The sequence below is a fragment of the Morganella psychrotolerans genome (assembly GCF_965118875.1).
GTDB classification, from domain to species: domain Bacteria; phylum Pseudomonadota; class Gammaproteobacteria; order Enterobacterales; family Enterobacteriaceae; genus Morganella; species Morganella psychrotolerans_C.
This window is the reverse complement of the sequence record NZ_CBCPJD010000010.1, coordinates 1-57,671: the sequence shown is the minus strand read 5'-3', so window position 1 is coordinate 57,671 and position 57,671 is coordinate 1. Positions and strand designations below refer to the sequence as shown.

Below are 57,671 nucleotides of genomic sequence, written 5' to 3'. Positions count from 1 at the left end.
AATCTGGTGGCGACATTCAAATTTTCTGATTGAGATAATGATGAGTAAAGACAAAGCGTTAACGCTGGAATCATTGCGCGTGATGGATGCTATCGACCGCCGCGGCAGTTTTGCCGCAGCAGCAGATGAGCTTGGGCGGGTGCCATCCGCCCTGAGCTATACCATGCAGAAACTGGAAGAAGAGTTGGATGTTGTATTATTTGATCGCTCCGGACACCGGACAAAATTTACCAATGTCGGGCGGATGCTGCTGGAGCGCGGGCGTTTGCTTCTGGAAGCCGCTGAGAAGCTGACCAGTGATGCAGAAGCGCTTGCCCGTGGCTGGGAGCCGCATCTGACTATTGCCTGCGAAGCGCTGATACCGGTGGCGTCCCTGTTTCCGCTGGTGGAAAAACTGGCACTGAAATCCACCACACAACTGACGCTGGCAACCGAAGTCCTTGCCGGCTCCTGGGAGCGGCTGGAAGCCGGACGGGCAGATATCGTGATTGCGCCGGATATGCATTTCCGGTCGTCTTCTGAAATTAATTCCCGCCCGCTCTATTCAGTGGTGAATGTCTATGTGGCGGCACCGAATCACCCTATTCACCGTGAGCCTGAGCCATTATCTGAGACAACACGGGTAAAGTACCGTGGTATAGCGGTAGCAGATAGTGCCCGTGAGCGCCCGGTGCTGACCGTTTTACTGCTGGATAAACAGCAGCGTCTGACGGTCAGTTCTATTGATGATAAACACCGCGCATTACTGGCGGGGCTGGGTGTGGCAAGTATGCCGTATCCGCTGGTGGAAAAAGATATTCAGGAAGGCCGCCTGAAAGTGGTCGGGTCGGAATACAGTCATGAAACGAATGTGATAATGGCATGGCGGCGTGACAGCATGGGTGAGGCGAAAGCCTGGTGTTTGCGTGAAATTCCGAAACTGTTTATCAATAAATAAATCTGATAATAAAAAATAAGCCAAATGAATAACCTGTCGGATAATTCCCGGCGGGTTTTTATTTTTATATTAAGACAGCCCCGGATTGACAAAAAAATAATATTTAGCATTATTAATGTATATATCCCCGATGCAGGAGGCTGTGTGGATCTTAACCGGTTTATGTCAGATGAAAATTTCACATTGGATCATGATCTTTTTGAAAAAATAATTTATATAAATTTAAAAAACAGAACAGATCGTAATAAAAAAATTCTGGCTAAATTAACTGAAATGGAAATTCCGTATGACAAAATTATTCGCTTTGAGGCAATAGAAACAGATTTGGGATATATCGGTTGTGCGCAGTCTCATGCAGCGGTCATGAATATGGTGATTGAAAATGGCTGGGGAACGGTATTGGTTATTGAAGATGATACGGGTTTTTATACCGATCCTGAGCATATCAAACAAGCCAATACATTTTTATCCCGTCTGAAAGAAAAAGAGTGGGATGTAGCCCTTCTGGGTGGAAACTATTTTTGTGTTTATTATCATGAGCCTGAATATTCTCTTTTTAACCTTATGATGTCATTTTGTGCCAATGCCTATATTGTAAATCAGCATTATGCTGAAAAGATGCTGACTATATTTAATGAGTCTGTTTATCTTATCAGTGAAACGGGTGTACCTGATGAATCAAAAGGAATTGATGTACATTGGTGTAATTTTATGAAAAATGATCACTGGTATGGTTTATATCCGTGTATTGCTTATCAGGCAAAAGGAATAAGTAATATAAGAAAGGGATATACTGACTATGAGTATTTGTTTAATAAACCATTATCAGAGTTTGAGTTTCATGATAAAGAATAACTTACAGCGTTACTCATACTAAAAAAAAAGTATCCGCCATCAGGCGGATACTTCAGGTGTTTTATAATTTTACTATTTTACTATTTTACTATTTTACTATTTTACTATTTTACTATTTTGCTGTGTGGCTTTGCCTGAATGTAATTACCATTTCTTTTTTAATAAATGATCAATACTGAATTTACCGGGGCCGGTGACAGCCAGCAGGAGAAAACCACCTGCAATAGTAAAGTTTTTCATAAACATTAACTGGTTAGCGCCTTCTGCAAAATTAGTGTGGAACAGCAGAGCGGTCAGCACAGTAAACCCGAAAGTGAAGACAGCGGTTGTCCGGGTTAAGAAACCAAACAAGATTGCCAGCCCGCCGCCCAGTTCCAGCAGAATAGTCAGTGGCAGCAGCGCTCCGGGAACACCCATTGCCTGCATATACTGCTGAGTTCCGGCATAAGCATCACCTAATTTTCCGTATCCGGCTACAATAAATAAAACAGGCATCATGATACGTGCGATTAAAATAGCGTAATTGTTCATTGAGAGATCCTTATTAGCTCAACAATATTGAATTTATAAATCTGCGGACAGAGTCACTTATTCTTCATTTAAATGGCACGATATGCCAATACGTTTTGTTGGACTAATAGTAATTGCGAATGAGAAGGATTGTTAGCAAGAATTCTTCATGAACAAATTCAAATTTTTTGATTTTGAAAGAAAGAGGTTAACTGTGTAGTTTATTGCGGGGGAAATTGGATTGTATGGTACGTATCACGCCCCATAACCCAATGGCGCGTTGTCCCCAGCGATACAGTTTCTTCGGATGGCGTACGGAAAATACAGAGATCAGACTAAGACCGGCTACCACCAGCGGACGAAATTGCACTACTGTTTGCCAGGTTCTGTCCAGTGATTCTGTTTTTTCCAGCCAATGTTCTGTAGTCTGTGATAAATCGCTGCGTTGTACAGCGATGGTATCAATCAGTGCCTGCTTGCGCAGTGCCCGTTCAGCGCGGATCTGTTTATTCATGGTGTTGCTCCTGCTGTTTTTTTTCCAGCAGTTGCTTATCAATCGCCAGTTGTTCGCGGGTCGCGCTCAGCAGCGATGATTTACGGGCTTTGCGGACAGCGGACAGTGCAAAAATCAGCGCGCCTCCCAGCAAGACTACCGTCGTGACAGCCAGCGCGGTCAGGCGATAGACGGGATCAACCGCCCACATGACCAGGATAAGCAGGCTCATCAGCCCGAAAGCGGTCAGAAGCAGTGCAACGCCGGCCAGTAAAATCAGCTGGATAACGTTAGCTTTTTCCTCTTCAAGCTCCGTGGCAATGAGCCTGATGCGGGTTTCAGCCATGCTGACCACAATAGTGGCGATGCGCGTCAGTGTATCGAGGAGCCCTTTACCGGGCCCCTGCGGACGTTCAGACTCAGCCATAACTCAGCGACGGGTCAGTAAAACGCCTAACACGACACCCACAGCAGCGCCGATCCCGACACCTGTCCATGGATTTTCCTTCACATAGTTATCCGCACGACCGGCTATCTCTTTGGTTTGTTGGATAACCTGTTCTTTACCTTCAGTCAGACGTGCCCGTGAATTCTGTAACGCGGCCTGTGCTTTTTTCTTCAGTGAATCAAGCTCTTCTTTCGATTTATTTTCTGCATTACCTAACACAGATTCCAGGGTGTCAGCCAATGATTTCAGTTCGGCGCGTAACTCTTCATTTGAATGATGTGACATAGGAACTCCTTGTGATTATATAACCAGTATTTTAAGAGCAATTAAGGTCTGATGATAGTGTATTTTCCGGCGTTGTCCTGCACATTTCAGGCGGTAGGTGATTAATTCAGAATAAACTGCGGGGAAATGAAAGGCTGCGGGATGATATTCCCCGGTCTGTTGCTGAAACTGCGTATACCGGGAAAGGATATACCCGACGTCATTTAAGTTGCAGGCAGGTGGCAAGGGAAGATAGACGGGGAGCATACATCAGTATGTGACCCGGCTATCTGAATGCAGCCAACGAACCTGCGGTTTGAATGAATAAGGGTATTAAAGGCTTATTGCGGGGTGATATCCGTATCTGTATTTTTTGTCCGCTTGCGTCTCCAGACAACCCACAGACTGGCAATTAACCCGCAGACTAACAGGACAACCGGGATAATCATCAGAATATTCATCAGATAATGCTCATACTTGCGGAAAAGCGGGCTGATACCCAGGCAATACCCGAGCGAGGTTAAAATGCCGACCCAGAGAAAACCACTCAGCCAGTTAAAAAACTGGAAACGACGGGAACTCAGACCCGCGATCCCCGCCAGCATCGGCAGCAATGTACGGATAAAGGCAAGAAAGCGGCCGACTAACAGCGCAGCAAGACCATGACGGTGAAATAATCCGTGTGCGCGCTGGTGATAATGAGGCGGCAAATGTGACAGCCAGCCTTGCACCATACGCGTATTACTGAGCCAGCGCCCCTGCAGATACCCGACCCAGCAACCCAGGCTGGCACCGGCGGTAAGAACAATCAATGTCGTCGGAAAATCCAGCGTATCTTTTGCGATTAATACCCCGACCAGGATAAGCAGGCTGTCACCGGGTAAGAAGGCAGCAGGAAGCAGTCCATTTTCCAGAAAAAGGATGGCGAACAGCATAATATAGATAGCCCATAACAGAGATGGGTTTGACAGGGTCACATAATCCTGATGCCAAAGTGCAAAAAAGAGTTGCTGCATTGTTTCCATCAAGTATTCCTAAAACTGAAGTAGGCCTATTTCGTCGATCGGGTGTTTTCAGGTAAAGAACCACACGCACCGGTCATGATGTTTGCGGCAGATAACCCCTGATATACGTGTTGCAAAGCAAGGTCACTCTAACAAATTAGGGGTAACGGAGACAGTGAATTTTTTCCGGATAACGTAAGATGATATTAAGGTGAAATTTTTATTTTTCAGATTATATCTGTTGTTAAATCAATAAGTTCTGCAATAAAAGTGCCGTTTTTAATCAAAGTTGCTGTTAATGAAAGACTTTTCCGGGGCTATTGCATTTAAATCATCTGTTTTAATGGCCGGTATAATTGGCTGTCAGGAACGTCATGGATATATAACAATTGAGTAAAAAATAATCACAAAAAAATTCATTTTTTATTTTAATTATAAAAATCATGATGTTATTTAATTATTTGTCACTGAGGCGGCAAAAGAGCTAAATCGGCAATCATTAACAGAATTGGAGATATATTATTTTTCCGGACATATTTGATGTTATGTCAGGATCAGTACTCTGATTATTATTCACAAACCGGCAAAATACCGTGGTTATGCAGAATAAATCAGGTAATAACTACAGTGAATTAATGAAATTAAATTATCAATAATCGTAGCTAAATCGCTCTGCCATGTGAATGATTTGTATTTTTCATCTTTTTTCAGAATATTACTCTGGGTTTTATGGTATTTTTTAAATTTAAAAACCAGATTTATTGTTTTTTTCAGGGCAATGAATTGTGATCGTTGCGTCATAATTCAAAAATCATTAAAGTTAATTACATTGCCGTATTCACTTCAACAGACTGAATTTAATAATTTATTTTCTTATTTGTTGTGATATTGATTATTTGCTTATCATTTAAAATGCAACTAATTTGGCGCAAAATGGTGGTATTACTCTTGTGTAATTTACTATTTTGGAGCTAATTGTGGATCAATCAGAACGCATCACGTCCGCTTCTGCGAATGTGCTCAATAACGAGTTTGAAGTTAAATATCAAAATGTCATCAGCGATTTCTTTAGCCGGGATCCCGGCAAATGGCCAATTCTTAATCATCCGCAAATTCAGACTATTACTGGATTCAGGAAAACCACACAGGCGGATGTTCAGCAAATAGGCCGCTATCCGAAGGGCGCCGAATTATTTTCCCGGCTGGCAGATGACTCACATATTCGTCAGAACGTTATCCGTCCGGGAGAAGGGCAGGATGATTTACTGGTATTTGCATCAGCGCTGTGTAAAAACTGGGAAAATCCGCTTGCGGTTGAGAATGTAATTGCTATGCCATCGGATCCGGCAATCTATGGCTCAATGCTCGGGTTACTGGGAAATCCGAATATGGTGTACTGCGAATATTCAGGTGTGGCAGATACCATGGAAAAAACCGTGGTCAGAAAAATAGCGAATCTGATTGGTTATGATGCGGACAAAGCCTCCGGTTTATTCACCCAGGGCGGGACTATGTGTAATCTGTACGGGTATCTTTTCGGGATACGTAAGTCACTTAAACAGTCCAAACATCTGGGGATGTCTGTTGATCAGGATTTCCGCATTATCAATTCGCAGGGCGGGCACTATTCTAATATTACTAATCTGTCATTACTGGGTGTGGATATTCAAAATAAAACTATCCGCATTCGTGTTGCATCAGATAACACGATTGACCTTTCTGATCTTGAGCAGCAAATCCGCGCTTGTTATACGGTTCACTGTAAAGTCCCGGTTATTCTGCTGACTGCCGGCACAACAGATACCTTTGGTGTCGATGAGATTAAACAGGTTCATGACCTGCGTAACCGCTTATGTGAAGAATTTGAAATTACGGATAAGCCGCATATTCATGTGGATGCCGCGGTTGGCTGGCCGATTATCTTCTTTATTGATTATGATTTTGCGACGAACCCGCTGGCTATTAATGATGCCACTCTGACCGGGCTTCGCCATAACGTAGAGAAATTTAAACAGCTTAAATATGCCGATTCTATTACGATCGACTTCCACAAATGGGGATATGTGCCTTATACCTCAAGCCTCGTGATGGTTCGTGATGGTGATGATTTCAAAGCGCTGGAAAACGATCCGGAAAACTTTACCTATTTTGAGCACTCGCTGGAAGGGCAGACGCACCTGCAATCCACTATCGAATGCAGCCGCAGTGGTGTCGGGATCTTCGGCGCGTACGCCGGGTTGCACTATCTGGGTGTTGAAGGATATCAGACGATTATTGCGCACTGTCTGCAGAATGCAAATTATCTGCGCAACCATTTATTATCAATGGGAAATGCCTGCGTTATGGTGCCGGAAAATCAGGGGCCGAGCGTCGGGTTCCGTCTCTATTCACCAAAACTGGTGACGGATCCACAGGCTATGTTTGCGCATGAACTGACCTGCGCCAGTGACAAAACGGCCTATGACATGATGGCGCGTAACAGTCACTGGCATCGTGATCTGTTCCTTAAACGCGGCAAATCCGGTCTGTATACTAACTGGGTGGATTCAATTGCCTGCTCAACCTATGCAGAACACAACCGGTTTGCCTATATTCCGGGAGAGAAAGCGGTATTTATGAACCCGGTAACACAGCGCCATCATATTGATGCTTTTGTCGATATGCTCAGAGCCATGAGTGCCGAATAAATTATTATAGTTTTTAAATTTATTTTTGTGATATAAAAGAAAAAGAGCGTCATACGACGGTGCGGATATGCCCACTGTTGTGTGGTGCAATTAAAACTGATTTTAACGATGAAGAGTTAAACCATGAACGCAATCATTAACCACCTGCTAAGCCTTAACCTACTACTCCGTTAGGTGGCTGCGTTTGTTCGTTTTTCTTCACAAGCCACCAGCAAGGTGGCTTTTTTGTATGTGTAACCTGCTGGTGGAACTGTTTTTTTAAGGGAGTTCCTATGATGTTTGGTTATACGGCAAGGATTATTAGCAGCACTATTTCACCGCAGAATGATTGTTCTGCCGCCGCCTCAGTCACTCAGATGACACCGAAGGAGGCCGCATGAGTCAGCAATGGACATCCCGCTTCGGGCATATTTTAGCCGCTGCCGGCTCTGCTATCGGCATCGGTGCCATCTGGAAATTCTCTTATGTTGCCGCATCTAACGGCGGTGGCGCCTTTCTGATCGTTTTTTTGTTATTCAGCTTTGTTATTGGTCTTGCTGTCTTGCTGGCTGAAAATATTTTAGGCAGCAGCACGCGTGCCGAAGCTGTTAATGCATTTAAACAAATGATGGGACGCCACTGGGCATGGATTGGCGTTATCGGGGTATTCAGTTCATGGTGTATTTACAGCTTTTACAGTGTGGTCGGGGGCTGGACCATTGGTTATACGGTGATGGCAGCGACCGGCGAACTGAATATTACTGACAGCGCAGAGCTGACCGGTATATTCACCCGCTTTATCAGTAATCCCTGGTGGCCGGTTATTGCTCATCTCACCTTTGCCGGTCTGACCTGTTTTGTGGTGCTGGCGGGTGTACAGCGCGGGCTGGAGAAATCCGTTAAGATAATGATGCCGCTGTTATTTATCATCATGATTGCATTGATTATCATTGGTATCAGTTTGCCGGGTTCGTCTGCCGGACTTAAATTGTTCTTGTATCCTGATTTCAGCAAACTGACCGGAAAAGGCGTATTGGATGCGCTGGGGCTGGCTTTCTTCTCGCTTTCAATAGGGCTGGGTATTCATATTACCTACAGCGCCTATTTACCTGATAATAAAGGTATTGCGAACTCAAGTATGTGGGTGGTCATCCTCTCCTGCATGGTGTGCGTACTGGCGGGGCTGATGATTTTCCCTGCATTGTCTGCCGCCGGTCTGGCTCCGGATGCGGGTCCCGGTCTGACCTTTATGACGATGCCGGTTTATTTCGCCCACTTACCCGGTGGCGCAGTTCTGGCGGTCACTTTCTTTGTTTTATTATTGATGGCGGCACTGACTTCCGCAATTTCATTGCTGGAGCATATTGTGGCGTATGTTCAGATGCGTTTTCAGTGGACGCGCCGCAGGGCGGGTCTGGTGGTAACGGCGTCGATTATGCTGATGGGGATCCCGGTGTCGTTATCATTCGGACCACTGAGCGATGTCACTCTCGGCGGAAAAACGGTGTTTGATCTGCTGGATTACCTGACATCGAACATCCTGATGCCGCTGTTTGGTATTGCGGTCTGTCTGATTTTCGGCTGGTCACGTAAGGCAAATGCCCTGATCCCTGACAATATTACCGGTCTGAAACGTCAGAGTTTATTGTTGGTATGGCGCTATGTGGGGCCGATTTGTATTGGTGTTATCCTGGTACATGGTCTGATTGGCTGACAGAAGAGTAATAACACGGCAGGAATATCTCCCTGCCGCTTTGGATTTGACAGAACCGGTGTATCAGAACTGGTAATTTACACCGATTAAACCACTGTAAGGTGTTTCCTGTTTACTGCTTTTTGCGTAGTTAAATTCGCCGTAAACAGCCCATTTATCATTGAGTTTTGCATCAATACCAATACCGTATTTTCCTGTGGTACCGGACATGTCATTTGTCCGTTTGGTTTCTTTATTAAGCTCAACCTCACCGTTTTTGGCAAACTCATGGTTAACCGCCACGCGGATATAAGGTTTGATCTGCGCGCCGTTTTCCAGTGTGAAATTTTTACCTAAAGTTGCACCCAGTTCACCGCTGAACGATTTGGCAGCATCCGCTTTGATTCTCATACTATTACTGTAGCGGTAATCCGCACCCTGTCCCCGGAAGGCGGACACCATAGCGTAAGGTTCGATAAAGTAATCGTCTTTTTCAAAGTATTTACCGGCTTCAACGGAGAAACCAACTCCGTTTGTATTACTGTCCGCCGATGTTTTTCCGTCATTGAAACGGGCATCATAAGTGCTGCGGAAATGGTTGGCTTTCACCACAGCATCCACATAAATCCCGGAATTATGGCGGAAGGTTGAATAAACGCCCAGACTGTAACTGTCTATTTTACCGTCATTTTTAGCCATGTCGAGTGAGGAATGACTGTAACCGGCGAGTATCCCTGTCCAGAGTTTACCGCTTTCAAACTCTGTCATTTTATCACCCCCGGCGACGATACCATTCATATCGTGGCGGTAAGCAACCTCATTATTATTAATGTGATGACGGGCAGTCGTAGCTTTTGACCAAACCCCGAGATTAACCTGCGGATCATTACGCAACTCACCCAGGCGGGCGCGCAATGTACTTAATTCACCTTTCCAGACAGTCGGAATGGCGTTGGCAATCATCAGGGCGGTTTTCGCCGGGTCAGTAATTTCAGGGAGAACCGGTTTTACCGGTACTTCCGGATCAACAGGTTTGGTTTCTTTCACCGGGGAAAGATACCATTCATCCGCCGTATTTTTATCCTGAACCAGATAGTATTTGTAAGCCCCTAAATCAACACTTTTATTGGTCAGGGCAAAAGTATCATTCTGACTGCCAACTGCATGGATCAGATGATAACGGTACGGGTCCGATGTATTGCTGACCAGCGCGTTACCTGAATCCATCACTCGGACGCCATGACTACCGCTGACTGAGTCAGTGATATTCAGGAAATCACCTTTGCCGTCAGCGAGACCGATGTTCATCACAAATAATCCGTTACCGCTGAGCTCACTGATATTTAACTGACTATAGCGGCTGGTATTATTTCCGGTCATATCACCGAATACCGTTACACCGTTGTTGGTCAGTTTATTGATAGTCACTATTGACTCAGGAGATGCTGCATTCTGACTTATGTATATGAATGAATTATCATTCTTCAGATTAACCTGCTCAGCGTATGCACCTTTACTGAGAACACCGTTCAGAGTGTGATCACTGCCTGCGCCCAGAATCAGAGAACCATTCTCAACAGTCAGTGTACCCAGTGAATATGCTCCGTCATCCAGCGTACTGCGCCCGCCATTTTTAATAGTGGTATTTTCGGTACTGCCGTATGCCTGTACATGCTGAGAACCACCATCGACAAGAGTTGCTGCTGCTTTTGCATATTTTTCAACAAACTGAATACCGTCTTTATAAATAGTGGCATTTTCTGCCTTACCGTTCAGCCCGGCTGTTTGTGTGCCGCCTGCCATAACTTGTGTATTTTTAGCGGTCGGTTTATCGCCCCAGGTTTCGTCAGGATCATTATCCGGAACCCATTGTCCGTTTTCCCAGTCACCGCTGTGGTTTGTGATGATTTGCTCACCATAAATCACCGTATCTTCCGCAGTACCTGATTTGATTCTTTGGGTACCACCGTCATAAATAGTGGTATTTTTGGCGCCGGTTTTGTCATTGACATAAACCATCTGGTAGCCGCCGTCATATATGTAGTTATTCAGCGCCAGTCCTGATACTGCCTGGTAACTTCCGGCTCCGGTAATATAGTTATCAATGGCAGTCCCGGCGTCTATCGTATAGGTGCCGCCATTACGGATAATGGTATTTTTTACAATGGCGTCATTTGCACCTATTGGTATGTAAAGTTCACCACCGTCGATCAGGTTATTTTCAGCATAGGCATTGTAGCTGACCGTCAGTTTCCCGTTGGTTTTCACCAGCGTGTTATACGCCTGTACTTTTTCTTTATCTGATGCCGTCCGTAACTCCATAACACCCCATGCATCAACCGTGGTGTTATAGGACTTTGTTCCGTTATGCAGTTGCAGGTTCCCGGTATTGTTTTTATCAATACCTTTGAGCGTAATATTTATCACGCTGCTGTCATCAAACGCGGTTCCGCGGTATGAGTCGCCCAACCGGAAAGAGGCGTGGTTGAGGGTTGTGCCGATAAGGTGGGTATCGTCGGTGAAATTCACTGTTGGTTTGACTCATGAGGGATACGCCATATCAATTTCAATCAAAAATTTCGAATCCTTAATCGTAATGCCTTTATTTGCTTCAGTCGCTTTCAGTGCATCACTGTCAGCATTCGTATAGCTGCCACCATTTTTAATCTGCTCAATACGTAGCGATTCATCACTGAACTTAAATTCAGGGATCGGTTCCGGAGTGGCGGTGGCGGGAGGTGCGGTATCAGCAATACCCACAGAAGAATACGCTATGCCGGTTACTGAGAGTATCAGGAACGACAATTTTTTTAATTTCATCACATTGCCTGTTTGTTTCGGAGATGGAATGAATTGGAGGTCGCTACCTGCTCAGCAGATAACGCAAGTGTACTCGGTACAGATAAATACTTATCATGGGTTTAAATTTTAAATTTTACGTTATGACAAGTCAATGTGTTGGGAATTTAACAAATTATAAAATTAATAGTTTTAAATTTAATTTAAATGGATTTCGGCATGAATATAAAACGAGTATTTTAGTGATTTGTTATTTCAGAGTGAGATATAAAGAATTTAATAAATATTATAATCATCTGTTAATTAATAACACATTCGCAACATAATATTTAATTTGTGAGTGTAACAATATTATTAATCGCCAATAATGTATTTCACGGCGATATATTCTTTTTATTGTATGTTGTTACTGTTTTTTTAAAAAAGGATAAACACAGGTGCCGGGTATGAATTCGCTCGTTGGTTTATCAGAAATATTACTGAGTTATTTCCTGTGTCAAATAACGGAATGGTAATTTATCAGGCTGAAAATAAAAGAAATCATCAGCATGTTAACTTAATTTTCGCCGATAAATAAAGGCGTGCCAGGTATATCAGGCGGCGGATAGGATGCTCTGCCGAAAAATGATAAATTTTCCTGTTCTTGTGTACATTAAATCCGGTCTTGTATATATTCATTGTTTAGCTTTTTGTGTCATTTACTCATTAGATTGACAGGAAATAATTCGCATGAAAAAGATGAAAGGTATATTTATTGCTCTTGCTGTAACGGCTTTATTAGGGGGCTGTGCCCGTACTGCGCCCATTATGACTCCGCAGACTTCTGTTACTGCTAATGTTTCGGCTGATAAAGTAAAAACAGCTATTCTGGAAGCGGGTCAGAAACGTGACTGGATTATGAAACAAACCGCTCCGGGTGTTATTGAAGGTAAATTGATTTCACGCGATCATACTGTCAGGATTAAGGTTACTTATAGCGCAACCTCTTACAAAATCAACTATGTTGACAGCCAGAATCTGAAAGCCGCTGATGGTAAAATCCATAAAAGTTATAATCGTTGGGTAAATAACCTGGATAAAGATATTCAGCTCCGCCTTGCTGCTCTGTAATATAACTCTGATAAAAATGTAATTTCACCTGAGTGAAATTACATTTAATTTATAATTATGATAAAAAAATTAAAATTCGATAACGACAATATCTCTGCTTTTGATGCCATCAGCGACGCCCAGAAAATTGCATTTGCGCCTATGTTATTCCAGGCAACAATGTGTTTGCGCGATTTTGGTATTTTGGCTTTTCTGGATGAAAAAGGAAAAACAGGCGCACTTCTTGGTGAGATAACGCAGGCTGTTTCGTGCAGTGATTATGCGGTTTCCCTGCTGCTTGATATGGGGCTGACCGGTAAGTTAATTTATATGAGCGGGGAGGCTTACTGTCTGGGGAAAACCGGCTGGTTCCTGCTTCATGATGAAATGACCCGGGTGAATCTCGATTTCACACAACATCTTTGTTATCAGGGATTGTTTTCACTGAAAGACTCTCTGGAGAGCGGGAAACCGGAAGGATTGAAAGTGTTCGGGCCGTGGGATACAATTTATCCTGCCCTGAGCCAATTACCTGAACCGGCAAAAACCAGCTGGTTTAATTTCGATCATTTTTATTCAAGTGGTGCTTTCAACGCGGCAGTCAGTGTGATTGCAGAGTATTCTCCGTCTCAGCTTTATGATGTTGGCGGCAATACCGGAAAATGGGCGTTGATCTGTTGTGAAGCACTTCCCTGTATCAATGTGACCATCCTCGATTTACCGCAGCAGATTGCGCTGATGAAAGAAAATATCAGCACAACTGCCCATCATGCACGGATAGCCGGCACCGCTATTAATATTCTGGATGAGTCTCCGTTACCGGATACGGCCGATATCTGGTGGATGAGCCAGTTCCTTGACTGTTTCACCCCTGAACAGATCACCGCAATTCTGATAAAAATCCGTGCCGTCATGAAGCCCGGGGCAAAAGTCGCCATTATGGAACTGTTCTGGGATTGTCAGCCTTATCATGCAGGCGCGTTCAGCCTGAATGCATCCTCACTCTATTTTACCTGCATGGCCAACGGAAACAGCCGCTTTTATGCACTGAGTGAATTTGAAACGCTGCTGCACAACGCCGGGTTTGAGATTGAGCGTACGGAACATAATTTAGGAGTGGGGCATACTTTGCTTATCTGCACTCCGGTGGATAAATAGCCCGCACTGAAATACGCCGGGTATAAAAATAATTTGATTTGTGAGTTTACGTATTTATGCGCTTTAGTATCGATATCCTTGACCGGACGGCGCTTGCACCGGGACTGACGACAGAGGAAGAGTGGCTTGCGTGGAGCCGGCAGTCAGCACCTGTTATCAGTGCTGCACACCCGCTGCCTAAGTGTCCTCTGTTACCGATGATGATGGCGCGACGCTTAAACAGCGGCAGCCGGCTGGCGGTCAACTGTGGCCTGGAAATGCTGCGAAAACACCCGTCTGTGGATGCCATTGTGTTCAGCAGCCGCCACGGTGAGCTGGAGCGAAATTACCGTATCCTCAGCGAGCTGGCGACAAAAACTCCTGCGTCACCGACAAATTTTACGATGTCTGTTCATAATGCGGCGGTGGGGACTCTGGCGATTATTGCGAAATCCACTGTGCCGACCTCGTCTGTTTCTGCAGGAAAAGAGAGTTTTCAGCAGGGATTGTTTGAGGTGTTGTCTTTATTACACGGCGGGCATGAATGTGTTCTTTTCGTGGATTTTGATGGTGCGATTCCGGATGTTTATCAGCCTGTTCTGCCTGATGGCATTCCTTTTCCGCCCTATGCCTGTGCGCTGGTGCTGACAAAAGGAACACAATGGGCGTGTACCGCACAGCCTGTTGTACCGCTGTCTTCAGAGCAGAGCGACCTTCCGCAGAGCCTGCAATTTTTAAACGGACTTCTGAACGCACAGAACACATTTCATGTTACCGGTGATACCCACCGGTGGAACTGGCAGGGTAACTGACGATAATTATGCGTTTTATGTACTGGCCGGAGCGGCTCTGGCGGCAATGTATCACTCTGTTTTGCTTTGTGTTATTCGGTATCGGCGGGGTATTACTCTCCTTTATCTGGTTTAACGGCTTGTTTTTGTTTTGTTGGAATAAACCTCTGCGGATCCGGATTGCACGGCGCAGTGTCAGTTATAGTTTCAGGTTGTTTTTATGGGTCACAAAAGTGCTGGGAGTGATGAGTTATACTGTTGTTGGCGCTGAGAAACTGCATCAGGATAAAGGCTGTCTTATCCTCGCGAATCACCCGACATTGCTGGATTATGTACTGATCGCGTCAGTGATGCCAGATGTGGATTGTCTGGTAAAATCAGCGCTGCTGCGTAATCCTTTCGTCAGTGGCGTTATCCGTGCCTGCCATTATTTAGTCAATAACCAGCATGATATTTTGCTGGAAGAGAGTCGGGAGCGTCTGGCACAGGGGGATAACCTATTGATATTTCCCGCCGGTACCCGGACGACACCGGGTGTGCGGACACCATTTCAGCGGGGAGCGGCAAATATTGCCCTGCGGTGTGATTGCCCGGTACGCTTTATTCATATTTATAACAGTGAAACGGCGCTGACGAAACAGAGCCGCTGGTATGATATTCCGCAACAAAAACTGCGTTATAGCATAGTGGTGGGAGAACGGCTGGAGAGTGATCAACTGATTGATCCGAAAACCGAATTACCGTCTCTGAGGGCGCGGCAACTGACGCGTGTTTTTGAAAACCGTTTACTGTGACCATTAAATTTACACAGTCATTAAACTTACATAACCATTAAATTTTAGATAATCATTGGGATTTAGACTTGCTATGGCCTATATATCATCAGTGCAGAATGCATTAAAACAACTCATTATTGATACGCTGAATCTGGAAGATATTGCCCCGGAAGAGATTGAAACGGATGCCCCGCTGTTTGGTGACGGGCTGGGTCTGGATTCTATCGATGCACTGGAACTGGGACTGGCGATTAAAAACCGCTATGGCGTTGTTTTATCTTCGGACAGCGATGAAGTCCGCAAACATTTTTATTCTGTTGCCACGTTAGCAGCATATATTGACTCACAGAAATAACCGGAAATAACGATGAAACAGGAAGAACTTTATCAGGAGATCAGTGAGTTGCTGGTCTCTTTATTTGAAATTGAACCCGATCAGATCAAACCGGAATCCCGTCTGTATGAAGACCTGGATCTCGACAGTATTGATGCGGTGGATATGATTGTTTATCTTCAGAAAAAAACCGGTAAAAAAATCAAACCGGAAGCATTCAAAAGTGTCCGCACAGTGCAGGATGTTGTTGATGTACTGAGCGAACTTTTCACTGAAGAATAATCAGGTTGCTATGCGACACAAAGGCGGTTATCGCCGGTATGTTCCGTTATTGTTCAGAGGGACGGATATTGTCCTGATGATCCTCTGGCCGTTTGTGGTGCTGTATCTCCTCTATCTTGGGAAGATGCAGCTAACAGGCGCTGTACTGCTGGGCTATTTTGTTGTGCGCTTTGTGTTGTTATCAAAAACGGCACGGCACAATAAACGGCTGACACTGATACTGACCGCGACAGGCGTGTTGCTCTGTGCGCTGAGCATTCTGTTTAAAAATCATCAGGCGCTGATGTATTACCCGGTTGCGGTAAACGTTACGCTGCTTGCTGTTTTCAGCTACAGCCTGTATCGCCCGCCCTCGGTCATTGAACAGCTCGCCCGTTTGCAGACGCCGGATCTCAGCCCGTACGGGCAGCGTTATACGTTCCGGGTTACACAAGTCTGGTGCCTGTTTTTTATTCTGAACGGGACGATTGCACTGCTGACGACGCTATCAGGTGATGTGACCCTCTGGGCGTGGTGGAACGGATTTATCAGTTATTTACTGATTGGTTTGTTATTTGCCGGAGAGTGGTGTGTCCGCAGACGGGTACAGCGCAATGACCCGCAGCAGAACCAACACAAGATTAAGTCATAATATGGAAAATCATTACCGTCCCGTATCTCAGTGGCTGGCGGCCGCGCCGGAAACCCCTGCGTTACGTCATGAAGGGCGGGTAATCACCATTGCCGGACTGACGCAACAGGTAAGCCTGCTGTGTCATCCGCTTATCCGGCATCCTGCGCAGGCGTGTATATTGTGTTTTAAAGACAGCGCGCATTTTATTGTGGCGCTGCTGGCGGTGCTGCATGCCGGAAAAACACCGGTACTGCCCGGCAATCATGATCCTGCACAATGCCTTGGCCTGACAGACAGCAATACACTGCTGCTGACAGATGGCGCGCTGCCGCCATTTTCTGACGGCTGGTTTACCCCGGCGTATCAGGACGTGTCTGTACCTGTACAGCCGTTACCGGCGATCCCGGCGGACAGTTATCTGTCACTTTATACGTCCGGCTCCGGCGGCACACCCAAACGTGTTGATAAATCACTGTCTGTCATGGATACCGAAGCTCGCTGGCTGGCGTCATTATGGGAACATTCATTTTATGCGGGATGTGTCCGTGGCTCTGTCAGTCATCAGCATTTATATGGTCTGACATTTTGTATCTGGCTGCCGCTTTCGTTCGGGTATCTGACGGACACGGCGACGGTCGAATTCCCGGAGCAGCTTGCGTATCCGGAACCCTATATTTTTATTACCAGCCCTGCGTTTTTGCAGTTCCTCGACCATAACCTGGCGCCACCGGTCTGGTCTTTTATTATTTCCGCCGGCGGAAAACTGGAATGGTCGCTGGCTGATGCTACTCTGCGCTGGGGCGCGGTTGCGGTGAATGAAATCTACGGCAGTACGGAAACTGGTGTGGTTGCACACCGGAAACGGCTGAGCTGTGACAGCGCCTGGCAGTTGTTTGACGGTGCGACACTCTCTGAGGCAGAGGGAGAATCATACTATTATCTGCATTCCGATTTGCTGGCACCGCAGACGCATTTCCTGCTGGAAGATAAGCTGAAACTGACGGAAGACGGCGGGTTTATTCTTTCCGGGCGCACAGATAAAATTATTAAAATTGGTGAAAAACGCATTTCTGTCACAGCAATTGAAAACCGTCTTGTTGAACATCCCACTGTCGCGGATGTGGCTATTGTCCCGGTATCCCGCCGCGGGCGAACCTATCTGGGTGCGGTTGTAGTGGTTTGCGCCGGGACAAAAACACCCGGAGCGGCGCAGTTTGCACAGTGGCGCGCTTTTTTACGGCATCACACCGATCCGGTGGCTGTTCCCCGGTTCTGGCGTGTGGTTCCGGTTATTCCGTTAAATCCGCAGAGCAAACGATCATGGTCGGTATTACAGGAGTTATTTAATGTTACCGGTTGAAAAAATGCACTTATTAACAGGTCCGGATGCGCTGAGCGTAATACTGACTATTCCGGCATCCCTTTCCTGGTTTGAGGGACATTTTGATTCTCAGCCGGTGTTGCCGGGCGTGGCGCAAATTGAATGGGCAATACATTATGCGGCGTGCTATCTCAATGTTCATGCTGCATTTTCATCACTGGAGCAGGTGAAATTTTTATCGCCCATTCTGCCGCAGGATGAGGTCACGCTATTGCTGACATGGGATACACAACTGCACAAATTACAGTTCCGTTATCACGCTTTTCCGTCAGCGGATGCGGAACCGGTACTGATGAGCAGCGGGAAAATCCGGTTATGTCCTTAATCCTTTCTGCCGGGATCTCTGTTTCATCTGCGCTGTTCAGGCCTTGCGCACTGATCCCCTGCTATAACCACGGAAAAACGCTGGCGGCGGTGGTATCAGCACTGACTGCGCAGAACCTTGATTGTCTGGTGGTTGATGACGGCAGTGATGAAGCCACACAGAGCGATATCGCCGCCGTGCAGGCAGCATTCCCGCAGTGTCAGGTGCTGCGTCTGAAGCAAAATCTCGGTAAAGGCGGGGCGCTGGAGGCAGGTTTTCGTCTGGCCGCCGGACAGGGATACACACATGCATTACAGGTTGACGCCGATGGTCAGCACGACCTGAATGCGGTTGCACAACTACTTGCAATGTCGGCTGAAACGCCGGACAACCTTATCTCCGGTCAGCCGGTGTATGACGGATCTGTGCCCAAATCCCGCCTTTACGGGCGCTATATCACGCATTTCTGGGTGTGGATTGAAACACTATCCTTTTCCCTGAAAGACAGCATGTGCGGTTTCCGGGTTTATCCTCTCGCTGCAACGCTTGCGGTGATGGATAAGGTTCGTGTGGGGCAGCGCATGGATTTTGATACTGAAATTATGGTTCGCCTTTACTGGGACGGGACAAGCAGCCGCTTTTTGCCGACCCGCGTGTATTATCCGCAGGCCGGTATTTCGCATTTTGATGTGGTGAAAGACAATGTGCGTATTTCCAAAATGCATACGCGGTTGTTTTTCGGCATGTTACTCCGTATTCCGCGTCTTTTATGGCGCAGACCCGTCCGGCACTGGAGTACAACGGCTGAGCGGCGCGGTGTCTCCGGTATGCGCTTTATGATAAAAATCTATAATCTGCTCGGTCGTAAGCCGTTTCAGTTTCTGCTGCTGTTTGTTGCGGGCGGGCTGTGGCTGACCGGCGGAAAACAGAGCCGGGCTTCCCGTGATTATCTGCAAAAAATCCGTACCCGCTATCAGGAACTGGGCAAAAAGGCACCTTCCGGACTGAACAGCTATCGTCACTTTTTGCGTTTCGGGGAAGCGATGCTGGATAAAGTCGCGGGCTGGAGCGGAAAACTGGTCTGGAACCGTGATGTTGCGTTTGCTCCCGGCGCACAGGCTGTGCTGGAGTCTGACTCTGCAGGAGGAAAGCTTATTCTTGCCTCACACCTCGGGGATATTGAAGTGTGCCGCGCACTAGCGGAAACCGGGATGATCAAACGGATAAATGCCCTGGTTTTTCATGAGCATGCCGCCCGTTTTCAGCAAATTATGGCGGAAGTCGCACCGCAGGCAATGCTGAATCTAATCTCAGTGACCGCTATCACACCTGATATTGCTGTTTTATTACGGGATAAAATACAGGCCGGTGAATGGGTGGCGATTGTCGGGGACAGGATTGCTGTTTCCAGCTCTCAGCACAATACCCGGCGTATCAGTTGCAGCCCGTTCCTGGGTACACCGGCACCTTTCCCGCAGGGACCTTTTATCCTCGCCGCATTACTGAAATGCCCTGTGGTACTGATGTTTGCCCTGAAAGAACAGGGACGCATCATTATTCACAGTGAGGCGTTTGCCGACCCTGTAATACTGCCGCGTAAGCAGCGTGATGCGGCATTGCAGACCTATATTGATCAGTATGCGGCACGTCTTGAGCACTACACACTGCTCTCCCCCCTGGACTGGTTTAATTTTTATCCTTTCTGGCAGTTACCTGCCGATTCTGTCTCACCGGAGGAAAACCGCCATGTTGTCTGATCCGCGTTTTACTATTGATGTGGATGTTTTTATCCCCTTTCATGACTGTGATCCGATGGGGATCGTCTGGCACGGTAACTATCTGCGTTACTTTGAAGTCGCGCGGGAACAACTGCTTAATCAGTTTGATTACGGCTACCGCCAAATGCTGGATTCCGGTTATGTCTGGCCTGTCGTGGATGTGAAAGTGAAATACCGCCGGTCAGCGCGTTTCGAGCAAATTGTGACAGTTCGCGCCACAATTGCCGAATATGAAAACAGATTAAAGATTAATTATATTATCACTGATAAAAATACCGGTGAAAAACTGACAACCGGCTACACCATACAGGTCTCGGTTGAGAAGCACACTAATGAGCTGCAATTTGTCAGCCCGGATATTTTATTTGCCCGGATGGGGATCGAAAAATGAAATACATTGTGATAGTTCTGCTGTTTATATCCGGTCTGGCGCAGGCGCTGACTATTGATGAACTGCGCGATACCTTTGCCACGCAGACCACCGTGAGAGCCGAATTTACCCAGGAGCGGCAGATAAAAAATATCAGAGCGCCGCTTATTTCGACGGGATCTATGTTGCTGTCACAGGAAAAAGGGTTGTGGTGGCAGCAGCGTGAGCCATTTGTTACCACGCTTATTCTGCGCGATAACGAGATGATTCAGCGCATGAACGAACAGCCGGATCAAACCATCACGGCAGAAAATAATCCGCAGATGTTTCAGTTTAATGCCCTGATGAGGGCGCTTATCAAAGCGGATAAAACCGTGCTGGAAAATCATTTTACCACCACATTTACGGACAAAGGGCAGGGGAAATGGCAACTGCACCTGGTGCCGGTAACCACTCCGCTCGACAAACTGTTTTCTGAGATTAGCCTGAGCGGTTCACAGGTGATCGAACAGGTCGTACTGACAGATAAACAGGGTGATGCAACAACGATTACCTTTTCAAACCACCAACTTATGCCGGAAAACTTGACCCCGGAAGAGGCGCGCTATTTTGACTGAACGTATGTTTGGTACGGGCGCCCGGCTTTGGGCGGGATGCTGTCTTTTGCTGGTGGCTCTCTTTATCTGGCTGCTGCCCCAGGCGCGCATTGCGTCCAGTGTGATGGCGCTGCTGCCGGTACAGGTGATAAGCAGTGCGTCTCCTGCGCTGTCTGAGGGGTTTCTTGCCAGGCTGGATAAACAACTGGTCTGGCTGGTCAGCCCGGCGGCGGGAGAGCCACAGGCGCAGGACAACGCCACTGTCGCCTGGATGAATCAACTGAAAAAACAGTCATTTATGGCATCAGTCAACGGACCGGTAACGGCAGATCAGCAGAAATCATGGGGTGAGTTTTACTATCGCCACCGTAATGCAATGGTTGATGAGCAAACCCGCGCCCGGCTACAGAACGGGGAGCAGCAGGCGGACTGGATCACCGGACAACTGTTTTCTGCTTTTTCAGGGCTGAGCAGCGTTGAGCTGCAACATGACCCGATGCTGCTGGTGCGCGGATCACAACTGGCGTTACAGCAGGCGGGCAGTAAATTCTCTTTGCGTAACGGCTGGCTGACGGTATCAGATGCGCAGGGGCGGACGTGGTATATGATCCACGGCGAGCTGAATGACGGCGCAGGTGAACTGAAAAAATCACATGAGACGGTCAGTACGCTCGAAGCGCTGCAACAAGACTGGCTGAAAGCCAATCCCGGCGGGCAGATCAAGGTACGCGGCAGCCTGTATTACAGTGATTACGCCAGTCAGCAGGCTCAGTCAGACATGAGCCGCCTGGGAACAGTAACCGTACTGGGCGTATTTCTGCTGATTGTCGCGGTTTTCCGCTCAGTAAGACCGCTGTTTCTCTGCCTGTTTTCTGTGCTCACCGGTAGTTTGTGCGGTGTGGTGGCAACATTGCTGGTTTACGGCGAAATCCATCTGCTGACCTTGGTGATGAGCATGAGTATCATCGGGATCTCTGTGGATTATGCGATTTACTATCTGACAGAACGGATGGTTTACGGGCAGCAGAGCAGCCCGCGCGAAAGTCTTTTAAAAGTACGCCCCGCCCTTATTCTGGCGCTGGGTACGACCGTTTCCGCGTATCTGATTATGATGCTGGCACCTTTTCCGGGGATCCGCCAACTGGCTCTGTTTGCCGCCGCCGGTCTGACCGGCGCGTGTCTGACGGTTATCACGCTTTTTCCGGTACTGGTGCGCGGATTACCTGTTCGCCCGGTTCCTTTCAGTATGTTGCTGCTGCGCTGGCTGGCTGTCTGGCGGCATAATAAATGGGTAAGAACCGGGCTGCCGCTGCTGGCGGTACTGTTTTCGCTGGCGGGGATCAGTCAGTTACGAATTAATGATGATATCACGGCATTGCAGGCGCTGCCTCAGACCCTGGCAGAGCAGGATCGCGATATCGGTGAAATGACCGGTCAGCGCAGTGATCAGACCTGGTTTCTGATCACCGGTGCATCACCGGAACAGGCATTTCAGCGCCTGGAAAATATGGTGCCGTCACTGGATGCCCTGCGGGCAAAAGGCGTCTTTAGTGCATATCAGCGTGTGCCGTTTTATTCACAGCAACGTCAGAGTCAGAATACACAATTGATCCGCGATGCCGCACCCGGCGTGCTTGCCCGTTTACAGGCTATCGGCACGGAAGATCCGGTTATTGACACGTCCGCTATGTCAGTCACACCGCAAGAATGGCTGGCGTCTCCTGTCAGTCAGGGCTGGCGTCTGATGTTACTCACGCTGCCCGGAACCGGTGAAACCGGGATATTGCTGCCGGTCACCGGCGTGAAAGATACCGGGGCGCTGGCAAAACTGGCTGATGATCATGAGGGTGCAAGCTGGATCGCCCGCAAAGCGCAGTTTGATGCGCTTTTCGGTTTCTACCGGCTGGTGCTGAGTATCCTGCTGGGCATAGCCTTTTGTGTCGTGGTGGTGACTTATCTCGTCCGTGAAGGGGTCAAAAGAGGGCTGGTGTGTGTTATCCCTACCACGCTGTCACTGCTGGTTGCGCTGGGCGCGCTTGGCATAAGCGGAATGCCGCTCAATCTCTTTTCTCTGCTGGCGCTGGTGCTGGTGCTGGGGATAGGGATTAATTACAGCATCTTTTTCAGTAACCCGAAAGGCACGGCACTGACATCACTGCTGGCGGTAACGGTTGCACTGTGTACCACATTACTGACGCTGGGGATGCTGGTGATGAGTGCCACTCAGGCAATACAGGGATTCGGACTGGCGCTGTGCGCCGGTATCTTCAGTGCATGGTTATTCTCCCCGCTGACAATGGGCATAACCAAACAACGACATAAAAACAAGGTACGATAATGCGTTCAGTCTGCTTTCTCTTTTTATTCATCTTAACCGGATGTGTGACACCACCGCAGGATAAGCAGCCACGTGCCTGGCTCAAACCCGGCGTCAGTGTGATCCTTCCGTCGCCGGGACTGGATGTGCCGGTCAGTGAGCAGCAATTGCTGACCGCAAACGTCAAAGGAAAATCCTATTCGCTGGTGGCGCTGCTGGATGCAGATAAAGAGCAACTGACGCTTGCCGGACTATCCTCTCTGGGGATACGTCTGTTTTTACTCCATTATGATAAAGACGGGATCCGGACAGAGCAATCCGTGATGCTGCCGGAGATCCCACCGGCGGAGCAGGTGCTGTCAGACATTATGCTCAGTTACTGGCCGGTAGCTCGCTGGACGCCTCAGTTACCGCAGGGCTGGACACTGACTGATAACGGTGACCGGAGAGAACTGCGGGATGAGCAGAAACAGATTGTCAGCCTTATTACTTACAGCAACACACAGGGTGAACGCATTCCTGTGCAGATAGACAATCAGATATTCAGTTATCAGATAATCATCTCTCATCTGGGAACCACGCCATGATTTACATTAACGCCGTTGGTATGCTCAATGCACTGGGAAATAACACAGAGGAGATCCGCTGTAATCTGTCACTGCGTTATGCGCCGGGTATGAAAGCGCGGGATAACTGGTTGCAGTCCGGTGAGCCTTGTGTGCTGGGTGGCGTGCAGGCAGAGCTTCCTGATGTTCCGGCACATCTTCATGCACATAACAGCCGTAATAACCGCCTGTTGCTGGCAGCATTAGAGCAGATCCGCGAACCGGTGACCCGGATGATACACATCTATGGTGCGGATCGTATTGCGGTGATCCTCGGCACCAGTACCTCGGGGCTGGATGAGGCAGATCACTTTATTGATGCGCACTTTCAGTCACGGGAAGCGCCCGGTTATCATTATTATCAGCAGGAACTGGGTGACCCTGCCCGTTTTCTTGCCGCTAACCTCAGTCTGACCGGACCTGCCTATACCCTGTCCACCGCCTGTTCATCCAGTGCGCGGGCGGTATTGTCGGGTCAGCGTCTTATTAAGGCGGGGCTTGTGGATGCCGTGATTGCCGGGGGCGCTGATACGCTCAGCCGGATGCCAATCAATGGTTTTAACAGTCTTGAGGCACTGTCGCCGACACTGTGTCAGCCGTTTGCGCAGGATCGCCCCGGAATAACCATCGGTGAGGGGGCGGCACTGTTACTGATGAGCCGTGAACCGGCTGATGTGGCTTTCCCCGGCGGCGGAGAGTCCGGAGACGGTTATCATATGTCAGCACCCGAGCCTGACGGCAGAGGGGCGGAGCAGGCAATCCGCATGGCGCTGGATAACGCGGGACTGACAACCGGGGATATCGGCTATATTAATTTGCACGGAACAGGAACGCCGCTCAATGATGCGATGGAATCAACAGTCATTAACCGGATTTTTGGTACGGATACACCCTGTAGCTCAACCAAGCCGCTGACCGGTCACATGCTGGGTGCCGCCGGTGCCGGGGAAGCGGGGCTGTGCTGGCTTATCCTGAAAGAAAATCTGCCGTTACCGGCGCAGGTTTTCACGGATAAACCACAAGACAGTCAATTACCGTCCTGTGGCCTGCTGACCACAGAAATCCCTTTGCGCAAGCCGGTAATTCTGTCGAATTCGTTTGCGTTCGGCGGTAATAACTGCGCCCTGATATTCGCGGGAGCGACGCATGATATATGATAAACCGGCGGCGTATCTGCCGCATTCGGCACCCATGGTACTGCTGGAAAGCGTTATCAGCGTGGAGCAGGAAAGTGCCCGGTGTGATGTCGTTGTCACAGCAGAGGGCGTGCTCGGGCGGTTTCTCGATAAAAACGGGAACCTGCCGGGATGGTATGCTGTTGAATTGCTGGCTCAGACAGTCGGTGTCTGGTCCGGCTGGCACCAGAAGAAGAATCAGGTTTCTCAGCCCGCGGTAGGACTGCTTCTCGGCGGGCGCGGAATTAAATGTAGCTGTCCGGCATTTCCGGCAGGAACTCATTTATCAGTAACGGTCAGACTTCAGTTAAAAGATGACAATATCGGTAGCTTTGAGGGCGAAATAAGCGCGGGAGATATCAGCCTGGCGACTGGGCGGATCACCACTTATCAGCCGGCATTTGATGAGCTGACAGCGCTGTTTCAGCGCGATTGTTACTGTAATTAATAAGAAAAAACAGTTAATTAAATCAACACGGTCAATTAAACCAAAAGACATAATAATGATGAAAAATCGTAATCGTACCGTTCTGATCACCGGCGCCAGCAAAGGCATCGGCAAAGCGATAGCCGTAAAACTGGCGCAGGATGGTTTTGATATTGTGGTTCACTATTTGCAGGATAAAACAGGTGCGCTGGAAACACTGGCTCAGATTGATGCCGCCGGTGTACAGGGGAGGCTGATTCAGTTTGATGTCTCTTCGCGGGAGAACACACAGGCGGCTCTGCAGCAGGATATTGCCGCACACGGTGCTTATTATGGCGTGGTGTGCAATGCCGGTATTACCCGGGACGGGGCATTTCCGGCACTGACCGGCGAAGATTGGGACGATGTCATCAGTACCAATCTCGATAGTTTTTATAATGTTATTAAGCCCTGTATCATGCCGATGATTGGTCTGCGCAACGGCGGGCGGATAATCACATTGTCATCAGTATCCGGACTGACGGGAAATCGCGGACAGGTTAATTACAGTGCCGCTAAAGCCGGTATTATCGGTGCTACAAAAGCCCTGTCGGTTGAACTGGCAAAACGAAAAATTACCGTAAACTGCATTGCGCCCGGTTTAATTGAAACCGGCATGATTGCGATGGAGCCGGTGGCGCTGGAACAGGCGATGGCGATGATCCCGATGAAACGCACAGGTTCTCCGGATGAAGTCGCCGGGCTGGCATCGTACCTGATGTCAGATATCGCGGGCTATGTCACCCGGCAGGTTATTTCAGTCAACGGAGGTATGTTATGAATCATCGGGTCGTGATCACCGGAATGGGTGGCGTCTGTGCCTTCGGCGAAAGCTGGGATGCGGTTAAAGCGAGGATACTGAAAGGCGAAAATGCCGTTCAGGTAATGCCTGAATGGGCTGAATTTGACGGACTGAATACTCAGTTAGCAGCACCAATCCCGGAATTTATTTTGCCGGAGCACTATACCCGTAAAAAAATCCGCTCAATGGGACGGGTCTCCCTGCTGGCGACCCGTGCCAGTGAGCTGGCACTGACAGATGCGGGTCTGATTGATGACCCGGTGTTAACCAGCGGAGAAACCGGGATAGCATACGGCTCTTCAACCGGCAGCACCAAACCGGTCAGTGAATTTGCCACTATGCTGACAGAAAAACACACGCACAATATTACCGGCACGACTTATGTTCAGATGATGCCGCACACCACAGCTGTTAACGCCGGGTTATTTTTCGGCTTACGGGGACGTGTGATCCCGACCTCCAGCGCCTGTACTTCCGGCAGTCAGGCGATTGGCTATGCTTATGAAGCTATCCGTCATGGTTACCAGACGGTGATGGTTGCCGGCGGCGGCGAAGAACTGTGTCCGTCTGAATCCGCAGTATTTGATACCTTGTTTGCCACCAGCCAGAAAAACGACGCGCCGAAAACAACACCGGCTCCGTTTGACTCTGCCCGTGACGGGCTGGTTATCGGAGAAGGTGCAGGTACGTTAATCCTGGAAAATTACGAGCACGCGGTAGCCCGCGGAGCTACTATTTACGGGGAAATTCTCGGCTTTGCCACTAACTGTGACGCGGCACATATCACGCAGCCTAAAATCGAAACTATCCAGATTTGTATCGAAAAAGCCCTGAAAAATGCCGGACTGCAACCGCAGGATATTGGTTATATCAGTGCGCACGGTACAGGAACGGAGCGGGGCGATATTGCAGAAAGTCAGGCGACGGCGAATATTTTCGGGAAAAACACCCCGGTCTCTTCCCTGAAAAGCTATTTTGGTCATACGCTTGGTGCCTGTGGTGCGCTGGAAGCATGGATGAGTCTGGCGATGATGCGTGAGGGCTGGTTTGCACAAACCCTGAACCTTAATCAGCCTGATCCGCAGTGCGGAGAGCTTGATTACATCATGGGTGCGCCGCGTAAAATTGATACCGGGATTATTCAGACCAATAACTTTGCATTCGGGGGTATTAATACCTCGATTGTGATAAGTCGCGTCTGATCCGGATGTCCGGCACAGGCCGTGTTACTGTCTGGCTGGCGGATATCCCGGCGCTGTGCAGTGATGATAAGGCCTGTGCGGCGGTTCTGTCCGCCTGCGCAGGCGTTGCCCGCAATACCTCTTCATTTATTGCCGGGCGGCGTTTGCTGGCACACGCTGCCGGGTATGACGCGTTGCGGACAATCCATCTCTCTGCGCAGGGAAAACCCTGTTTTGCCGACCCTGCTCTTCCCCGGTTCAGCATCAGTCACAGCCGTGACTATATTGCTCTGGCGCTGACCGTCGGGGCAGATGTCGGGCTGGATATTGAAGTTATCCGCCCCCGGCATCGTTATCTCAGCCTGGCGGCGCGCTATTTTAGTGTCGCTGAACAATCCGCACTGCACAGTGCACCGGATGAGAAAACCGCACTCTCATTCTTCTGGCACTACTGGACAGCTCACGAAGCGGTAATCAAACAGCGGGGGGAGACGGTCTGGCAAATCAGACCGGATGATACCTGTAACAGTGTACTGGACGTGCAGCAACTGCAACTGCCGGCGCTGCATACTCCTGAGTGCGCAGTGTCATTATGTTATTCTGTCGGTTTACAGTGCTCTCCTTTACAGTGGATCTGCCTGCCTCCTGAATGACGTTGGGTATAAAATGGCAGTATTTTATTTATTCTCTTCCGGTTTTTGAAAAGCGTAATAATAGGTTTATTAAGAGGGTTTCGTTCTGTTGTTGAGAATAATTATAAAATGAGATTTATATTCATTTTCATCAGGAACTGCATTTATTTAATTATAAGAAATGAAAATAAAGACACGATAAAGCATACATGTTTTATGATGCATTATAGCGATATGATTTTTCCCGTTAAGTTAAATAAGAAAAACAAATAACGTTCATTTTTTAATCGCTGGTACGAAAATCATACAGTAACCAGGGCTATCTCTGATTCTTTATATCCGTGGATCAAAACGATTCACATTCCGCTATCCGTTGTCCTGACTGGTCTTGGCTGTTGTGCTGACTCCATTCATGTAGCATTTTTATCATTTTTACAGAGGGTTTTAATCTTTAGGAATATTAAAAAGTCAGATTTAACATTCAGACGTTTATATCGTTTTAAATGTTAAATTTTAATAAAAACATCCGATTGCCTCTGTCTGTATTCCAATGCTATGAATGTTTTATTATTTTATCTCTTTTTGTTACTTATAATCCCGCCCAATACCCTTATTTTTAGTGTTGATTTTGTTCTGTGTCGCATTAATTATTTAAAAAAACGATTACATTACGTATCAAATTAACACTACGGAATAATAGAATGATTGAAGATAATACTTTTATCACTTCTGAGGGTATTAACCGGCGCGGCTTTCTGAAACTCTGTGCGGCATTAGCTGCAACGATGGGTCTCAGTGCAAATGCTTCCGCTGACATTGCGGCGTCCGTCAGCCGTAAGGATTGTCCCCCCGTCATCTGGATATCTGCACAGGAGTGTACCGGTTGCACTGAGTCCCTGCTCCGGGCGACGCACCCGACAATCGAAAACCTCATACTTGATATGATTTCGCTGGAGTACCACGAGGTACTCTCCGCCGCATTTGGTCATCAGGCCGAAGCGAATAAACACAATGCGATTGAGAAATACAAAGGCAAATATGTTCTGGTGGTCGATGGCTCTGTGCCGCTGAAAGATGATGGTATTTACTGCATGATCGCAGGCGAGCCGATTGCTGACCATATCCGTAAAGCGGCTGAGAATGCGGCGGCGATTATTGCTATCGGCTCTTGTGCCGCATGGGGTGGTGTTGCGGCCGCGGGTGATAACCCGACCGGCGCGGTTGGTCTTCAGGAAGTGCTGCCGGGCAAAACCATTATTAATATTCCGGGCTGCCCGCCTAATCCGCATAATTTCCTGGCAACGGTCGTGCACATTATTACCTACGGCACAGTACCGAAGCTGGATAGCAAAAACCGTCCGCTTTTTGCCTACGGACGTTTGATCCACGAACATTGCGAACGCCGCGCACATTTTGATGCCGGTCGTTTTGCCAAAGAGTTCGGCGACGAAGGTCACCGCGAAGGCTGGTGTCTCTATCACCTGGGCTGCAAAGGACCGGAAACCTATGGCAACTGCTCCACATTACAGTTTTGTGATGTCGGCGGCGTGTGGCCGGTGGCTATCGGGCATCCTTGTTATGGCTGTAACGAAGCCGGTGTCGGCTTTCATAAAGGTATCCACCAGCTTGCCAGTGTACAGAACCCGACGCCGCGTGCGGAAAAACCGGATGTAGATCTGAAAGAGGGCGGCATAGTATCCGGTGGTGCCATCGGGTTGCTCGGTGGCGTTGTCGGGCTGGTTGCCGGTGTCAGTGTGATGGCGGTTCGGGAGCTGGGACGTCAGCAGAAGAAAAATGATGCTGACTCGCCGCGGGGAGAGTAACTGTGAACAGGCGTGACTTTATTAAAGCAGCCTCCGGCGGGGCATTGCTGCTGGGAAGTTCCTCCGCAGGTCATGCGGCGGCAGAAAACCGTCCGCCAATCCCGGGCTCGCTCGGTATGCTCTATGACTCAACATTGTGCATCGGCTGTCAGGCCTGTGTGACAAAGTGCCAGGATATCAACTTTCCGGGGCGCAACCCGCAGGGTGAACAGACCTGGTCCAACAATGACAAACTCTCGCCATACACTAACAATATTATTCAGGTGTGGCAGAGCGGCACAGGTGAGCACAAAGATCAGGAAAAAGACGGTTATGCCTACATTAAAAAACAATGTATGCACTGCGTTGATCCTAACTGTGTCTCGGTGTGCCCGGTCGGCGCACTGAAAAAACATCCGGTCACCGGCATTGTGCATTATGACAAAGATGTCTGTACCGGCTGTCGTTACTGTATGGTCGGTTGCCCGTTTGATGTGCCGAAATATGATTATGACAACCCGTTCGGGATGATCCACAAGTGTGAACTGTGCAATCAGAAAGGCGTGGAACTGCTGGATAAAGGCGGATTGCCGGGCTGTGTGGATGTGTGCCCGACCGGCGCGATTATTTTCGGCTCCCGCGAAGATCTGATGGGTGAAGCCAAAAAACGCCTCGGACTGAATGCAGGTGAAGAGTACCGCTATCCGCGTCAGACCCTGAAAACCGGCGATGTGTATAAGCACACCGTTCCTGCCTATTATCCGCATCTGTACGGGGAAAAAGAGGGCGGCGGAACTCAGGTAATGGTACTGACCGGCGTGCCGTATAAAAATCTGCAATTACCTGAACTGGCTGAACTTTCAACCGGTGCCCGCTCTGAAAATATCCAGCACACACTTTATAAAGGCATGATCCTGCCGCTTGCCGTACTGGCGGGGCTGACAGTGCTGGTGCGCCGCAATACCAAAAATGACCATCATGACGGAGGAGATGACCATGAGTCATGATCCTAAACCACTGGGCGGAAAATTATTCAGTAAACCGATCATCATTTTCGGACCGCTTGTTATCCTCTGCGCGATGCTTATCGTCAAACGTCTGATTTTTGGGCTGGGATCGGTATCAGATCTGAACGGCGGTTACCCGTGGGGGATCTGGATTGCCTTTGATCTGCTGATCGGCACCGGGTTTGCCTGTGGCGGCTGGGCGCTGGCGTGGGCAGTGTATGTCTTTAATAAAGGGGAATATCACCCGCTGGTGCGCCCTGCGCTATTGGCAAGCTTGCTGGGGTATTCACTGGGTGGATTATCCATCACCATTGATTTAGGTCGTTACTGGAACATGCCGAACTTTTTTATCCCCGGCATCTTCAACGTGAATTCCGTTCTGCTGGAAACAGCAGTTTGTATGACGATTTATATCGGCGTGATGGCGCTGGAGCTAGCACCTGCAGTATTTGAGCGCTTCGGTTGGAAAGTATCCCTCAAGCGCCTGAATAAAATCATGTTTTTTGTGATTGCCCTCGGCGCATTATTGCCTGCAATGCACCAGTCATCCATGGGATCGCTGATGATTGCCGCCGGTTATAAAGTACATCCGCTGTGGCAGAGCTATGAAATGCTGCCGCTGTTCTCCCTGCTTACCGCCTTTATTATGGGTTTTTCCATTGTGGTATTTGAGGGATCGTTGTTACAGAGCGGGCTGAAAGGCAACGGGCAGGATGAAAAGAACCTGTTTACCAAACTGGCGGTCACTGTCAGCGTGCTGATGGCGCTGTTTCTGGTGTTACGTTTCGGTGAGTTAATTTATCACGGTAAACTCGGTCTTGCTTTCGCAGGTGATTATTACTCTGCGATGTTCTGGACAGAGATCCTGCTGATGGCATTTGCGCTGGCGGTATTCAGCCTGCCGAAACTGCGCCGTGATTCACGCCTGCTCTTTATCGGCGCACTGAGCATGATGCTCGGTTGTGCGGCGTGGCGTCTCGCGTATTCACTGCTCGCCTTTGATCCGGGAAATGGCTATCACTACTTCCCGTCGGCGGCAGAATTATTAATTTCGATTGGTTTCGTGGCTGTTGAGATCTGCGCTTACATCTTGTTGATCCGCCTGTTGCCGATAATTCCTCCTTTAAAAAAATCATCTGTTCACAATTATCATGAGGCGAGCAAGTCATGAGCCAGAGAATTACGATTGATCCGGTCACCCGTATCGAAGGGCATTTACGCATCGACTGTGAAATCGATAACGGCATGGTCACCAAAGCCTGGGCTTCCGGCACCATGTGGCGTGGTATGGAAAAAATTGTGAAGGGCAAAGATCCGCGTGATGCCTGGATGATCCTGCAACGCATCTGCGGTGTCTGTACAACCACTCATGCGCTGGCGTCTGTGCGCGCAGTGGAAAATGCCCTCAATCTGGATGTGCCGGTGAATGCGCAGCATATCCGCAATATCATACTGGCGGCACATACCACTCATGACCATATTGTTCATTTCTATCAGCTGTCCGCGCTGGACTGGGTGGATATTACCTCGGTACTGAAAGCCGATCCTGCTAAAGCCTCGGCGATGCTTAACGGCGTATCAAGCTGGTCGCTGAACAGCACGCAGGAATTCACCCGTGTGCAGGAAAAAATCAAAACGCTGGTGGAGAGCGGGCAACTGGGTATTTTTGCCAACGGCTACTGGGGACATCCGGCGATGCAGTTACCGCCGGAAGTGAATCTGATCGCGGTAGCGCACTATTTACATGCGCTGGAGTGTCAGCGCGACGCTAACCGCATTGTGGCGCTGTTGGGCGGGAAAACTCCGCATATTCAGAATCTTGCTGTCGGCGGTGTGGCGAATCCGATCAACCTTGACGGACTCGGCACACTGAATCTTGAGCGCCTGATGTACATCAAATCATTCATTGATAAGCTCAATGATTTCGTCGAGCAGGTTTATAAAGTCGATACCGCTGTGATCGCGGCATTCTATCCGCAGTGGTTTGAAACCGGGCAGGGCGCGGTGAACTATCTGAGCACCCCGGAATTCCCGACTGACGGCAAAAACGGCAGTTTCCTTTTCCCTGGCGGCTACATTGAAAATGCGGATTTGAGCACCTTCCGCCCGATCACCTCTCAGGCAGATCCTTTCCTGCTCGAGGGCATTCAGGAGAGCGCAAAACACGCCTGGTATCAGGATGAAGAGCCGCAAAAGCCGTGGGAAGGCACAACCAATCCGAATTACACCGGCTGGGATCCTGACGGCAAATATTCCTGGGTAAAATCGCCGACACTGTACGGAAAAACCGTGGAAGTGGGGCCACTGGCAAACATGTTCTGCAAACTGGCGGCAAAACATGAAGGCACGCAGGAAAAACTGAATGAAATCATTGCGGTTTATACACAGTTAACCGGCAAACCATTAGAAGTAAAACAATTGCACTCCACACTCGGTCGTATTATCGGGCGCACTGTGCACTGCTGTGAATTACAGGCGGTTCTGCAACATCAGTATGCTGCGCTGATCGCCAATATCGGCACCGGCGACCATATTACCTATGTGAAGCCGAATATCCCGGAAACCGGTGTCATCAAAGGCGTGGGTTTCCTGGAAGCACCGCGCGGGATGTTATCTCACTGGGTGGTTATCAAAGATGGTGTGATTGAAAACTATCAGGCGGTTGTGCCGTCCACCTGGAACTGCGGACCGCGCAATAATAATGATGTGGTCGGGCCGTATGAACAGTCACTGGTCGGGCTGAAAATTGCCGATCCGGAAAAACCGCTGGAAGTGGTGCGAACCATTCACTCATTCGACCCGTGTATGGCTTGCGCCGTACACATTGTTGATATTGATGGTAATGAAACTGTCTCAGTGAAGGTGTTGTAATGCGGATTCTTGTGCTGGGTGTCGGTAATATTCTGCTGACGGATGAAGCGATTGGTGTGCATGTCGTTGAAGCGCTGGAGCAGCGCTATCATCTGCCGGATTATGTCGAGGTTATGGATGGCGGCACGGCAGGAATGGAGTTGCTGGACAGCATGGCAGGGCGCGATCATCTGATTATCGCCGATGCTATCGTGACCACCAAAAGCGCACCGGGAACCATTAAAATCCTGCGTGATGATGAAGTTCCGGCGCTGTTTACCAATAAAATATCACCGCATCAGCTCGGGCTGTCAGATGTGCTGTCGGCCCTGCGTTTCACCGGTGAATTTCCCCGCAAACTCACGTTGGTCGGAGTTATCCCGGAATCTCTGGAGCCGGAAATCGGCATGACGGAGACACTTAAAGCGGCTGTTGAGCCCGCACTGCAACAGGTGCTGGCGGCACTGCGCGAATCGGGTGTTGATGCTATTTTAAAGGAGCCTGCACATGTCTGACGATATTCAGGGCTTTCAGCACAGCCCCGCAGCACAAATAAAAACGGCATTTGAGAAAATAGCCGGTGATGCGATGCAGCAGCTTACCTTTCTGCATCCGTCGATGCCGGTCTATGTCACAAATTTTACCTTGTTTGAAGGGCAGTGGACGGGATGCGTCATTACGCCGTGGATGTTCAGTGTGCTGATTTTCCCGGGACCCGGACAAACCTGGACCGCGCGCAAGGTCAGTGAAAAAATCGGGCTGCATCTGCCGTACGGCACCATGACATTCACGGTCGGGGAGTTGGACGGTGTATCGCAGTATCTTACCTGCTCACTGCTATCACCACTGCCGCATTCACTGGCTCCGGAAGAGGGAATGCGGCTGGCAGATGATTGCGCGCGCATGTTGCTCTCGCTGCCGGTAAGTGACCCGGACGCGCCACAGATGGCGGGTCGGCGTGAGGTATTCCTCCGTCATGCGGAACGCGGGCATGCATGAGTTATCGCTCTGCATGAGTGCGGCGGATATTATCCGCGAACAGGCGCAGGAGCACGGTATCACGCGGGTGACGGATGTCTGGCTGGAAATCGGCGCACTTGCCGATGTGGAAGAGAGTGCGCTGCGTTTTGCGTTTGATATCGCCTGCCGCGACACAGTGGCACGAGGTTGCACGCTGCACATTGATATTATCCCCGCACAGGCCTGGTGCTGGGATTGCAGCCGGGCAGTGTCCGTGATGCAGCACGCGACGGCATGTCCTCACTGTCACGGAGAACGCCTTCGGGTCAGTGACGGAGATGCGCTGCGGGTAAAAAGCCTGGAGGGAGAGTGAGATCACGTCTCTCCACATTCTTTTAACCATTGTGCAAACAGTTTCATTGCCGGGCTTTCCGGGCGTGATTGCAGGCGTGTCAGCCAGTAACCACCCAGGGTGATTTCTGTGGCAAAGGGTTGAACAAGAGCGCCGGATTGTATCCGGTGCTCAAACATGCTGACCGGCGCAATTGCAATCCCGGCACCGAGTTGCGCGGCTTCTGCCATTGCCAGCGAAGTATCAAACACCATGACCGGATGTGACGGCGAAAGTGCTTTGCCGCCGGCGCAACTCATCCATCTGCTCCATTCATCCCGCCGGTAAGATCGTAATAACGTAAATTGATGAATATCATCAGGATGCTGTAATTTTTCAGCGATTGAGGGGGTGCATAACGGCGCATGCGGTGCGTTGAAAATTAATTCAGAATCCACTTCGTGCCATGCGCCGTTTCCAAAGCGGATAGTATAATCATGGCCTTCTGCGGCGGGATCTACGTGGTTATTATGAGTGGAGATCTGTACATCGATATGCGGGTATTTATCATAAAAATCTGCAAGGCGCGGCAATAACCAACCGACAGCAAATGTCCCGACCACCCCGGCTTTTATGCGCTCACGAAATTGCCCCTGCGAAAATTGATCAAGCGTATCGGCGATTTTATCAAATGCCTCATTCAGTACCGGAAGCAGATTTTCGCCCTCATGGGTCAATACCAGCCCGCGGGATACGCGGACAAATAAAGCACACCTGAGTTGCTCTTCCAGCAATCTGACCTGCTGGCTGACGGCGGCATGAGTGACATTCAGTTCGACCGCGGCGCGGGTAAAACTGAGATGTCGGGCGGCGGCTTCAAATGCTCTGAGCGGATTCAGCGGGATGTAGCGTCTGACCATATATCACCTGTAAGTTTTTCTTTAGGCTCTTGTTATAATTTACCGTTTGTTCTGTACCCGTATTCTGACGATACTTCTGCCCGGAATCCATATACATAAGAGATTAATTATGATGACAAAATCGTTATCCGCAACACTGGTTTCGGCACTGTTGGCGTTTTCAGTACCGGGGCTGTCAGTCGCGGCAGATATCGCTGCCACGGTTAATAATACTATTGAGCCATTACTGAAGCAGCAGGCAATCCCGGGCATGGCGGTTGCTGTCACTGTGCAGGGAAAACAGTATTTCTTTAACTACGGACTTGCTGATGTACAGGCAAAACAGCCGGTAACAGAAAATACACTATTTGAACTCGGATCTGTAAGCAAAACTTTCACAGGTGTGCTCGGCGGTATTTCTGTGGCAAAAAATGAGATCTCACTGAGTGATCCGGCGATAAACTATTGGCCGGAACTTAATTCTGCGCAGCAATGGAAGAAAATCACCTTACTGGATTTGGCAACTTATACCGCGGGTGGGTTGCCGTTACAGGTGCCGGATGAGGTAGCCACCCGGCAGGATTTACTGCATTTTTATCAGCAGTGGCAGCCACAATGGACACCTGGTGATATGCGTCTGTATGCAAACAGCAGTATCGGGCTGTTTGGTGTTCTGACCGCCAAAGCCATTGATATGCCATATGAAAAAGCACTTCAGACGCGCGTTTTTGCACCACTGGCGTTATCACATACATTTATTACTGTGCCGGATGCGGCAAAAAATCAGTATGCGTATGGTTATAAAAATAATGAGCCGGTGCGTCTGTCCGCGGGGCAGCTTGATGCGGAATCTTATGGTGTGAAATCATCCGCAAAAGACATGCTTAGCTGGGTGGAAGCAAATATGAACCCGTCAGCGACGGGTAACAGTGACCTGGAAAACGGGATCAAAATTGCACAGACGCGTTACTATAAAACAGCCGCAATTAATCAGGGACTTGGCTGGGAGATGTATGACTGGCCGCAGCAATCAGACATGATCGCAGGCGGTGTGACCAATGAGGTGGCATTAGAGCCGCATCCGATAACCAATCACCGCGTTCAGCCATACAAAAAAGCCTCATGGGTACATAAAACCGGCGCAACAAACGGGTTCGGTGCTTATGTGGCCTTTATTCCGGAAAAACAGGTTGGAATTGTGATCCTTGCAAATAAAAACTACCCGAACAGCGAACGTGTGAAAGCGGCACAGGCTATTCTGAGTGCGCTGGAGTAAGCGGGTTCTGATATATAAAGAAAAGCTGAGCCGGTTATTTACAGGTCTCAGCTTACTTTAGGTTGAAGGTTTATCTTGCCGGCATCCTGAGTAATGTTGGCTATATATTATATATCGTTACTTTTGCATATTACTGCGCAGCCAGAGCAGGAATTTATCTGCTTCTTCACGTTTTTCCGGGCTCATTGACATCAGGTCATTGGTTACTGCATTTGGTTTCAGTATCCCCAGCGGTGTGGCGACAAACATCCAGTTTATGGCATGGAAAATACCGTGCCAGCCGTAAATCGCATAATTTTCGATATCAAGCAATCGTGGTGCGCGATATTGCATAACCTCCCGGAACGCCCGGTAAGTTTCAGGGTAAGGAATTTTCGCCACATCCTGCCAGAACGGAGTATCATTACGTGGGGTATCATAATGCATGCGCAGAAAGTCACGAATACCATACCAGGAGTGCAGATTGGCCTCGTTAAACTCGCGGACAGTATTATCAGAAATAACCCCCTGACTAAGCATCAGTATTCTGCAAAAATTACGGATAACCTCGACCATCTGTGCAATGGATGTGGCTTCCAGAGGTTCAACAAAACCGGCAGCCAAACCTATTGCCAGTACGTTATTCACCCATATTTTTTCGTGACAGCCAGGGTCGAACTTAATAATCTTCTGAATATCCACATCAAAGCCGAGATAGTCTTTCAACTCCTGCTGAGCATCTTCATCACTGATGTACCGGCTGCTGTAAACATATCCGGCACCCACGCGGTCTGTTAGCGGGATCTGCCACATCCAGCCACTGTTTAATGCAATGGCACGGCTGACCAGGTACGGATTTTTTTTCGGATGCGGCATATAGAACGGAATGGCGCGGTCAAGAATCAGATGCTCTTTGAATGACTGCCATCTTGCCGGGACGGCTTTACCGATAATTTTCCGGGCGAGACCGCTGGCATCAACGATAAAATCCAGTTCGATTTTTTCATTATTTTCGGTAATCAGCCGGATCACATTGCCGTTCTCATCAGTAATAACCTGATCAATCAGTGCATCCAGATGTGTAATATTTCGGGACAGGGCAGTTTTTTTGAGAAAATTTGCTGTTTTGTAACTGTCAAAATGCACCGAATCAATAATATCGACAGCACCGGCTTCCAGTGCAGCATCAGCTTCTTTCTGGGTGGCGTTATTTTTAATTAAATCCATACCGCGGATATAACTATCGAGATCGATACCTTGGTTAATCATCGCGGAGAATAAAGGAAAATGACCATTATCATTCCACTTTGCAGCAACCCCTTGCGCAGAGCCGAACGGATGATAAAATTTGTCATCTTCTTTTCCGGTCCTCCAGCCTTCATAGCTGAATCCCCATTTGTGGGTGGCATTAGTGGCAGCTTTAAATTCAGCAAGGTCAATATTCACAAATTTCAATGCAGAGATAAAGTTCAGTAATCCGCCTTCACCGACACCGACAATACCAACCTGTGAAGATTCAATAACCTGAACCTCTACTTTCGGACTGAATATTTGACGTAAAGCAAGCGCGGCGTACCAGCCAGCGGTTCCTCCGCCGAGGATAACGACTTTTTTTGCATTCTGTAAATTAATGGCCATAACCGCTCCTGTGTAAAAGAGAATGAAAATATTACGTTATATGCTAACGGTAAAATAATAAAAATAAGGTTATCGATTGGTTTATTTTATAATCAATATTTTTACTATCAAGGATTGATATATAAACTATAGGATTTAACTGTATATTATTGATAACGTCATATTTATCGGAATAATAAACAGATTATCCCGTTATCGGGTGATTAATGTGGAGGAATAATCCGAAATTATTTGTCTTGTCAATGTACGGGGGACCCGTGTCCCATGCACTAATGAGGTCATATCATAATATTGCGCTGCCCGGACATAATCTTTTTTCAGTCCGATCTGGCCGTAAATGCTGTCGCTGAAACTGCCGCAAGCTGTACTTCCGGGCAAATATCCCCTATATGTTTTATTTGTATCATTTTATGAGTGGAAATAGTGATGATACTGACTTCAGTATGATTGCAAATGATACGTGTTTAGTCCCTGGGCGATAGACAGTAACAGTATCAAAAATATTTATTGATCCCGCCTGATAAAATCAAATAACAGGCTTTACAGAAATGAATAATATTTAAATACTGTATTAAAAATAAAATGACTGTCAGGGATAATGGAATGTTAAATAAATATAAAATGTTTACCCGTGAAGAGCAGAACGAAATCAAAAATAAATTTTATTTTGTTGATAAAGATATATCAGGCAATCATCGGTTGTATTTCAATAATTCCGGTGGTTCCTTCCGGTTAAAACGCTCAGAAGAAAAATTTCATGAAGTGGATGCTATTCCTGACTGCGCGGGACAGCCGTATTCTGTATCACAATATCTCCTGGAGACAGAACAAAAAGGAAAAGAGGACGTCAGGATTATTTTTAATGCACAGGGCGGTGCTGTCTGTCCGGGCTATACCGCTTCACAGGTTATGTTTGAACTTGTTCGGGTAATAAGTGAACATGCGACAGGCTCAAACATGGTGACATCCATGTTAGAGCATCCGTCAGCCTTTGATGCGATCAGTCATTATGCGGAAAAAACACAGTGTGAGTTGCGTGTGGCGGATGCGGACCCGTTAACCGGCGGCGTTGACGCTGATGCTATTTTATCTCTGATTGATAAAAATACCGCCCTCTTATGTGTGATGGCGGCTTCAAATATCTCAGGGTATATTTACGATATTAAAAAAATTGTCACTCAGGCAAAAGCCATCAATCCGGATATTTATATTATTGTTGATGCGGTACAACATGCGCCTCATGGCATTCTTGATATTTCCGGTCTGAATATCGATGCAATAAATTTTGCGCCTTATAAATTTTTTGGTGTAAAAGGTGTGGGCTTTGCCTTTATTTCTGACAGGGCGGCGGGTCTGGTACACCATAAATTAAAAGGTAAGTCGGACGCTGACTGGGAATTAGGCACACCGGCACCTGCACACTATGCCGCATTATCTGAGGTGGTTAATTATATCTGCCGGCTCGGACAAAAAGAGTCTGATATTGAAGATATCAGCAGCAGAAAAAACCGGAGAACATTATTTGCCGCCGGAATGAACCGTATTGCGGAACACGAACGGGGTTTATTACATCTGTTATTAAACGGCACAGAAAAAGTACAAGGATTGAGGGCGATGCAGGGCGTGACTGTCTGCGTAGATAACGGGGATTTAAGCCGCCGTAACCTTATTACCGGGATTGTATTTGATGATTTAAGCTGTGCAGATGCTGTCCGTGAATTTGCAAAGCGGCATGTCATAGTTCATGAACGCGCAGTATCCAGCCTGTATTCACAGCGGATACTGACCTCTTACGGACTGAACAGCCTGATAAGAATATCGCCTTTGCACTGTCATTCTTCTGAGGATATAGCCGCATTTTTGCAGATAACCCGGGATATTATTGCAGAGAGCAGGACGTAATCTGCGGGTAACCGCCGGATAATACAGGCTCCCGGTTTAATGTTCAGATTCACCGGAGCCCTCGTTGCCGGCTTTTTATAATCTGTTTTGTCCGTAAACCGGTGAATTACCCCCATCATTACACCTGTATTGCGTAACTTATATCTGCGGAAGAACAGTGTATTTTCTTATCATGAAATATTTTTCTTTTATAAACAACATTCTGCAAACACTGTCCTGCAGGTAATATTTCCTGATCAGTATCCCACTGAGATATTCATTAATATTTTGAAATTCAAAACTCTCTCCTGAAATAAACACTTTAGTATTTCTACATATTAACGCGTAATTTTCAGTTGTACAAAAATAACGCAATACATCTCAATTGATTGATATATGTGAATTATAGTCAATTCTTTCTATTTAACTCATCTCTGGTGTAATTGTGTTTTTTTTCTATTTTATCTATCTATATCAAAAAAATAGTAAAGATATATTGATTAGTTTTTCAATGTTTAATATAAGTAAATATATGTATTTAAGCCAAATCTTAGCGGTTAATGGTTTACTTAGATCATTTACGTGAGATTAAAACTTGTAATTCCAGGTAAGAATAAGGATTTATGCTATGTCGGACAGCTTTCAGAATGAAGTACCCAAAGCTCGTATTAATATAAAACTCGATTTACACACCGGAGGTGCTCAGAAAAAAGTTGAACTCCCTCTTAAATTGCTTGCAGTTGGTGATTACAGTAACGGGCAGGATTCCCGCCCGCTGTCTGAGCGTGAAAAAGTCAATGTGAATAAAAATAACTTCAACAGTGTCCTCGCTGAATTTAATCCCACCGTTAATCTGACCGTCAAAAATACCCTCACGCCTGAGGGAGCAGAAGAAAATATTTCTATTTCATTCAAGGATATGAAGGATTTTGAACCGGAACAGGTCGCCCGTCAGATCCCTCAGTTACGGGCAATGCTGGCGATGCGCAATCTCCTGCGTGATTTGAAATCAAACCTGCTTGATAACGTCACTTTCCGTCGCGAACTGGAAAATATTCTGAAGGACCCGGCGCTCAGTAATGAATTGCGCAATGAGCTTTCTGAACTGGCACCGAAAAAAGACTAATTGGATTAAATAATTACAGGATGATGCTGATGTCTGTCAATAGTGAAAAATTACAAAACGCAGGTGAAACCACTGTATTGGATGCTCCCGTCGGTCAGGGCGTTTATGCCTCGTTATTTGAAAAAATAAATCTGAAACCCGTTTCTGAAATTAGTGACATTAATGCCTTTCAGGATAATGCGGCACTGGCTGATGCGACGGCTGATGAGCGCGTCACCGTGGCTGTCCGGGTTTTTCTTGACCGCCTGAAATCCGCAGGTGAGAAAGTGGAGCGCCTGGATCGTAATCTGCTTGATCATCATATTGCACAGCTGGATTCGCAAATCAGCCGGCAATTGGATGAAGTGATGCACAACAGTGAATTCCAGACGGTGGAATCAGCATGGCGTGGTCTTAAATTCCTGATTGACCGTACCGATTTCAGACAAAATGTGAAAATTGAATTACTGGATATTGCCAAGAATGATTTACGTCAGGACTTTGAAGACAGTCCGGAAGTGATTCAGAGCGGGCTGTATCATCATACGTATATTGAAGAGTATGACACGCCGGGCGGAGAGCCGATTGCGGCTATTATCTCCAACTATGAATTTGACCGCAGCCCGCAGGATATTGCATTACTGCGCCATATTTCAAAAGTGTCCGCATCTGCCCACATGCCGTTTATCGGATCGGCGGGACCAAAATTCTTTGGTAAAGAAACCATGGAAGAAGTCGCGGCAATCAAAGATATCGGTAACTACTTTGATCGCGCGGAATACATTAAATGGAAATCTTTCCGTGATTCAGACGATGCCCGTTATATCGGACTGACTATGCCGCGCGTATTAGGCCGCCTGCCGTATGGTCCGGATACTGTTCCGGTGCGCAGCTTTAACTATGTGGAAGAAGTTAAAGGCCCTGATCATGATAAATATCTGTGGACCAATGCGACGTTCTCATTCGCGGCGAACATGGTAAAAAGCTTTATCAATAATGGCTGGTGTGTACAAATCCGCGGACCTCAGGCGGGTGGTGCGGTGAAAGATTTACCAATCCATTTGTATGATCTGGGAACCGGCAGTCAGGTGAAAATTCCGTCTGAAGTAATGATCCCGGAGACCCGTGAGTTTGAATTTGCCAATCTGGGGTTCATTCCGCTTTCGTACTACAAAAACCGTGATTATTCCTGTTTCTTCTCTGCGAACTCAGCACAGAAACCGGCACTCTATGAGACCGCCGCTGCGACAGCCAACAGCCGCATTAATGCGCGTCTGCCATATATCTTCCTGCTGTCCCGGATTGCTCATTATCTGAAACTTATCCAACGCGAAAATATCGGTACGACAAAAGATCGCCGCCTGCTTGAGCTGGAACTGAACAACTGGGTGCGCGGACTGGTCACTGAAATGACAGACCCGGGTGATGATTTACAGGCTTCTCACCCGCTGCGTGATGCCAAAGTGGTTGTGGAAGATATCGAGGATAACCCCGGCTTCTTCCGTGTCCGGTTATATGCCGTACCACACTTCCAGGTCGAAGGGATGGATGTGGATCTCTCTCTGGTTTCGCAGATGCCTAAAGCAAAAGCATAAGGGCGGGCAGGGATGAAAATTTATCGTCCGCTATGGACTGACGGGGCCTTTCTGGCCCCCCAGCAATTTCAGCAACAGGCCCGCTGGGACAGCCATGTGGCGGGTGTTGTTGCCGGAATGTCGGTTGCGTCTCCCTGGGGGGTAGTCTGTGCTGAATTTGATGAAAGCGCACTGACCATTTCCCGTCTGAGTGCGCAGAAACTGGTGGTCCGGTTTTCGGATGGCACACTGATTGATACCTCTCTGGCAGATAATCTGCCTCCGGTTGCCTCTCTGGCCCGGTACTCAGAACAGCAGACTCTGGACATTGTTCTCGCGCTGCCGCTGTTACAGGCGAATGGCGGAAATCTGGTGCCGGAAGGGCAGTCAGAACGCCCGCGCCGTTTTATGCAGGAGTGGGTAAAAGTTCAGGATCTGGCGGGTGATGAGCAAACCGATATCGCGGTACTGCGTCATTCGCTTTCACTGCGCAGTGCTCATGAAGAAAACAGCGCTTACATCACCTGCCCCGTTGCCCGGCTGATACGCAACGGGCAGGGAACATGGTCATTTGATAAGCAATTTATTCCGCCTTTGCTCAGTTGTACGGCAAGTACAGAACTGACAACCATGCTGTCTGAATTTATGCACCGGTTGGTAGCCAAGCGCCGGCGGTTGATGGCTATGCGCAGGGAAAGCAATGAACGGATGGCTGACTTTGCCGTTGCCGATGTCTCACTTTTCTGGCTCCTGAACGCGCTGAACAGTGCCGAGCCGGTACTGACAGAGCTTCTGTCTTCCTTACAGCGCCATCCCGAATTGCTCTACCGCGAGCTGGCACGTCTGGCCGGCAGCCTGCTGACTTTCTCTCTGGAACATCAGACCGATGATATTCCGCTCTATCAGCACAGTGAACCTGAACAGGTTTTCCCGCCGTTGTTTACGTTACTGAATCATCTGCTGGAAGCCAGCCTGCCATCCCGCATGATAACGATTGACCTGAAGAAAGACGGACCATTCTGGAAAGGTGAACTGCATGACAGCCGTCTGCGTGAAGACGCTGATTTTTACCTCTCTGTACGCTCTGCATTACCGGCTCATCTGCTTATCACGCAGTTCCCGCTGCTGTGTAAAGCCGGCAGCGCGGAAGATGTGGCAAATGTCGTCAATGTGGCACTGAACGGTGTGCCGCTGAAAGCATTGACCCATGTTCCTGCTGCTATTCCGCTGCGTCTTGAGAATCAGTACTTTGCCCTCGATCTGAGTAACACAGCCGGTCAGGCGATGCTGTCATCCGGACACTGTTCATTTTATGTTCCGGGAACGCTTGGTGAAATCCATCTCGAATTATTTGCGGTACTTCGATCATGATGAATGCAACGAACGCCAACTCAGCAATGACCATCGATGCCATTTTTTCTGATACCTGGCTGATGGTGTGTCAGTTACGCCATGGCAGCCCTGTATCAGACGGGGCCGGGTTGTACCGTCATGTTTGTGACATGGTGGATCAGACCCGCGAGCGCCTGACGGAGAAAGGTTATCCGGAAAAATCGGTCGAACATATGCTTTACGCGCAGTGTGCGCTGATTGATGAAAGTGTCATGAATCGCCCTGCCCATGATGATGGCTACGACCAGTGGATACTATCTCCCTTACAGGCGCGTTATTTCAATACACTGGAAGCCGGTGACAAATTATGGGATCGCGTGCGTGAGCTGCTCAGCGAAACCGCGCCGGATCCGGATGTTCTTATCTGTTTCCACCGCGTTCTTACTCTGGGATTTGCGGGGAAATATCACCACACCGCATCACCTCAGCAGGAACAGATTATTCAGCAACTGACTGCCCGTGTTCCGGCGTATGCGCTGTCATCATCGCTGCCGCTGATTGTCCGTCCGGCATTACGTTTCAGCCGCCGCAAGTTGTATTGGGCGGGATGGGTGGGCGGGATACTGTTACTCGCTGCACTGTGGTGGGGATTCTCTGCCTCACTCGAACAGTTGCTTTCGCAATTAATCACGCAGGGACAGTGATGTATAACCGGATAAAACAAAGCCTGACATTACTGACAGGCGGCCTGCTGCTATGGCTGTTCTGGGGATTCTGGTCACCCGGACGCGATGTGGCACTGTTTCTGACCGCGTTTGTCATCATTATTGCGGCGGTACTGATTTACCGGCAACAGAAACAGCTGCGTAAAGAAATACTGACCCGTGCGGACAGCCTGCCTGCGGATGATTACCGTGGGGCTGTTGTGCTGGTCTGCGGTCAGTCAGCCGCTCTGTTTGCTGCCGGAGAAAATCGGCGGGAAACGACGAAAGCCCGCTATATCGCCGTACCGGAACCCGCCGGGCTCAGCCGTATTATCCGGGAGTTTCGTGAACAGTCGCCCGCGCAGCTCAATCGCTTATCTCTTTTATATGTTGTTGTCCCTGAACAAATAAATCAGGAAGAAAAACTGGAGCAGATGATTATCAGCTGGCGACGGGCTGTCGGCGAAGGTCGCCGTCAGGCAGGAAAAGCGGTGCCGTTCTGGATTTCGGTCTATCTCACACCGCTGTACACCACAGATGTCTCTGCCGCAGATGAAGAACCCTGGTTTACCCCGGCAGAACAGGCTGGTGAGTTTCATGTGCAACAGGCGGGCTCTCCGGCATGCACATTACCTGAATGGCTGGCTCATAAACCGGTGACCGATGAGCAGCGTTTTTCAACAGCGCTCTGGTTTGATCATTATCTGGCATGGCTAAGCCGGGTTTTTGTTCCCCTGCTGACAGTAAAACAAACCGGTGCCGCGCCGTTGTATCCGGCAGGATGGGCGCTGCGTTTTGCACCGGTTGCCGCTCTGAGCAATAACGTCTGGTCTCAGTTTATTGAGCATAGTACGCGGTTGCCGGTGCCGGTTCAGACCGTTACTCAACAACCCCTTCCGCTGCCTGACTATCTGCTCAGCCGGTTGCGTTATGACGTCAGTCTTGTGCGCACAGAAGCCGTACTGGGTGTAACCGGGATTATCTGCGGATTATTTCTGGCAGGCGCACTGACGGGAAGCTATTTTCATAATCAGCAGCTTATCTATCACATCAGTGATGATTTACGTCAGTTTGAACAACTTCCCGGTGAGCCCGCTGAACCTAAAATGGTCGCGTGGAAGCAGCTGCAAACGGATGCAGTTCTGCTTGCAGCCTGGCAACGGGAAGGTATCCCGTCCTCTTATTCACTGGGGCTCTATCAGGGCACGCGCATTCTGCCTTACCTGTATACCGCACTCAGCCGCTGGGCTCCGCCTCCGCCACCGGCACCTGTCATTGTGCAGGAGGCGCCTGAAATGGTCTCTCTCGACAGCCTGGCGCTGTTTGACACCGGAAAATTCACCCTGAAACCGGGAGCTACCAAAGTTCTCGTTGATGCTCTTATCAATATCCGTGCAAAACCGGGCTGGCTCATCGTGGTATCCGGCTATACGGATATCACCGGACATGCGGATTTAAATCAGAAACTCTCACTCAAACGCGCGGAATCTGTCCGCGACTGGATGATCGAAACCAGTGATATCGATCCCGGCTGTTTTGCTGTTCAGGGCTACGGACACAATCACCCTGTTGCGGATAACAATACAGCTGAAGGCCGTGCAAAAAACCGGCGTGTGGAAATTCGTCTGATGCCGCAGGCTGATGCCTGTCGTGCCTCAGATACTGAAAACGTATCACCGGCGGATGGTGATACACATTCCCCAAAAAAGGAGAAGTAACTATGGCAATCCCAGTCTACCTCTGGCTGAAAGATGACGGCGGCGCGGAAATCAAAGGTTCCGTTAATGTTCAGGATCGCGAAGGCAGTATCGAAGTGGTTGCTCAGGATCACAGCCTTTATATCCCGACAGATAACAACACCGGGAAACTGACCGGCACCCGCATCCATACTCCGTTTGTTTTTGTAAAAGAAATTGATGCATCAAGCCCGTATCTCTACAAAGCGGTTACCACCGGGCAGACGCTGAAATCGGCGGAATTCAAATGGTATCGCATTGATGATGCAGGCCAGGAAGTGGAGTACTTCAATACCAAACTGGAAAACGTAAAAGTAGTGAAAGTTGCACCAAAAATGCATGACGTAAAAGACCCTTCCAAAGAGAAGCATAACCACCTGGAAGAGATCGAACTGCGCTACGAAAAAATCACCTGGACTTACAAAGACGGCAACATCATTCATTCCGATTCATGGAATGAACGCGCGACTGCCTGACGTTATTAACAGGCGGGAAACCGCCTGTTTTCTTTTCAGCTTTACTTATCACACCAACCCCGCTCATTAACTCAGTTGCCTCATGGGCCCCGGCTTACGGTCAGGGGCGGTAGCATATCTGAAAACCGGATATTATCTCCGAATCCAGGAAAGAGAACATGGAAAATCAATCTGTTATGTTGTTACGCCGTTTAAACCCTTATTGCGCGTCTGCGCTGGAAGCAGCGGCTTCACTGTGTCAGACCCGGGCACATGCAGAGGTAACCATTGAGCACTGGCTGCTGAAAATTCTCGAACTCGGAGAGGGCGATATCACGGTGCTGGCCAGACGTTATGAATGGGATCTTGAATCTCTCTGGCAAAGTCTGCTGAACACGATTGATGCTCTGCCGCGCACCGTCCGCAGCCGTCCGCAGTTATCTGAATCCCTGATTGCATTGATAAAAAATGCCTGGATGGTCGCATCTCTGGATGAAGACACAGAGCAAATCCGCAGTGTGCATCTTCTGTCTGCCATGATCCGCCATCCGATGCTGGTGCCTGACGATAACCTCTGGCCATTAATGACACTGAGTGAAACCCAGCTTCAGCGCCTGCGCCCGCTGCTGGATGCGCAGTCTGATGAACGCCCTGAAATTCAGCAGGCTGAATCGCATAATGCGGTTCCCTCATTAACACAGGCGGCAACAACTCCCGGCGCAGAGGGACAGGAAAGCACCCCACAGGCGGTGATAGGTAACACGCTGAGTGATGCATTACAGGCGGTACTGAATAAATTTACCATCGATATCACAGAAAAAGCCCGTCAGGGCGACATTGACCCGGTATTCGGGCGTGATGATGAAATCCGTCAGATGGTGGATATTCTCTCCCGCCGCCGGAAAAACAACCCGATCCTCGTCGGGGAACCCGGTGTCGGAAAAACGGCACTGGTGGAAGGGCTCGCATTACGCATTGCCGAAGGCAATGTCCCGGTCGCGATGCAAACCACGTCCCTGCGGACGCTGGACTTAGGATTATTACAGGCCGGTGCGGGTGTGAAAGGGGAATTTGAACAGCGCCTGAAAAACGTGATTGATGCCGTTCAGCAATCACCGTCACCGGTTTTGCTGTTTATTGATGAAGCCCATACCATTATTGGTGCCGGTAACCAGGCCGGTGGCGCAGATGCCGCGAACTTACTGAAACCGGCGCTGGCGCGTGGCGAATTGCGTACAATCGCCGCAACTACCTGGTCTGAATACAAACAATACTTTGAGCGTGATGCTGCACTGGAGCGCCGCTTCCAGGTTGTTAAAGTCGACGAACCTGATGATGAAAAAGCCTGTCTGATGCTGCGCGGACTAAAATCCCGCTATGCAAAGTACCACGGCGTCCATATTACGGATGATGCCGTAAAAGCGGCCGTCACCTTATCCCGCCGTTACCTGACCGGGCGGCAACTGCCGGACAAAGCGGTCGATCTGCTGGATACCGCCGGTGCCCGTGTCCGCATGAGCCTGGATACACTGCCGGAAGCCCTGACCCGGCTGAAAGCACAACGTAATTCCCTGGCACTGGAGCAGGAAGCTATCTTCGATGATATCGCGATCGGCAATATCACAAATGCAGAAAAACTGACCGGGCTTGCCGCTCAGGATGTACAGCTTGCCGGTGAATTTGCCGCGCTGGAGCTGCGTTTTGAGCAGGAAAAAACCATTATTACCGCACTGATGACCGCCAGAGCTGAACCGGATAACACCGGGCTGATTCAGTCATTACAAAATGAACTGACCGTATTGCAGAACGGCGAACCATTACTGAACCCGGATGTGGAAACCCGCACAGTTGCAACGGTGATTGCAGACTGGACCGGCGTGCCGCTCTCCGGCTTATTGAAAGATGAACAAACCGGATTGCTGGAGCTTGAAGATTCGCTGGAAAAACGGGTTGTCGGGCAAAAAGGCGCACTGCTGGCGCTGGGGCAGCGTTTACGGGCTGCCGGCACCGGACTTGCCTCTGAAAACGGTCCGCAGGGTGTTTTCCTGCTGGTGGGACCCAGCGGGATCGGCAAAACTGAAACCGCACTGGCACTGGCTGATGTCCTGTTCGGCGGTGAAAAATCACTGATAACCATTAATATGTCGGAATACCAGGAAGCCCATACCGTCAGCCAGCTTAAAGGTTCACCTCCGGGATATGTGGGATACGGTCAGGGTGGTGTGCTGACTGAAGCCGTCCGCAAACGTCCGTACAGCGTGGTGTTGCTGGATGAAGTGGAAAAAGCCCACCGGGATGTTCTCAATCTTTTTTATCAGGTATTCGACCGCGGATTTATGCGCGACGGGGAAGGGCGTGAAATCGATTTCCGCAACACCGTGATTATGATGACCGCTAACCTCGGCAGTGATTATCTGATGCAATATCTGGATGAAAACCCGCAGGCAACAGACTCGGATCTGCACGAAACACTGCGGCCTATCCTCCGTGACCATTTTCAGCCCGCACTCCTCGCGCGTTTCCAGACCATTATTTACCGCCCGCTGGATGCAGAAGCACTGCGGACCATCACTGAAATGAAACTGCGCAGCGTGATGAAACGCCTTTACACCCACTACCGCCTGACCGGTATTGTGGAAGAAGCGCTGTACGACACTCTGGTCAGCGCCTGTATGTTGCCGGACTCTGGCGCCCGTAATATTGACAGCCTGCTTAATCAGCAGATCCTGCCGGTACTCAGTCAACAATTGCTGCTGCGTCAGGCGAATCACCGGCAGGAGCCGTATGTGATCCTCGGCTATAACGACGAAGAGGGAATTACGCTGAGTTTTACGCAGAGTTATCCGGAGCCGTTAACCGGAACGAATAAGAAAACGGAGGATGAAGAATGAACCTGTCCGATATTAAAACGTCTCTGCTCAGTGGTCAGAACCGCTATCAACTGACTGTCCGCGGGTGTAATATCCCGCTGGATGTTGAGTATTTCACCGGGCGCGAAGCCGTCAGTGATACTTACCGCTATCAGGTCACATTTACCAGTGCCGCGAATGACCTGACTGTGCAGCAATTATTACGCCGCTCAGCTACTCTCTCTTTTGCGCCACCGTTTACTATCACCGATGCCGCCGGTGTGGCAAAACGCGTGCACGGAATGATAACGGATTTCCGCCGCCTTTCCGGCTCGGCGGATGAAGCCCGCTATCAGATTATAATCGAACCGTTTTTTGCTTTGCTGCGTCATCAAATCCGCTCTCACCGTTTTTTCCTCAACCAGTCTGTTCCTGATGTGGTCGCCCATATTTTCCGGGAACATAATTTTAAGGACTGGGAATTTGAATTTAATCTGAAAAATGAATACCCGAAGCGGGAGCAGATTAATCAAATCAATGAAAGCGACCGGCAATTTATTGAACGCCTGCTCAGTGAAGCCGGTATTTTCTATTATTTCAGCTTGCAGGATGACACGCAGACTGAGGTTATTCATTTCGGGGACAGACAAAGCAACTATCTGGCGGATAAATTCCTGCCGCTCAACAGCCCGTCAGGCATGAGTGACAACAGCGCTGACAGTGTCTGGGGGCTTGCACTGCGCCATCAGGTCGTTGAACACCAGGTTCAGACCAAAGATTACAATCACCGTCAGGCACAGGATTTACTGCTTTCCTCACCTGCGGATATGATGCGCGGTGACAGTGACGAAAACCACTATGGTGAGGTGTATCACTACCGGGCGCGGCACCTGACCAGCGGCGATAAACTGAAACCGGATGCGGAAACCGGTAACTTCTGGGCGCGTCTTGACCATGAACGTTTTCTTGCGCGGCAAACATTACTGCGTGGGCAAAGTACGGCGGCAGACCTGACCCCGCTTCAGGTACTGACTATCAAAGAAAGCGGTGTGTTATCCACATTGCCGGGGGTTTTTCAGTCTCCGGTGGTTATCACGCGGTTACGGTTCAGCGGCGGACGCGATAAAGCCCTGAATGTGCGTTTTGATGCGGTGCCGTACAGTGAAACTGTATGCTGGCGACCGGCTCTGAAGCCGCGCCCGGTGATCGCCGGAACACTGATGGCACGGGTCACCAGCGCAAAAGATAATGATATTTATGCCCATCAGAATGAAGATGGCTTCTATTGGGTCAAATTTGATGCCGATCTTGATGATAAAGCGCCGGGCTATGAAAGTATGCCGGTGCGCCTCGCCAAACCCTATGCCGGTGATACTTACGGCATGCACTTTCCGCTGATTCAGGGAACCGAGGTGGCGATAGCGTTTCATGAAGGTGACCCTGATCGCCCGTATATTGCCCATGCGCTGCATGACTCGCGCCATCCCGACCATGTGACTTCAGACAACAATACCCGCAATGTTATCCGTACACCGGCTAATAATAAGCTGCGTATGGAGGATAAGCGGGGTGAGGAGCATATCAAGCTCAGCACAGAGTACGGCGGAAAATCACAGCTTAATTTAGGGCATCTTGTTAATCAGGGCAGAGAAAAACGCGGTGAAGGATTTGAACTGCGGACGGACAGTTGGGGTGCTATCCGGGCGGGTAAGGGGCTGTTGATATCAGCTTGGCAGCAGACAAAAGCATCTGAGCATCAACTCAATATTGATGAGATTAAACGTCAGCTTTCAGATGCATTGTCGATGGCGGAGTCATTATCCGCATTGTTAGAAGAGGCTCAAATAGATCCCTTAGATAATGAAAGCCAAGAATCTTTCCTTCAGACGGATATAGATGAATTACACGAGCCTGTCATTGTAGCAGGAGCCCCCGGCGGAATTGCATTTTCAACACCAAAACATATCCAGCAAAGCAGTAATGGCAATCAGATTTTTACTGCTGCGGGAAATACTGAAATGTCTTCCTTAAAACGTCTCGTTCTGTCGGCAAAGAAAAAAATTGTAATATTTGCGCATGAACTGGGCATGAAACTGGTGAGTGCCGCAGGAAAAATAGAGATACAGGCGCAAACAGGCGAAATTGATATCACCGCCGCTAAAGGACTTACAATTAGCAGTACTCAGGATGAAATTCTGATAACAGCAAATAAAAAAATCACACTTCAGTGTGGCGGGTCTTATTTAACGCTTGAGCCGGATAAAATTGAACATGTAACCGCAGGCGATTTCAGAGTTAAGAGTGCCAGTTTTGAATATTGTGATCCGGCTCAGATGATATTGTCTTATCCGGGATTTACAGCATGTGAATCTATGACATCAGAGGCTGCCCGTGACGGCACAGGAATAGTCCCGTTAAGCTGAGGAAAAGATGATGAAATTATATTTGGCAGAGCATAAACCTTTCGGGGAGCATCAGTTTGTTGTTTTTGATAAAGCATCTTCCGCAGACGTTGCAGAGCAATATCCATCAACGGATATTGTTTCCGAGTATCTGAAACCACAGGCACACTTATATCCGGGCTTATTGTCGCTGCATGACCTTCCGTCAGGGGGATGGGTTTCTGTAATAACAGAAATTGAAAAGCAGCATCAGGAAAAATCATCAACAAGATTTAATTTATTGCTGGAAAGTTCGCTAACCGCAGCCTCACTGAGGAAGGAACTGGCAAATATTCTGATTATCACTGACGAAGATAATAGTAATTATATATTACGCTATTATGACCCAAGGGTTCTTTTTCATCTTTCCTGGATGTTAACACCGGGGCAACTTGCTATTTTGTTAAAAGCCCATGTAATTCCGACATGGACATATATGCTTGATAATAAATGGTATACATTGAGTTTTAATGAGAACCATGATCTCTGTGAGGAAGTTTCCAGCGGTATTCTATGGCGTGAAGTTAATAAGATAGGATTAATTAATAAAACATTAAGTAAGTTATCTGTGCCGGCGGATTTAAGTAAACGAATTGAGTTAAGCAAGGACGTGTATAGATTAATTAATGTTGCAGAGGTTTTAAATTTAAAAGACAGTAAGGATATTACAACATTTGCAATGCATGGCATTATGTTGAATTGTGATTTTTGGTTGAGTCACAAGATGAGAAATATATTCAACACGGCTAAAGATAATAAAGGTTACTATCGGAGAGTTACATCTGTCTGGAGCGATGATGATTGGGTGGATATAAAGTCAGGCATTGAAATAAAGGGTTAAAATAAAGGTGTTTAATAGAGTGATAATATTTCAGTGTGGTTAGAGGAATACGTGTATGGATACTTATGGTTTGCATCCGAAATTTAAACTAAACAGACCGCTGGATGAACGGGAATTAGCAGGTAAGTTAGATCAGAATACCCGGATTGAACTGGAAGATAATCAGCTTATTCCTGATTTGAAAGTTATTGAAATAAATTCTAACTATCTGGAAATGGTAGATAAGTTCTATTCTGCAAAAGGGTATATGAGTTTCTTGGCATCATTCGGTACATTTACCTTTTTAGGATGTTCTATTTGGTTTATTTTATGCACTATATTTCCTTCTTATTTTATTAAAATTGATATTGTTGTTATTTTAATATTGACTCCTTTATTTTCTGCAATGGGAATTTTTATGCTTAAATTATTAAAAACGGAGTGGTTTTCCTGGACTCATTATCCATTGAGATTTGACAGAAAAAACCAGTTGGTTCATGTCCATCGTACAGATGGCTCCGTTTTTAGTGTGCCTTGGAACAAAATTTTCTTCACAACGGGACTAAATCATAACAAAGGCACTACAAATGATTATTATATTAGTGGTCATGTACTCGCTAAAGATAATATAACAGTCAAAGATACATTCTGCTTACCTGCATCATGTAATAACCTTGAAGAATTAAAGTCTCACTGGGAATTTATTCGGCGTTATATGGAAGAAGGCCCTGAAAAACTTATTCAGCAGGTTGGTTTTTGTTTGCCGATTGCCCATAAAAAAGAGAGTTATAGCTTTACCTTTTTTTATTTAATGACCTTATATAAAGGTGCGCCTTATATCATCATACCATTCCTTGTGCCACTGGCCTTTATCTTCAGTATTCCGCGCTATATCGGTATATTAACAAGCCGACGTCCGATATGGCCGGAGAGTATCCAGAAACTATGTTATATAGATAAAAATGATCCCTATGTTCTTGATGAATATAAAAATCCTAAAAATCTATGGCGGGACTTTCTTTGATAGTGAGGTAAATTAGAAAGATAGTATTAAAAATATTTAAATGAAACATTATCTGAATAAAGCTAAGCTTTAAAAATATTATTAAAGGATAAAAGTCATGGCCGAAAAAATAACAAGCAAGGGTTGTGAATTTTGTAATCGTCACGGATTACCTGTTTTACCTGTCAGGCCTTCAGTATTCGCTGAAAAAGATAATTTACCTGCTGTACCCGGTAGTATTGATATACCCGTCGAAGCTAAAGGAAGAACGAAATACACATTGAGATTATTGCGAACAGGGTTTTTATATATCTATGATGAAATGGCTAAAGAGTGGATTAATTACTATATGACAGAAGATGGATACTATTATCCATTAGGCTCAAGTATAAGTCCATTTCCTGCTATTCTGACAGGAAAAAGAAAGCCATGTGCTGATCAGCCATCAGAGTTAGCACGGGCATCTTTAGTTACATTACCGGTTCTGCCGCCACCACTAAAAAATGGTAAATTTTGGTTTACATGGGCTGAAACGCAATGGACAGAGAAAGTAAAAAAGCAGCATGAAGAGGCTGATTACAGAGCACGTTACATGCAATGTTTTGATATGAATAAGTGGCTGACTGAAAATAAAGAAAATCAAGTGCTGCCAATCAATATTCTGAGAGACACAGTGGCAGAATATAGCAGAAATGCAGTAACAAGTGATGCAAAAAAATGGGCAACATTTGAATGGAAAAAGGTAAACCCTCTTGATGCGGGTTTCTTAATACAAGAATCTAATGAATTAGGAAATGGCAGAGGTTGCATACTAACGTTACAAGATCCGGTTGGTATTACCCAGGAAATTAGTGATCTGACAAATTATGATCTCATTCATGAGTTAACTGAAAGAAAAGATATTTCTCATCAGGTTTTTACACGAAATGCAATTCTTACAATTAAAAATCTAATTGATGAAAGTGCAAAAGATGATGTGGCAGATGAGAGTGAGAGGAATAACCGTATTTACTATGGGCAGGGTAACTACGGTTATATCAGATCTGAGACAGAAACTAACTATGAAGTAAAAAAAGAAATTGATAATTATAATATTGCAAATGACAGCGTAAGAAATATAAGTGAAATAACCGGGCAGGAATTTAAAGAAAAGACAACAAAGGAAAAAGATCAAGATATCAATGATATAATTAAAGGAAACAAAAGAAACAAAGCGGATGATGAAAGATTAGAAGGTAGAAAAAAAGAAGAATGGGCTAAATACAGTCAATATATTAATGAAAAGGAATTTAATAAATTTGATAAAGAGTACAAGGAAGAAGTAACTAAGTATGATAAGTCAACAATTATCCCTCGTGGAATGATGTATTTATCGTGGCTTGGTAGTGAATTATTTATATCCTATTTTATTCATAATTTTGATGATGATGATATATCCGATGGTATGGATTACACATTAACGTGTAGCAGCTGTATAACAGGTATGCAGTTTATACCAATAGTTTTAGAAAAATTAACTGATTGGATTAATAATTCTGCTGTCAATGAACGTCATGTACTATCGAGAGCGCTATCACTGAATCAAACAAAATTAATAAAAAAAATAGAGGAAGCTACGGCAACAACGTTAACGTATAAACAAATACCTTGGTCAACACTGTTGGATGCCTATCAGGAAGCAATGAAACCGCACTCAGATCAAATATCTATTATATTAAGTAAATATATTTGTAATATTTCCGGTGCATTGAATAATATAATATATAAAGCTCTCTCATCTGATTATGTATTTAAAGCAGTTGTCACATTAGGTGCATTAAATAATAAAGCGGTAATAAAGGTAAGCCTTATAGGAACACAAGGGCATTTTATTTCTCATGCAGTCAGAGAGACTATCAGAACAGCAGGAATACAAAATGCGAAAGCTAAAAACTGGATGAGGCCCGGTATTGAAAAACGCTTATTTATAAGCAGAGCCAAAGGATATAAACTTGATAAGGAAGTAATTAAACCACGAATTGCATTTTTGGACAGAGATGAATTAAAAAAATATGATGACTTACCAGTGAAAGTGCGTGCAGAAAAATCGGGCAGTGCTTTTATGAGAGAAGATGAATATAGAAACAAACAATATGTGAAATGGCAGGAAAAATTAAAAAGTACCGGAAGTCAGTTAGGTCGGGGGTCAGGCGTACTATTAGGAACAACAATTGCGATTATTCAATTTAATAATCTGATGGTTTCTGCGAAATTCGAAGATACAAAATTGACACAAGATCAGGCAGAGGAGCAGATTAAATTTTTGGCTGGAATTGCCAGCTTGTTTGCAACAGTGCTGAAAACAGCTACAGCGGGTGCAAATGCCTACAATTTATTTTTACAGGGAAGATCCCAGCTTTCATTTATAAGAACATCCAGGATACTAAGGCAATTTGGACGTTTAATAAGAGGAGGCGGAAACGTTGCAGGTTTTGTTTTGTCATATTATGATATTATTCATGGTGCTGAAGAATGGGATAAAGGAAACTGTATGTTAGCAGTATCATTTTTTGTATCAGGAGGATCATCTCTTTGTTTAATTTTTATGAGTATATTTCCATTACCAGTTATTATATTTTTAGTAGTCGCTTTTATAGTATCAACTATCTATATTATATTTAATATCCAGGATGATATTCAAAAATGGCTTGAACGCTGTTTATGGCGTACTATACCGGATGAAAGAAAACCC

General features: G+C 47.6%; 52 protein-coding genes. 43 read left to right on the top strand and 9 right to left on the bottom strand.

Annotation, left to right across the window (positions count from 1 at the left end; translation table 11 throughout):
- The first annotated feature begins 40 nt into the window (after positions 1 to 40).
- Positions 41 to 937: a LysR family transcriptional regulator gene (locus ACMHKJ_RS11280; RefSeq protein WP_413494230.1), complete on the top strand. Its 897-nt coding sequence runs from the start codon at positions 41 to 43 to the stop codon at positions 935 to 937.
- Between the two features lie 144 nt (positions 938 to 1,081).
- Positions 1,082 to 1,792 carry a glycosyltransferase family 25 protein gene (locus ACMHKJ_RS11275; protein WP_413493988.1) on the top strand — a complete coding sequence of 237 codons (711 nt, stop codon included), beginning with the start codon at positions 1,082 to 1,084 and terminating at the stop codon, positions 1,790 to 1,792.
- Between the two features lie 144 nt (positions 1,793 to 1,936).
- Here ACMHKJ_RS11275 and ACMHKJ_RS11270 read toward each other — a convergent pair whose 3' ends face one another.
- The 5 genes from ACMHKJ_RS11270 to ACMHKJ_RS11250 all read right to left on the bottom strand — a co-directional run bounded on the left by ACMHKJ_RS11270 (position 1,937) and on the right by ACMHKJ_RS11250 (position 4,532).
- Positions 1,937 to 2,323 (bottom strand): DoxX family protein, encoded by a 387-nt coding sequence (locus tag ACMHKJ_RS11270; RefSeq protein WP_067425354.1) that lies wholly within the window; start codon positions 2,321 to 2,323, stop codon positions 1,937 to 1,939.
- A gap of 187 nt (positions 2,324 to 2,510) precedes the next feature.
- Entirely contained in the window at positions 2,511 to 2,816 is a 306-nt protein-coding gene (locus ACMHKJ_RS11265) for a YqjK-like family protein (RefSeq protein ID WP_413493987.1), read from the bottom strand.
- Positions 2,809 to 3,222 carry a phage holin family protein gene (locus tag ACMHKJ_RS11260; protein ID WP_413493985.1) on the bottom strand — a complete coding sequence of 138 codons (414 nt, stop codon included), beginning with the start codon at positions 3,220 to 3,222 and terminating at the stop codon, positions 2,809 to 2,811. Before ACMHKJ_RS11260 ends, ACMHKJ_RS11265 begins: the two co-directional genes overlap by 8 nt.
- A 3-nt stretch (positions 3,223 to 3,225) precedes the next feature.
- Positions 3,226 to 3,528: an ElaB/YgaM/YqjD family protein gene (locus ACMHKJ_RS11255; protein WP_413483424.1), complete on the bottom strand. Its 303-nt coding sequence runs from the start codon at positions 3,526 to 3,528 to the stop codon at positions 3,226 to 3,228.
- 320 nt (positions 3,529 to 3,848) lie between these two features.
- Positions 3,849 to 4,532 (bottom strand): DedA family protein, encoded by a 684-nt coding sequence (locus ACMHKJ_RS11250; protein WP_067367061.1) that lies wholly within the window; start codon positions 4,530 to 4,532, stop codon positions 3,849 to 3,851.
- Between the two features lie 956 nt (positions 4,533 to 5,488).
- On the opposite strand from ACMHKJ_RS11250, the gene ACMHKJ_RS11245 reads away from it, so the two are divergent.
- Positions 5,489 to 7,198 (top strand): pyridoxal phosphate-dependent decarboxylase family protein, encoded by a 1,710-nt coding sequence (locus ACMHKJ_RS11245; RefSeq protein ID WP_413493983.1) that lies wholly within the window; start codon positions 5,489 to 5,491, stop codon positions 7,196 to 7,198.
- Positions 7,199 to 7,574: 376 nt separating this feature from the next.
- A complete protein-coding gene (locus tag ACMHKJ_RS11240; RefSeq protein WP_413493982.1) occupies positions 7,575 to 8,891 on the top strand; it encodes a sodium-dependent transporter in 1,317 nt (438 codons plus the stop codon).
- Between the two features lie 63 nt (positions 8,892 to 8,954).
- Here ACMHKJ_RS11240 and ACMHKJ_RS11235 read toward each other — a convergent pair whose 3' ends face one another.
- On the bottom strand, positions 8,955 to 11,399 hold the full coding sequence (locus ACMHKJ_RS11235; RefSeq protein ID WP_413493981.1) for an autotransporter outer membrane beta-barrel domain-containing protein: 2,445 nt from the start codon (positions 11,397 to 11,399) through the stop codon (positions 8,955 to 8,957).
- Between the two features lie 12 nt (positions 11,400 to 11,411).
- Positions 11,412 to 11,690: a hypothetical protein gene (locus ACMHKJ_RS11230; protein ID WP_413493980.1), complete on the bottom strand. Its 279-nt coding sequence runs from the start codon at positions 11,688 to 11,690 to the stop codon at positions 11,412 to 11,414.
- Between the two features lie 708 nt (positions 11,691 to 12,398).
- Between ACMHKJ_RS11230 and ACMHKJ_RS11225 the strand changes: the two genes are divergently transcribed.
- From ACMHKJ_RS11225 to hypA, 26 genes are all read left to right on the top strand, one after another.
- A complete protein-coding gene (locus ACMHKJ_RS11225) occupies positions 12,399 to 12,779 on the top strand; it encodes an LptM family lipoprotein (protein ID WP_413493979.1) in 381 nt (126 codons plus the stop codon).
- A 57-nt stretch (positions 12,780 to 12,836) separates the two neighbouring features.
- A complete protein-coding gene (locus ACMHKJ_RS11220) occupies positions 12,837 to 13,916 on the top strand; it encodes a methyltransferase (RefSeq protein WP_413493977.1) in 1,080 nt (359 codons plus the stop codon).
- Positions 13,917 to 13,972: 56 nt separating this feature from the next.
- Positions 13,973 to 14,707 carry a beta-ketoacyl synthase chain length factor gene (locus ACMHKJ_RS11215; protein WP_413493975.1) on the top strand — a complete coding sequence of 245 codons (735 nt, stop codon included), beginning with the start codon at positions 13,973 to 13,975 and terminating at the stop codon, positions 14,705 to 14,707.
- 8 nt (positions 14,708 to 14,715) lie between these two features.
- Positions 14,716 to 15,480 carry a lysophospholipid acyltransferase family protein gene (locus tag ACMHKJ_RS11210; RefSeq protein WP_413493973.1) on the top strand — a complete coding sequence of 255 codons (765 nt, stop codon included), beginning with the start codon at positions 14,716 to 14,718 and terminating at the stop codon, positions 15,478 to 15,480.
- A 73-nt stretch (positions 15,481 to 15,553) separates the two neighbouring features.
- Positions 15,554 to 15,817 (top strand): phosphopantetheine-binding protein, encoded by a 264-nt coding sequence (locus ACMHKJ_RS11205; RefSeq protein WP_413493971.1) that lies wholly within the window; start codon positions 15,554 to 15,556, stop codon positions 15,815 to 15,817.
- Between the two features lie 12 nt (positions 15,818 to 15,829).
- Entirely contained in the window at positions 15,830 to 16,078 is a 249-nt protein-coding gene (locus ACMHKJ_RS11200; RefSeq protein WP_413493969.1) for an acyl carrier protein, read from the top strand.
- 10 nt (positions 16,079 to 16,088) lie between these two features.
- Positions 16,089 to 16,709 (top strand): COG4648 family protein, encoded by a 621-nt coding sequence (locus ACMHKJ_RS11195; RefSeq protein WP_413493968.1) that lies wholly within the window; start codon positions 16,089 to 16,091, stop codon positions 16,707 to 16,709.
- Positions 16,648 to 18,051 (top strand): AMP-binding protein, encoded by a 1,404-nt coding sequence (locus tag ACMHKJ_RS11190; RefSeq protein WP_413493966.1) that lies wholly within the window; start codon positions 16,648 to 16,650, stop codon positions 18,049 to 18,051. The genes ACMHKJ_RS11195 and ACMHKJ_RS11190 overlap by 62 nt, the downstream gene beginning before the upstream one ends.
- Positions 18,052 to 18,055: 4 nt before the next feature.
- Positions 18,056 to 18,397: an ApeI family dehydratase gene (locus tag ACMHKJ_RS11185; protein ID WP_413493965.1), complete on the top strand. Its 342-nt coding sequence runs from the start codon at positions 18,056 to 18,058 to the stop codon at positions 18,395 to 18,397.
- Positions 18,388 to 20,133, top strand: a complete 1,746-nt coding sequence (locus ACMHKJ_RS11180) for a glycosyltransferase family 2 protein (RefSeq protein WP_413493964.1) — start codon at positions 18,388 to 18,390, stop codon at positions 20,131 to 20,133. The genes ACMHKJ_RS11185 and ACMHKJ_RS11180 overlap by 10 nt, the downstream gene beginning before the upstream one ends.
- Positions 20,123 to 20,545, top strand: coding sequence for an acyl-CoA thioesterase (locus tag ACMHKJ_RS11175; protein ID WP_413493961.1), 423 nt, complete (start codon positions 20,123 to 20,125; stop codon positions 20,543 to 20,545). The genes ACMHKJ_RS11180 and ACMHKJ_RS11175 overlap by 11 nt, the downstream gene beginning before the upstream one ends.
- Complete coding sequence (locus tag ACMHKJ_RS11170; RefSeq protein ID WP_413493959.1) at positions 20,542 to 21,141, top strand: outer membrane lipoprotein carrier protein LolA; 600 nt, start codon at positions 20,542 to 20,544, stop codon at positions 21,139 to 21,141. Before ACMHKJ_RS11175 ends, ACMHKJ_RS11170 begins: the two co-directional genes overlap by 4 nt.
- 4 nt (positions 21,142 to 21,145) lie before the next feature.
- Positions 21,146 to 23,458, top strand: coding sequence for an MMPL family transporter (locus ACMHKJ_RS11165; RefSeq protein ID WP_413494227.1), 2,313 nt, complete (start codon positions 21,146 to 21,148; stop codon positions 23,456 to 23,458).
- Positions 23,458 to 24,024 carry a DUF3261 domain-containing protein gene (locus ACMHKJ_RS11160; protein WP_413493957.1) on the top strand — a complete coding sequence of 189 codons (567 nt, stop codon included), beginning with the start codon at positions 23,458 to 23,460 and terminating at the stop codon, positions 24,022 to 24,024. The genes ACMHKJ_RS11165 and ACMHKJ_RS11160 overlap by 1 nt, the downstream gene beginning before the upstream one ends.
- Positions 24,021 to 25,199 (top strand): beta-ketoacyl-[acyl-carrier-protein] synthase family protein, encoded by a 1,179-nt coding sequence (locus ACMHKJ_RS11155; RefSeq protein WP_413493955.1) that lies wholly within the window; start codon positions 24,021 to 24,023, stop codon positions 25,197 to 25,199. The genes ACMHKJ_RS11160 and ACMHKJ_RS11155 overlap by 4 nt, the downstream gene beginning before the upstream one ends.
- Positions 25,189 to 25,665 carry an ApeP family dehydratase gene (locus tag ACMHKJ_RS11150; RefSeq protein WP_413493954.1) on the top strand — a complete coding sequence of 159 codons (477 nt, stop codon included), beginning with the start codon at positions 25,189 to 25,191 and terminating at the stop codon, positions 25,663 to 25,665. Before ACMHKJ_RS11155 ends, ACMHKJ_RS11150 begins: the two co-directional genes overlap by 11 nt.
- A gap of 58 nt (positions 25,666 to 25,723) precedes the next feature.
- A complete protein-coding gene (locus ACMHKJ_RS11145) occupies positions 25,724 to 26,464 on the top strand; it encodes a 3-ketoacyl-ACP reductase FabG2 (RefSeq protein WP_413494225.1) in 741 nt (246 codons plus the stop codon).
- Positions 26,461 to 27,687, top strand: coding sequence for a beta-ketoacyl-ACP synthase (locus ACMHKJ_RS11140; RefSeq protein ID WP_413493953.1), 1,227 nt, complete (start codon positions 26,461 to 26,463; stop codon positions 27,685 to 27,687). Before ACMHKJ_RS11145 ends, ACMHKJ_RS11140 begins: the two co-directional genes overlap by 4 nt.
- Positions 27,688 to 27,692: 5 nt before the next feature.
- Positions 27,693 to 28,319: a 4'-phosphopantetheinyl transferase superfamily protein gene (locus ACMHKJ_RS11135; RefSeq protein WP_413493951.1), complete on the top strand. Its 627-nt coding sequence runs from the start codon at positions 27,693 to 27,695 to the stop codon at positions 28,317 to 28,319.
- Positions 28,320 to 28,999: 680 nt separating this feature from the next.
- Complete coding sequence (hybO, locus tag ACMHKJ_RS11130) at positions 29,000 to 30,121, top strand: hydrogenase 2 small subunit (RefSeq protein ID WP_413493949.1); 1,122 nt, start codon at positions 29,000 to 29,002, stop codon at positions 30,119 to 30,121.
- Between the two features lie 2 nt (positions 30,122 to 30,123).
- Entirely contained in the window at positions 30,124 to 31,107 is a 984-nt protein-coding gene (hybA, locus tag ACMHKJ_RS11125; protein ID WP_413493948.1) for a hydrogenase 2 operon protein HybA, read from the top strand.
- Positions 31,097 to 32,278 (top strand): Ni/Fe-hydrogenase cytochrome b subunit, encoded by a 1,182-nt coding sequence (gene hybB, locus ACMHKJ_RS11120; RefSeq protein WP_413493946.1) that lies wholly within the window; start codon positions 31,097 to 31,099, stop codon positions 32,276 to 32,278. The genes hybA and hybB overlap by 11 nt, the downstream gene beginning before the upstream one ends.
- Positions 32,275 to 33,978, top strand: coding sequence for a hydrogenase 2 large subunit (hybC, locus tag ACMHKJ_RS11115; RefSeq protein ID WP_413493944.1), 1,704 nt, complete (start codon positions 32,275 to 32,277; stop codon positions 33,976 to 33,978). The genes hybB and hybC overlap by 4 nt, the downstream gene beginning before the upstream one ends.
- On the top strand, positions 33,978 to 34,472 hold the full coding sequence (locus ACMHKJ_RS11110; RefSeq protein ID WP_413493942.1) for a HyaD/HybD family hydrogenase maturation endopeptidase: 495 nt from the start codon (positions 33,978 to 33,980) through the stop codon (positions 34,470 to 34,472). The genes hybC and ACMHKJ_RS11110 overlap by 1 nt, the downstream gene beginning before the upstream one ends.
- Positions 34,465 to 34,956 (top strand): hydrogenase-2 assembly chaperone, encoded by a 492-nt coding sequence (gene hybE / locus ACMHKJ_RS11105; RefSeq protein ID WP_413493940.1) that lies wholly within the window; start codon positions 34,465 to 34,467, stop codon positions 34,954 to 34,956. Before ACMHKJ_RS11110 ends, hybE begins: the two co-directional genes overlap by 8 nt.
- The gene (gene hypA / locus ACMHKJ_RS11100) at positions 34,949 to 35,290 is read left to right on the top strand and encodes a hydrogenase maturation nickel metallochaperone HypA (RefSeq protein ID WP_413493939.1); all 342 of its coding nucleotides are present in this window, start codon (positions 34,949 to 34,951) and stop codon (positions 35,288 to 35,290) included. Before hybE ends, hypA begins: the two co-directional genes overlap by 8 nt.
- Before the next feature lie 2 nt (positions 35,291 to 35,292).
- Here the strand turns inward: hypA and ampR are convergent, their stop codons facing one another.
- Positions 35,293 to 36,168, bottom strand: coding sequence for a LysR family transcriptional regulator AmpR (gene ampR, locus ACMHKJ_RS11095; RefSeq protein ID WP_413493937.1), 876 nt, complete (start codon positions 36,166 to 36,168; stop codon positions 35,293 to 35,295).
- Positions 36,169 to 36,280: 112 nt separating this feature from the next.
- Here ampR and ampC point away from each other — a divergent pair, with 112 nt between their 5' ends.
- On the top strand, positions 36,281 to 37,423 hold the full coding sequence (gene ampC, locus ACMHKJ_RS11090; protein WP_413494223.1) for a class C beta-lactamase: 1,143 nt from the start codon (positions 36,281 to 36,283) through the stop codon (positions 37,421 to 37,423).
- Positions 37,424 to 37,540: 117 nt separating this feature from the next.
- On the opposite strand, the gene ACMHKJ_RS11085 is transcribed toward ampC, so the two are convergent.
- Entirely contained in the window at positions 37,541 to 39,040 is a 1,500-nt protein-coding gene (locus ACMHKJ_RS11085; RefSeq protein ID WP_413493935.1) for a tryptophan halogenase family protein, read from the bottom strand.
- A 603-nt stretch (positions 39,041 to 39,643) separates the two neighbouring features.
- Between ACMHKJ_RS11085 and ACMHKJ_RS11080 the strand changes: the two genes are divergently transcribed.
- The 12 genes from ACMHKJ_RS11080 to ACMHKJ_RS11025 form a co-directional block, all read left to right on the top strand.
- Positions 39,644 to 40,942, top strand: coding sequence for an aminotransferase class V-fold PLP-dependent enzyme (locus tag ACMHKJ_RS11080; protein WP_413493933.1), 1,299 nt, complete (start codon positions 39,644 to 39,646; stop codon positions 40,940 to 40,942).
- Between the two features lie 607 nt (positions 40,943 to 41,549).
- Positions 41,550 to 42,047, top strand: coding sequence for a type VI secretion system contractile sheath small subunit (gene tssB, locus ACMHKJ_RS11075; RefSeq protein WP_150385104.1), 498 nt, complete (start codon positions 41,550 to 41,552; stop codon positions 42,045 to 42,047).
- Positions 42,048 to 42,070: 23 nt separating this feature from the next.
- Positions 42,071 to 43,621 carry a type VI secretion system contractile sheath large subunit gene (tssC, locus tag ACMHKJ_RS11070; RefSeq protein WP_413494222.1) on the top strand — a complete coding sequence of 517 codons (1,551 nt, stop codon included), beginning with the start codon at positions 42,071 to 42,073 and terminating at the stop codon, positions 43,619 to 43,621.
- Between the two features lie 12 nt (positions 43,622 to 43,633).
- Positions 43,634 to 44,971 (top strand): type VI secretion system baseplate subunit TssK, encoded by a 1,338-nt coding sequence (tssK, locus tag ACMHKJ_RS11065; RefSeq protein ID WP_413493931.1) that lies wholly within the window; start codon positions 43,634 to 43,636, stop codon positions 44,969 to 44,971.
- Positions 44,968 to 45,636, top strand: coding sequence for a type VI secretion system protein TssL, short form (gene tssL, locus ACMHKJ_RS11060; protein WP_413493929.1), 669 nt, complete (start codon positions 44,968 to 44,970; stop codon positions 45,634 to 45,636). Before tssK ends, tssL begins: the two co-directional genes overlap by 4 nt.
- Positions 45,636 to 47,354: an OmpA family protein gene (locus ACMHKJ_RS11055; RefSeq protein WP_413493927.1), complete on the top strand. Its 1,719-nt coding sequence runs from the start codon at positions 45,636 to 45,638 to the stop codon at positions 47,352 to 47,354. Before tssL ends, ACMHKJ_RS11055 begins: the two co-directional genes overlap by 1 nt.
- A gap of 2 nt (positions 47,355 to 47,356) precedes the next feature.
- Positions 47,357 to 47,848 carry an Hcp family type VI secretion system effector gene (locus tag ACMHKJ_RS11050; protein WP_067367178.1) on the top strand — a complete coding sequence of 164 codons (492 nt, stop codon included), beginning with the start codon at positions 47,357 to 47,359 and terminating at the stop codon, positions 47,846 to 47,848.
- A 158-nt stretch (positions 47,849 to 48,006) separates the two neighbouring features.
- On the top strand, positions 48,007 to 50,718 hold the full coding sequence (tssH, locus tag ACMHKJ_RS11045; protein WP_413493924.1) for a type VI secretion system ATPase TssH: 2,712 nt from the start codon (positions 48,007 to 48,009) through the stop codon (positions 50,716 to 50,718).
- Positions 50,715 to 53,099 carry a type VI secretion system Vgr family protein gene (locus tag ACMHKJ_RS11040; protein WP_413493923.1) on the top strand — a complete coding sequence of 795 codons (2,385 nt, stop codon included), beginning with the start codon at positions 50,715 to 50,717 and terminating at the stop codon, positions 53,097 to 53,099. The genes tssH and ACMHKJ_RS11040 overlap by 4 nt, the downstream gene beginning before the upstream one ends.
- Positions 53,100 to 53,106: 7 nt before the next feature.
- Positions 53,107 to 53,958, top strand: coding sequence for a DUF4123 domain-containing protein (locus ACMHKJ_RS11035; protein ID WP_413493921.1), 852 nt, complete (start codon positions 53,107 to 53,109; stop codon positions 53,956 to 53,958).
- 55 nt (positions 53,959 to 54,013) lie between these two features.
- Positions 54,014 to 54,961 carry a DUF6708 domain-containing protein gene (locus ACMHKJ_RS11030; RefSeq protein WP_413493919.1) on the top strand — a complete coding sequence of 316 codons (948 nt, stop codon included), beginning with the start codon at positions 54,014 to 54,016 and terminating at the stop codon, positions 54,959 to 54,961.
- Between the two features lie 97 nt (positions 54,962 to 55,058).
- Positions 55,059 to 57,671, top strand: a 2,613-nt coding sequence (locus tag ACMHKJ_RS11025; protein ID WP_413493917.1) for a T6SS effector BTH_I2691 family protein, incomplete at its 3' end; no start/stop codon positions are given.

Coding starts and splice junctions, on each gene's coding strand:
- ACMHKJ_RS11280 (WP_413494230.1), top strand. CDS start 41: ATGAGTAAAGACAAAGCGTTAACGCTGGAATCATTGCGCGTGATGGAT.
- ACMHKJ_RS11270 (WP_067425354.1), bottom strand. CDS start 2,323: ATGAACAATTACGCTATTTTAATCGCACGTATCATGATGCCTGTTTTA.
- ACMHKJ_RS11265 (WP_413493987.1), bottom strand. CDS start 2,816: ATGAATAAACAGATCCGCGCTGAACGGGCACTGCGCAAGCAGGCACTG.
- ACMHKJ_RS11260 (WP_413493985.1), bottom strand. CDS start 3,222: ATGGCTGAGTCTGAACGTCCGCAGGGGCCCGGTAAAGGGCTCCTCGAT.
- ACMHKJ_RS11255 (WP_413483424.1), bottom strand. CDS start 3,528: ATGTCACATCATTCAAATGAAGAGTTACGCGCCGAACTGAAATCATTG.
- ACMHKJ_RS11250 (WP_067367061.1), bottom strand. CDS start 4,532: ATGGAAACAATGCAGCAACTCTTTTTTGCACTTTGGCATCAGGATTAT.
- ACMHKJ_RS11240 (WP_413493982.1), top strand. CDS start 7,575: ATGAGTCAGCAATGGACATCCCGCTTCGGGCATATTTTAGCCGCTGCC.
- ACMHKJ_RS11230 (WP_413493980.1), bottom strand. CDS start 11,690: ATGAAATTAAAAAAATTGTCGTTCCTGATACTCTCAGTAACCGGCATA.
- ACMHKJ_RS11225 (WP_413493979.1), top strand. CDS start 12,399: ATGAAAAAGATGAAAGGTATATTTATTGCTCTTGCTGTAACGGCTTTA.
- ACMHKJ_RS11220 (WP_413493977.1), top strand. CDS start 12,837: ATGATAAAAAAATTAAAATTCGATAACGACAATATCTCTGCTTTTGAT.
- ACMHKJ_RS11215 (WP_413493975.1), top strand. CDS start 13,973: ATGCGCTTTAGTATCGATATCCTTGACCGGACGGCGCTTGCACCGGGA.
- ACMHKJ_RS11210 (WP_413493973.1), top strand. CDS start 14,716: ATGCGTTTTATGTACTGGCCGGAGCGGCTCTGGCGGCAATGTATCACT.
- ACMHKJ_RS11205 (WP_413493971.1), top strand. CDS start 15,554: ATGGCCTATATATCATCAGTGCAGAATGCATTAAAACAACTCATTATT.
- ACMHKJ_RS11200 (WP_413493969.1), top strand. CDS start 15,830: ATGAAACAGGAAGAACTTTATCAGGAGATCAGTGAGTTGCTGGTCTCT.
- ACMHKJ_RS11195 (WP_413493968.1), top strand. CDS start 16,089: ATGCGACACAAAGGCGGTTATCGCCGGTATGTTCCGTTATTGTTCAGA.
- ACMHKJ_RS11185 (WP_413493965.1), top strand. CDS start 18,056: ATGCACTTATTAACAGGTCCGGATGCGCTGAGCGTAATACTGACTATT.
- ACMHKJ_RS11180 (WP_413493964.1), top strand. CDS start 18,388: ATGTCCTTAATCCTTTCTGCCGGGATCTCTGTTTCATCTGCGCTGTTC.
- ACMHKJ_RS11175 (WP_413493961.1), top strand. CDS start 20,123: ATGTTGTCTGATCCGCGTTTTACTATTGATGTGGATGTTTTTATCCCC.
- ACMHKJ_RS11170 (WP_413493959.1), top strand. CDS start 20,542: ATGAAATACATTGTGATAGTTCTGCTGTTTATATCCGGTCTGGCGCAG.
- ACMHKJ_RS11165 (WP_413494227.1), top strand. CDS start 21,146: ATGTTTGGTACGGGCGCCCGGCTTTGGGCGGGATGCTGTCTTTTGCTG.
- ACMHKJ_RS11160 (WP_413493957.1), top strand. CDS start 23,458: ATGCGTTCAGTCTGCTTTCTCTTTTTATTCATCTTAACCGGATGTGTG.
- ACMHKJ_RS11155 (WP_413493955.1), top strand. CDS start 24,021: ATGATTTACATTAACGCCGTTGGTATGCTCAATGCACTGGGAAATAAC.
- ACMHKJ_RS11150 (WP_413493954.1), top strand. CDS start 25,189: ATGATATATGATAAACCGGCGGCGTATCTGCCGCATTCGGCACCCATG.
- ACMHKJ_RS11145 (WP_413494225.1), top strand. CDS start 25,724: ATGAAAAATCGTAATCGTACCGTTCTGATCACCGGCGCCAGCAAAGGC.
- ACMHKJ_RS11140 (WP_413493953.1), top strand. CDS start 26,461: ATGAATCATCGGGTCGTGATCACCGGAATGGGTGGCGTCTGTGCCTTC.
- ACMHKJ_RS11135 (WP_413493951.1), top strand. CDS start 27,693: ATGTCCGGCACAGGCCGTGTTACTGTCTGGCTGGCGGATATCCCGGCG.
- hybO (WP_413493949.1), top strand. CDS start 29,000: ATGATTGAAGATAATACTTTTATCACTTCTGAGGGTATTAACCGGCGC.
- hybB (WP_413493946.1), top strand. CDS start 31,097: ATGAGTCATGATCCTAAACCACTGGGCGGAAAATTATTCAGTAAACCG.
- hybC (WP_413493944.1), top strand. CDS start 32,275: ATGAGCCAGAGAATTACGATTGATCCGGTCACCCGTATCGAAGGGCAT.
- ACMHKJ_RS11110 (WP_413493942.1), top strand. CDS start 33,978: ATGCGGATTCTTGTGCTGGGTGTCGGTAATATTCTGCTGACGGATGAA.
- hybE (WP_413493940.1), top strand. CDS start 34,465: ATGTCTGACGATATTCAGGGCTTTCAGCACAGCCCCGCAGCACAAATA.
- hypA (WP_413493939.1), top strand. CDS start 34,949: ATGCATGAGTTATCGCTCTGCATGAGTGCGGCGGATATTATCCGCGAA.
- ampR (WP_413493937.1), bottom strand. CDS start 36,168: ATGGTCAGACGCTACATCCCGCTGAATCCGCTCAGAGCATTTGAAGCC.
- ampC (WP_413494223.1), top strand. CDS start 36,281: ATGACAAAATCGTTATCCGCAACACTGGTTTCGGCACTGTTGGCGTTT.
- ACMHKJ_RS11085 (WP_413493935.1), bottom strand. CDS start 39,040: ATGGCCATTAATTTACAGAATGCAAAAAAAGTCGTTATCCTCGGCGGA.
- ACMHKJ_RS11080 (WP_413493933.1), top strand. CDS start 39,644: ATGTTAAATAAATATAAAATGTTTACCCGTGAAGAGCAGAACGAAATC.
- tssB (WP_150385104.1), top strand. CDS start 41,550: ATGTCGGACAGCTTTCAGAATGAAGTACCCAAAGCTCGTATTAATATA.
- tssC (WP_413494222.1), top strand. CDS start 42,071: ATGCTGATGTCTGTCAATAGTGAAAAATTACAAAACGCAGGTGAAACC.
- tssK (WP_413493931.1), top strand. CDS start 43,634: ATGAAAATTTATCGTCCGCTATGGACTGACGGGGCCTTTCTGGCCCCC.
- tssL (WP_413493929.1), top strand. CDS start 44,968: ATGATGAATGCAACGAACGCCAACTCAGCAATGACCATCGATGCCATT.
- ACMHKJ_RS11055 (WP_413493927.1), top strand. CDS start 45,636: ATGTATAACCGGATAAAACAAAGCCTGACATTACTGACAGGCGGCCTG.
- ACMHKJ_RS11050 (WP_067367178.1), top strand. CDS start 47,357: ATGGCAATCCCAGTCTACCTCTGGCTGAAAGATGACGGCGGCGCGGAA.
- tssH (WP_413493924.1), top strand. CDS start 48,007: ATGGAAAATCAATCTGTTATGTTGTTACGCCGTTTAAACCCTTATTGC.
- ACMHKJ_RS11040 (WP_413493923.1), top strand. CDS start 50,715: ATGAACCTGTCCGATATTAAAACGTCTCTGCTCAGTGGTCAGAACCGC.
- ACMHKJ_RS11035 (WP_413493921.1), top strand. CDS start 53,107: ATGATGAAATTATATTTGGCAGAGCATAAACCTTTCGGGGAGCATCAG.
- ACMHKJ_RS11030 (WP_413493919.1), top strand. CDS start 54,014: ATGGATACTTATGGTTTGCATCCGAAATTTAAACTAAACAGACCGCTG.